Source organism: Chitinophaga oryziterrae (assembly GCF_009758125.1).
Classification (GTDB): Bacteria; Bacteroidota; Bacteroidia; order Chitinophagales; family Chitinophagaceae; genus Chitinophaga; species Chitinophaga oryziterrae.
In genome coordinates this window covers 1-57,671 of the sequence record NZ_WRXO01000013.1, presented here as the reverse complement: position 1 = coordinate 57,671, position 57,671 = coordinate 1, and the positions used below count along the sequence as shown (strand labels likewise).

At 42.0% G+C, this 57,671-nt stretch carries 46 protein-coding genes; 32 read left to right on the top strand and 14 right to left on the bottom strand.

Annotated elements, in window-relative coordinates; translation table 11 throughout:
• Nucleotides 1-64: 64 nt before the first annotated feature.
• Nucleotides 65-3,592, top strand: coding sequence for a hypothetical protein (locus GO495_RS29810; protein ID WP_157303610.1), 3,528 nt, complete (start codon nucleotides 65-67; stop codon nucleotides 3,590-3,592).
• Nucleotides 3,593-3,602: 10 nt separating this feature from the next.
• Complete coding sequence (locus tag GO495_RS29805; protein WP_157303609.1) at nucleotides 3,603-8,012, top strand: DUF6443 domain-containing protein; 4,410 nt, start codon at nucleotides 3,603-3,605, stop codon at nucleotides 8,010-8,012.
• Nucleotides 8,013-8,060: 48 nt separating this feature from the next.
• Here the strand turns inward: GO495_RS29805 and GO495_RS29800 are convergent, their stop codons facing one another.
• From GO495_RS29800 to GO495_RS29790, 3 genes are all read right to left on the bottom strand, one after another.
• The gene (locus GO495_RS29800) at nucleotides 8,061-8,531 is read right to left on the bottom strand and encodes a hypothetical protein (RefSeq protein WP_157303608.1); all 471 of its coding nucleotides are present in this window, start codon (nucleotides 8,529-8,531) and stop codon (nucleotides 8,061-8,063) included.
• Nucleotides 8,532-9,010: 479 nt separating this feature from the next.
• Nucleotides 9,011-9,262 carry a VOC family protein gene (locus GO495_RS32770; RefSeq protein WP_420808926.1) on the bottom strand — a complete coding sequence of 84 codons (252 nt, stop codon included), beginning with the start codon at nucleotides 9,260-9,262 and terminating at the stop codon, nucleotides 9,011-9,013.
• Nucleotides 9,263-9,958: 696 nt separating this feature from the next.
• Nucleotides 9,959-10,294: a winged helix-turn-helix transcriptional regulator gene (locus GO495_RS29790; RefSeq protein ID WP_157303606.1), complete on the bottom strand. Its 336-nt coding sequence runs from the start codon at nucleotides 10,292-10,294 to the stop codon at nucleotides 9,959-9,961.
• A gap of 113 nt (nucleotides 10,295-10,407) precedes the next feature.
• On the opposite strand from GO495_RS29790, the gene GO495_RS29785 reads away from it, so the two are divergent.
• The gene (locus tag GO495_RS29785; RefSeq protein ID WP_157303605.1) at nucleotides 10,408-11,274 is read left to right on the top strand and encodes an SDR family oxidoreductase; all 867 of its coding nucleotides are present in this window, start codon (nucleotides 10,408-10,410) and stop codon (nucleotides 11,272-11,274) included.
• Between the two features lie 715 nt (nucleotides 11,275-11,989).
• Here the strand turns inward: GO495_RS29785 and GO495_RS29780 are convergent.
• Complete coding sequence (locus tag GO495_RS29780; protein WP_157303604.1) at nucleotides 11,990-12,343, bottom strand: DUF4260 domain-containing protein; 354 nt, start codon at nucleotides 12,341-12,343, stop codon at nucleotides 11,990-11,992.
• A 641-nt stretch (nucleotides 12,344-12,984) separates the two neighbouring features.
• Between GO495_RS29780 and GO495_RS29775 the strand changes: the two genes are divergently transcribed.
• The 5 genes from GO495_RS29775 to GO495_RS29755 all read left to right on the top strand — a co-directional run bounded on the left by GO495_RS29775 (nucleotide 12,985) and on the right by GO495_RS29755 (nucleotide 18,060).
• Nucleotides 12,985-13,968 (top strand): aldo/keto reductase, encoded by a 984-nt coding sequence (locus GO495_RS29775; RefSeq protein WP_157303603.1) that lies wholly within the window; start codon nucleotides 12,985-12,987, stop codon nucleotides 13,966-13,968.
• 243 nt (nucleotides 13,969-14,211) lie between these two features.
• Entirely contained in the window at nucleotides 14,212-14,619 is a 408-nt protein-coding gene (locus tag GO495_RS29770; protein WP_157303602.1) for a VOC family protein, read from the top strand.
• A 305-nt stretch (nucleotides 14,620-14,924) separates the two neighbouring features.
• Nucleotides 14,925-15,959: an MBL fold metallo-hydrolase gene (locus GO495_RS29765; protein ID WP_157303601.1), complete on the top strand. Its 1,035-nt coding sequence runs from the start codon at nucleotides 14,925-14,927 to the stop codon at nucleotides 15,957-15,959.
• 433 nt (nucleotides 15,960-16,392) lie between these two features.
• Nucleotides 16,393-17,304 carry a helix-turn-helix domain-containing protein gene (locus GO495_RS29760; RefSeq protein WP_157303600.1) on the top strand — a complete coding sequence of 304 codons (912 nt, stop codon included), beginning with the start codon at nucleotides 16,393-16,395 and terminating at the stop codon, nucleotides 17,302-17,304.
• 78 nt (nucleotides 17,305-17,382) lie between these two features.
• Nucleotides 17,383-18,060: a GDSL-type esterase/lipase family protein gene (locus GO495_RS29755; RefSeq protein ID WP_157303599.1), complete on the top strand. Its 678-nt coding sequence runs from the start codon at nucleotides 17,383-17,385 to the stop codon at nucleotides 18,058-18,060.
• A 110-nt stretch (nucleotides 18,061-18,170) separates the two neighbouring features.
• On the opposite strand, the gene GO495_RS29750 is transcribed toward GO495_RS29755, so the two are convergent.
• Nucleotides 18,171-18,578 (bottom strand): nuclear transport factor 2 family protein, encoded by a 408-nt coding sequence (locus GO495_RS29750; RefSeq protein ID WP_157303598.1) that lies wholly within the window; start codon nucleotides 18,576-18,578, stop codon nucleotides 18,171-18,173.
• A gap of 345 nt (nucleotides 18,579-18,923) precedes the next feature.
• Here GO495_RS29750 and GO495_RS29745 point away from each other — a divergent pair, with 345 nt between their 5' ends.
• Together GO495_RS29745 and GO495_RS29740 are read left to right on the top strand one after the other, a co-directional pair.
• Nucleotides 18,924-19,535 (top strand): hypothetical protein, encoded by a 612-nt coding sequence (locus tag GO495_RS29745; protein ID WP_157303597.1) that lies wholly within the window; start codon nucleotides 18,924-18,926, stop codon nucleotides 19,533-19,535.
• Nucleotides 19,536-19,894: 359 nt separating this feature from the next.
• Nucleotides 19,895-20,782 (top strand): alpha/beta hydrolase, encoded by an 888-nt coding sequence (locus GO495_RS29740; RefSeq protein ID WP_157303596.1) that lies wholly within the window; start codon nucleotides 19,895-19,897, stop codon nucleotides 20,780-20,782.
• 91 nt (nucleotides 20,783-20,873) lie between these two features.
• On the opposite strand, the gene GO495_RS29735 is transcribed toward GO495_RS29740, so the two are convergent.
• The 5 genes from GO495_RS29735 to GO495_RS29715 form a co-directional block, all read right to left on the bottom strand.
• Complete coding sequence (locus tag GO495_RS29735; protein ID WP_157303595.1) at nucleotides 20,874-21,338, bottom strand: MarR family winged helix-turn-helix transcriptional regulator; 465 nt, start codon at nucleotides 21,336-21,338, stop codon at nucleotides 20,874-20,876.
• Nucleotides 21,322-21,768 carry an EVE domain-containing protein gene (locus tag GO495_RS29730; RefSeq protein WP_157303594.1) on the bottom strand — a complete coding sequence of 149 codons (447 nt, stop codon included), beginning with the start codon at nucleotides 21,766-21,768 and terminating at the stop codon, nucleotides 21,322-21,324. The genes GO495_RS29735 and GO495_RS29730 overlap by 17 nt, the downstream gene beginning before the upstream one ends.
• 10 nt (nucleotides 21,769-21,778) lie before the next feature.
• Entirely contained in the window at nucleotides 21,779-22,141 is a 363-nt protein-coding gene (locus GO495_RS29725; RefSeq protein ID WP_157303593.1) for a VOC family protein, read from the bottom strand.
• A gap of 138 nt (nucleotides 22,142-22,279) precedes the next feature.
• The gene (locus GO495_RS29720; RefSeq protein WP_157303592.1) at nucleotides 22,280-22,687 is read right to left on the bottom strand and encodes an amidohydrolase family protein; all 408 of its coding nucleotides are present in this window, start codon (nucleotides 22,685-22,687) and stop codon (nucleotides 22,280-22,282) included.
• 50 nt (nucleotides 22,688-22,737) lie between these two features.
• Nucleotides 22,738-23,184, bottom strand: a complete 447-nt coding sequence (locus GO495_RS29715) for a hypothetical protein (protein WP_157303591.1) — start codon at nucleotides 23,182-23,184, stop codon at nucleotides 22,738-22,740.
• 352 nt (nucleotides 23,185-23,536) lie between these two features.
• Between GO495_RS29715 and GO495_RS29710 the strand changes: the two genes are divergently transcribed.
• From GO495_RS29710 to GO495_RS29695, 4 genes are all read left to right on the top strand, one after another.
• Nucleotides 23,537-24,148, top strand: coding sequence for a class I SAM-dependent methyltransferase (locus GO495_RS29710; protein ID WP_157303590.1), 612 nt, complete (start codon nucleotides 23,537-23,539; stop codon nucleotides 24,146-24,148).
• Nucleotides 24,149-24,415: 267 nt separating this feature from the next.
• Nucleotides 24,416-24,706, top strand: coding sequence for a hypothetical protein (locus tag GO495_RS29705; protein WP_157303589.1), 291 nt, complete (start codon nucleotides 24,416-24,418; stop codon nucleotides 24,704-24,706).
• A 233-nt stretch (nucleotides 24,707-24,939) separates the two neighbouring features.
• The gene (locus GO495_RS29700; protein WP_157303588.1) at nucleotides 24,940-25,977 is read left to right on the top strand and encodes a sterol desaturase family protein; all 1,038 of its coding nucleotides are present in this window, start codon (nucleotides 24,940-24,942) and stop codon (nucleotides 25,975-25,977) included.
• Entirely contained in the window at nucleotides 25,958-27,010 is a 1,053-nt protein-coding gene (locus GO495_RS29695) for an NHL repeat-containing protein (RefSeq protein ID WP_157303587.1), read from the top strand. The genes GO495_RS29700 and GO495_RS29695 overlap by 20 nt, the downstream gene beginning before the upstream one ends.
• Nucleotides 27,011-27,050: 40 nt before the next feature.
• Here the strand turns inward: GO495_RS29695 and GO495_RS29690 are convergent, their stop codons facing one another.
• Together GO495_RS29690 and GO495_RS32825 are read right to left on the bottom strand one after the other, a co-directional pair.
• Nucleotides 27,051-28,169 carry a multinuclear nonheme iron-dependent oxidase gene (locus tag GO495_RS29690; protein WP_338075484.1) on the bottom strand — a complete coding sequence of 373 codons (1,119 nt, stop codon included), beginning with the start codon at nucleotides 28,167-28,169 and terminating at the stop codon, nucleotides 27,051-27,053.
• 38 nt (nucleotides 28,170-28,207) lie between these two features.
• Nucleotides 28,208-28,363 carry a chryseobasin-related MNIO class RiPP peptide gene (locus GO495_RS32825; RefSeq protein WP_476695830.1) on the bottom strand — a complete coding sequence of 52 codons (156 nt, stop codon included), beginning with the start codon at nucleotides 28,361-28,363 and terminating at the stop codon, nucleotides 28,208-28,210.
• Between the two features lie 216 nt (nucleotides 28,364-28,579).
• On the opposite strand from GO495_RS32825, the gene GO495_RS29685 reads away from it, so the two are divergent.
• From GO495_RS29685 to GO495_RS29675, 3 genes are all read left to right on the top strand, one after another.
• Nucleotides 28,580-29,248, top strand: coding sequence for a YceI family protein (locus tag GO495_RS29685; protein ID WP_157303586.1), 669 nt, complete (start codon nucleotides 28,580-28,582; stop codon nucleotides 29,246-29,248).
• A gap of 232 nt (nucleotides 29,249-29,480) precedes the next feature.
• Nucleotides 29,481-30,527, top strand: coding sequence for an AI-2E family transporter (locus GO495_RS29680; protein WP_157303585.1), 1,047 nt, complete (start codon nucleotides 29,481-29,483; stop codon nucleotides 30,525-30,527).
• A 202-nt stretch (nucleotides 30,528-30,729) separates the two neighbouring features.
• On the top strand, nucleotides 30,730-31,533 hold the full coding sequence (locus tag GO495_RS29675; protein WP_157303584.1) for a hypothetical protein: 804 nt from the start codon (nucleotides 30,730-30,732) through the stop codon (nucleotides 31,531-31,533).
• A 78-nt stretch (nucleotides 31,534-31,611) separates the two neighbouring features.
• Here the strand turns inward: GO495_RS29675 and GO495_RS29670 are convergent, their stop codons facing one another.
• Nucleotides 31,612-32,946, bottom strand: a complete 1,335-nt coding sequence (locus tag GO495_RS29670; protein WP_205691355.1) for a DUF6377 domain-containing protein — start codon at nucleotides 32,944-32,946, stop codon at nucleotides 31,612-31,614.
• Nucleotides 32,947-32,974: 28 nt separating this feature from the next.
• On the opposite strand from GO495_RS29670, the gene GO495_RS32285 reads away from it, so the two are divergent.
• The 4 genes from GO495_RS32285 to GO495_RS29655 all read left to right on the top strand — a co-directional run bounded on the left by GO495_RS32285 (nucleotide 32,975) and on the right by GO495_RS29655 (nucleotide 36,692).
• A complete protein-coding gene (locus GO495_RS32285; protein ID WP_240915376.1) occupies nucleotides 32,975-33,352 on the top strand; it encodes a hypothetical protein in 378 nt (125 codons plus the stop codon).
• A 31-nt stretch (nucleotides 33,353-33,383) separates the two neighbouring features.
• Nucleotides 33,384-33,578, top strand: a complete 195-nt coding sequence (locus tag GO495_RS32280; RefSeq protein ID WP_240915375.1) for a RagB/SusD family nutrient uptake outer membrane protein — start codon at nucleotides 33,384-33,386, stop codon at nucleotides 33,576-33,578.
• 581 nt (nucleotides 33,579-34,159) lie between these two features.
• On the top strand, nucleotides 34,160-34,834 hold the full coding sequence (locus GO495_RS29660; protein ID WP_157303583.1) for a hypothetical protein: 675 nt from the start codon (nucleotides 34,160-34,162) through the stop codon (nucleotides 34,832-34,834).
• Nucleotide 34,835: 1 nt separating this feature from the next.
• Complete coding sequence (locus GO495_RS29655) at nucleotides 34,836-36,692, top strand: hypothetical protein (RefSeq protein WP_157303582.1); 1,857 nt, start codon at nucleotides 34,836-34,838, stop codon at nucleotides 36,690-36,692.
• 68 nt (nucleotides 36,693-36,760) lie between these two features.
• Here the strand turns inward: GO495_RS29655 and GO495_RS29650 are convergent, their stop codons facing one another.
• The gene (locus GO495_RS29650; RefSeq protein WP_157303581.1) at nucleotides 36,761-37,933 is read right to left on the bottom strand and encodes a bactofilin family protein; all 1,173 of its coding nucleotides are present in this window, start codon (nucleotides 37,931-37,933) and stop codon (nucleotides 36,761-36,763) included.
• A 139-nt stretch (nucleotides 37,934-38,072) separates the two neighbouring features.
• Here GO495_RS29650 and GO495_RS29645 point away from each other — a divergent pair, with 139 nt between their 5' ends.
• The 11 genes from GO495_RS29645 to GO495_RS29595 form a co-directional block, all read left to right on the top strand.
• The gene (locus GO495_RS29645) at nucleotides 38,073-38,906 is read left to right on the top strand and encodes a universal stress protein (RefSeq protein ID WP_157303580.1); all 834 of its coding nucleotides are present in this window, start codon (nucleotides 38,073-38,075) and stop codon (nucleotides 38,904-38,906) included.
• 29 nt (nucleotides 38,907-38,935) lie between these two features.
• Entirely contained in the window at nucleotides 38,936-41,611 is a 2,676-nt protein-coding gene (locus tag GO495_RS29640; RefSeq protein WP_170302747.1) for a cation-translocating P-type ATPase, read from the top strand.
• 34 nt (nucleotides 41,612-41,645) lie between these two features.
• Nucleotides 41,646-42,479: a universal stress protein gene (locus GO495_RS29635; protein WP_157303578.1), complete on the top strand. Its 834-nt coding sequence runs from the start codon at nucleotides 41,646-41,648 to the stop codon at nucleotides 42,477-42,479.
• A gap of 325 nt (nucleotides 42,480-42,804) precedes the next feature.
• Nucleotides 42,805-45,930: a SusC/RagA family TonB-linked outer membrane protein gene (locus tag GO495_RS29630; protein ID WP_157303577.1), complete on the top strand. Its 3,126-nt coding sequence runs from the start codon at nucleotides 42,805-42,807 to the stop codon at nucleotides 45,928-45,930.
• An 18-nt stretch (nucleotides 45,931-45,948) separates the two neighbouring features.
• Nucleotides 45,949-47,511 (top strand): RagB/SusD family nutrient uptake outer membrane protein, encoded by a 1,563-nt coding sequence (locus tag GO495_RS29625; protein ID WP_157303576.1) that lies wholly within the window; start codon nucleotides 45,949-45,951, stop codon nucleotides 47,509-47,511.
• A gap of 75 nt (nucleotides 47,512-47,586) precedes the next feature.
• Complete coding sequence (locus tag GO495_RS29620) at nucleotides 47,587-49,758, top strand: alpha-galactosidase (protein WP_157303575.1); 2,172 nt, start codon at nucleotides 47,587-47,589, stop codon at nucleotides 49,756-49,758.
• Between the two features lie 15 nt (nucleotides 49,759-49,773).
• On the top strand, nucleotides 49,774-50,793 hold the full coding sequence (locus GO495_RS29615) for a substrate-binding domain-containing protein (RefSeq protein ID WP_157303574.1): 1,020 nt from the start codon (nucleotides 49,774-49,776) through the stop codon (nucleotides 50,791-50,793).
• 3 nt (nucleotides 50,794-50,796) lie between these two features.
• Nucleotides 50,797-52,395, top strand: a complete 1,599-nt coding sequence (locus GO495_RS29610; RefSeq protein ID WP_157303573.1) for a solute:sodium symporter family transporter — start codon at nucleotides 50,797-50,799, stop codon at nucleotides 52,393-52,395.
• 159 nt (nucleotides 52,396-52,554) lie between these two features.
• Nucleotides 52,555-53,463, top strand: coding sequence for an aldo/keto reductase (locus tag GO495_RS29605; RefSeq protein ID WP_157303572.1), 909 nt, complete (start codon nucleotides 52,555-52,557; stop codon nucleotides 53,461-53,463).
• A gap of 250 nt (nucleotides 53,464-53,713) precedes the next feature.
• The gene (locus GO495_RS29600) at nucleotides 53,714-54,370 is read left to right on the top strand and encodes a response regulator transcription factor (RefSeq protein ID WP_157303571.1); all 657 of its coding nucleotides are present in this window, start codon (nucleotides 53,714-53,716) and stop codon (nucleotides 54,368-54,370) included.
• 780 nt (nucleotides 54,371-55,150) lie between these two features.
• Nucleotides 55,151-57,671 (top strand): beta strand repeat-containing protein (locus tag GO495_RS29595; protein WP_157303570.1); only part of this gene is annotated, 2,521 nt, incomplete at its 3' end.

Here is a 57,671-nt window from a genome sequence, read left to right as displayed (position 1 = left end):
CATGTAATATTTCTTTATCCTTATAGAAAATAGTTATAAAATTTCAATACCCTTAGATTGTAGTATGAAAAGATATCATGTTGTTAGCCCTTTATTCCATTGCATATTATTGAGTTTATTATGCAGTCTCCTTCAGGCACAAGACAAACGAAATACTTTACCAATGATTGTCCCTAAATCTCCTGATGTTGCCAGCATGGAGAAATACATTGATATCCCTGTTTCTGAAAACAGTGGTACCGTGAACCTTGAAATTCCATTGGCAACAATCAACATAGGGAAATTTACACTTCCTATCGGCTTGAGTTATCATAAAAATGGTTTGATGGTTGAAGAGGTGCCATCAAGTGTTGGCGATGGATGGACGCTGAATTATACCGGCATGGTGTCTTTTCACCAGAATGGTATAAACGATTTTAAGCAATTCGGAATGTTTTATGGAGGGGTAACTGCATCCGGGGCGTTACTGGATATAAAGAAATTTTTTAAGGGACAAATGACTACTTTTGAGAGAGGAACTTATTTAGATCGTATAATGAATAGTCAGGAAGATTCAGAATTTGACCTATATAATTATGAGTTTTTTGGAAAGTCCGGCATGTTCTTTTATGATACATTGATGAACCCTGTTATTATCCCTCGATCAGAAATAAAGGTAATAAAGAACGCGGATACTATACAGATTACTGATAATGAAAATAATAACTATTATTTTGCAAATCAGGAGTATAGCTATACTTTGGAAACTTCTGATATTGAATACAGGCCATCTTTCAATGATATCTCTGCTTATTACCTAACAAAGGTTATTACAAGTGAAAACCGTACTATTTTATTTAAGTACAAAAGCTATTCCTATACGATCTCCCATTCAAAAACTTTAATTAACCATTTTCCTTACAATCAGACTGGCTGTCCAAGTTCTTCTGTTGACGGATTTACAGAGAATAGTTACTTTGGTTGTCTGCTACCTGATTCTATAATTTTTGATAAGGGATATGTAAAGTTCCTAATCAGCATGGAAACAAGAGCCGATATTAATGGGGTTTCACCCGGCAACTTTGTGCCTTATGTAAAAGGTTTATTCATTAATAATAGTGACGGAGAGCGAGTGAAAGAATATGCTTTTACGCAAGGCTATTTTGACACAAATAAAAGGCTTAAATTATCAGCCGTAAATGAAATAAATGGAGCTTTAACCAGTAAATCATGGAAGTTTAAGTATTATAATGAAATGGGTATATTTCCTTCTTTCATAAGCTATTCGAAAGACCACTGGGGATTTTATAATGGTAAATCAAATGGCTCCCTGATTCCCAATGCTCCATATGAAAATATTTTATTAAACTGGAGGACATATAGTGTATCGTATGCAGATAGAAATTCAGATTTCAGTTCAGTGCTGGGTATGTTACAGGAAGTAGATTATCCAACAGGAGGAAGTTCTGTTTTTGAATATGAACCTAACCAGATTAAGGTACGCTCTTATAACGAAATTACTAGTTTATCTCCTTTTCTGACAATTTCAAATGCAACATACTTTACTCCTTTGTCTAGCGCCTCTACAACATTAAGTACTTCTCCTGTGAGTGGGTCATTCATTGTTCCTGCTTCAGTAGGAGGTGGTGATCCAACGGTACAGTTGCATGGAGCTGTCATATATGACCCTACTCATTTTTCCGATCCTCTGTATCAATTTACAGGGCCCGACAAGGTAAGTACAGATAAATTATATAATGTGCTGGGTATGAATTACAGTTCAAGCAACAATACCTCCGGGGGAACGGTTATTGATACCTTAAGTCCTGGTACCTACACTTATACTTTTACACCGGGTCAGTCCTCTGACGGGCCACCTATGCAGTATAATTTGAATTTTAATATAGCACTTGAACAACAGAATGCTCCTATTCCATATATTGTCGGAGGAGTAAGAATTGCGAAAATTACGCAGAACGATAGCACAAACAGATCTCCTAAATACAGAAGATATATCTATACAGATAGCCTTAGTCAAGTCACATTTCGAAATGTACCTTTTTATATAAGCCAAACGGATGTTAATGTACCCAATCAGCAGGGAACAGCCTGTTATTCCTGTGGAATAAGGGCAAGTGTTTTTGATGAAAATATTGCTCCAGCAGCTGGAAGCCACATAGAATATGAGAAAGTGACCATGTATGATTCCAGTTCTATCGGACAATTAGGTAAGACCGAAAGCGTTTACCTGATGTCAGTAAACGAAGCAGGAAGTTACGTAGATCCTTTTGTGGTTCCTGTTAACTCATTCTGGCGGGCAGGGGCACCGGTCAGTAAAAAGGAGTATAAATCAAGCGGAGGCTTATTTCAACTAGTAAAAGAAACACAGAATGGATATCTAGAATCAGACAGGTTAAAACTAACAAATGGGATCCGGGTAGGTTATAATTCTTATTGCCCAGTCAACAATAACCAAGACAGGACTTATAATATATCATTGTCTACCTTTTTTACAAAACAATTTAATTTACAATCCACTAATATATATGAGTATTTGCCTACTCAAAACTTGCTTACTCAAAATCTCTATACAATTAATTCTCCTTTTCATAGCCTGCCTACAATTGCAACTAGTCCTGATAGCAAAAATAATCAGATGAGTGAGAAAACGATATATTCATTTGATTATGATACATCGAATGTTTCAAATACCGATATACTGGCAATAAGGAATCTGCAACGAAAAAATATACTTATACCGATTGAAAAAATTCAATACAAAACTATCGGAGGAGTAAATTATGTGATTGGAGGTGTATTGAACACCTATAAACAGGACAAGCCAGTTCCGGACAAGATTTATAATCTCAGACTATCGGCACCTATTCCAATGACGTCTTTCGTGTTTAGTAATACGTTAAGCAACAGCGGTAACTTTACTAAAGATTTTAGGTATGAAGTAGACTATTCATTTAATAACTATAACGAGTTTAATCAGATATTAGATATAGTACCATCTAATGCAGGCCCGGTTACATATCTGTATGATTACTCCAAATTATATGCTGTAGCTGAAGTGAAAAATGCAACGAATGCTGATATTGCTTATAGTAGCTTCGAAAGTGACCAGCAGGGAAACTGGATTTACACCGGTGCAACGATCGCCGATGCTACTTCTCCCACAGGAAGCAGATGTTATAATACGACATTAGGCGCTATAAGCAGAACGGGATTACAAAGCACAAAAAAATACATAGTTTCTTACTGGACAAGAAATACAACTTCTTTTACTATCGCAGGTACTATAAGTGGTTATCCGGTTAAAGGAAGAAGTGTGAATGGATGGACCTTTTATATGCATAAAATAACAGGAGTAACAAGTATAGGCATTACGGGTGGACTGATAGACGAATTGAGGTTATTCCCTGATAATGGAATGATGAGAAGTTATACTTATAGCCCTCACAAAGGAGTTACCAGTATATGCGATGAAAACAATGCCATTACTTATTACTTCTATGATAATTTAGGTCGTCTTAGTCTTGTTAAAGACTTAAACGGCAAGGTGCTGAAATCGGTAGATTATCAGTATAAAAAATCAATAACCCAATAATCCCAAACCAATGAAGAATATTACTTGTTTATTAGCACCGTTGGTTTTAATTCCTGTTTTATTATCTGCACAAAATAGTCCCGGAGGAGCAGCTAAACCATCAGCTACTCCTATAACCGTACCTTCTGCATACACAAATAATATTATCACGTTTATACGTACCTGGGAACCAGATATGCCACTCAGTGATACTGTAGCAATTACAACAAAGACGGTAAGAGAAGTAAAACAAAAAACGCAATATTTTGATGGACTTGGTTCGCCTTTACAGACTGTTGATAAAGGACTTAGTCCGGCAGGACGGGATATGGTGGTGCCGGTTATATATGATGCTTTTGGTCGTGAAGCATACAAATATCTACCTTATACACAGCAAACAGCAAATACCAGTGACGGGAAATTTAAAACAGATCCCTTTAACAGTCAGAAAACTTTTTATCAAAGCGTCGAATCTAATGGAGGAGCTGCTGACAATATTTTTTATACCAAAACAGAATATGAGTTCTCGCCCTTAAACAGGGATTTAAAAACATATGCTTCGGGCGATAGCTGGGTAAATAAACCAGTGGAAAAACAATATTTGACCAACCTTGATGCTGATTCTGTCCGTATATGGAATGTAACTTCCGGAAATGTAACCAGTGGTGGTACTTATACTGCGGGGATGATCTATAAGAACACGGTTATTGATGAAAAAGGAATGTCGTCAGTTGAATATAAAGACAAAGAGGGCAGATTGATCCTTCAGAAAATACAAAAAACGGCATCAACTACAGCACATGTTGGTTGGTTATGTACTTATTATGCGTATAATGATATAGGCAATTTGCAATTTATTATCCCTCCTTTAGCAACTGAGCTGGCAATGCGCAATAATTGGGTATTGACAAATGTGGCAGATGAACTTTGTCTTCAATATACTTATGATACGCGTGGCCGTTTAATTACGAAAAAAATGCCGGGAGTAGGAATCATTTCAATGGTTTACGATATCAGAAACCGCGTTGTCTTTACACAGGATTCTGTACAGCGTAGTAAGTCACCAAAGGAATGGACGACTAATTTTTATGATGGACTTAACCGGTTGGTAATGACAGCCATCTATGCTTCAGATGCTACCAGGGATGCACTACAGCAGAGCCTTAATACAGCAGCTTCTTCTCAGGATATCGTTACACAGATCCCGGCAAGAGCAGATTTAGCTTTATATGATTATGATAGTAGTATATCTTATACCGCCTCCAATTCAATAACTTTTCTACCAAACTTTGATTCTGGCTTAAGTGCTGAATTTACAGCTGAAATTAATCCCTCTGCACCTGCTGAAGTGATAACTATAGCGGCAGATAATCCACTACCCAATATTTCTGCGTCTTCGCTGACACCTTTGACTTATACATTTTATGATAGTTATGATTATAGCGGGAAACATAACTTTTTAAGCGCGGATTTGCAGAAACCAGTGGCACCGGATAGTTTATTCCCGGAAGCTATGCCAGCTTCATACAGTATGATGACTAATAGCCTTTTAACGGGTACAAAAGTTCGTGTACTGGGGACTGATCAATGGCTCACAACAACAATATATTACAATGATAAAGGAAGAGAGATACAGATTATAAGTGATAACGGATTAGGTGGAAAGAATGTTTTAACCACACTATACAGTTATAAAGGGAAAATAATAAGCACTTATCTCCGTAATCAGAATCCGGCAAGTCCTACCCAGCAGACTAGTTTATGGAACAGCATGACTTATGATCATGGAGGCAGACTAACCGCAATCAGGAAAAGGATCAATGACGATGTTTCGGGAGAGAAAACGGTTGTTACCTATTCCTATGATGAATTGGGACGTATAAAACAAAAACGACTTGGAGTAGATACAAACGGAGGACAACTTGATTCTCTTACGTATAGTTACAATATCCGGGGATGGCTGAAGAGCATAAATAAAATTTACGCGAATGGTATTGCCGGAAGTACAAGTAACTTTTTTGGAGAAGAATTGTCTTATGACTATGGATTTATCAATAATCAGTACAATGGTAATATCGCCGGAGTAAAATGGAGAAGTAAGTCTGATGGTATTACCCGGGCTTATGGCTATAATTATGACTCGCTTAACCGGTTTACAGTGGCTGATTTCACCCAGCAAAATACCAGTGGTGCCAATTGGACCAGAGATGTGATGGACTTCTCCGTTAATAATACTACCTATGATGCAAATGGTAATATTCTTACTATGAATCAAAAAGGAATGGTTGGAACTACTGCGCGGATCATTGACCAGTTAACATATACCTATAAGCCGAATGGTAGTAATAAGCTTGCTGCCGTATCTGATACAAGTAACACTACTGCCGCAAAATTGGGAGATTTTATAAATGGTAATGCATCTGGTGACGATTATTCATATGATGGTAATGGTAACCTTAAAATAGATAAGAACAAGGGTATCACTAATATAAATTATAATTATCTGAACCTGCCCACTACTGTTTATTTTAAGGATAAGGGAACTGTGTCCTTCCTGTACGATGCGAAAGGTAATAAGTTGAAAAAAACGGTAGTAGACAGCACAGTTTCCCCTGTAAAAACAATTGCGACAGCGTATGCAGGCAACTTTGTATATAATCAGGACAGCCTTGAGCTTTTAGCTCATGATGATGGACGAATCCGGCCCGTTTACAAAACAGGAAACCCAGTTACATATGTGTATGAATATTTTGAAAAGGATCATCTTGGAAACGTAAGGGTAGTATTGGGAGACCAGCTAGATTCGAGTTTGTACGTGGCTTCTATGGAGACTGCGTCTGCTGCCAAAGAGGTTGCATTATTCAGTAATATTGATGAAACCCGTGTTGTGAAGCCTGAAGGTTATCCGGAAGATAATGAGACAAGCCAAAATACGTATGTAGCTAAACTGAATGCAAAGTCAGATGGAAGAAAGATAGGACCTTCATTAATTCTGCGTGTGATGGCGGGAGATACAATAAGCATACGGGCCAACGCTTTTTATAAATCTAATGCACCTGCTGATAATAAGTCTAAATCGTTGACAGAGGATATGATACAGGCTCTTGTTAATGCGTTAGGAAATAATCTGCCTGCGGGAAACAATCATGCAGCATCAAATAATATAACTCCATCAAATGTGGGTTTCAATAATAATGATTATCAGACCTTAAAGGAACGGAATTCTTCTGATAATAATCCTGATAGACTTAAATCATATCTCAACTTTGCATTGTTTGACGATCAGTTCAAAATGGTTGAAAATAATAGTGGAGTGAGACCAGTTAAGGCTACCCCTGATGAGCTGCAAAATCTGGAAGTACAGAAGATGGTGATGGAGAAGAGCGGATTTCTTTATGTTTACACCAGTAATGAAACATCGCAGGATGTATATTTTGATAATCTGACAGTGGCTGTTAATAGTGGACGTTTGTTAGAGGATACTCACTATTATCCTTTTGGATTAACAATGGCAGGCATTTCATCTAATGCATTAAAAGGAATGAACTATCCGGAAAACCGACTTAAGTATAATGGGAAGGAATCACAGGCCAAAGAGTTTAAGGATGGCAGCAGTTTAAGCTGGTATGATTACGGCGCAAGAATGTATGATCCTCAAATAGGTAGATGGCATACTATAGATCCGCTTACGAGTAAGTATGAAGAATCCAGCCCATATTCCTATGCACTTAATAACCCTGTTAATGCAATCGATCCTGACGGTAAACTGGTGATTTTTGTTAATGGACATTGGAGCAGATTATCGTTCGGGGGCGTTTTTGGTCCCAATGAAGCAGGCCGATCTTACTGGGAGTATTTTGGAGAGAGATTTATAAAGGCAACAAACAGGTTATTTAATGATGATCATAATGCATTTGTAGATGGATCTTCTATGTTCGGATTTGATCAAAGCGGAGGGGATAGATTTTCAATAGGAAGAAAATATGCTGAGGAGCATTATCACGAGTGGCTTGGTCAGATGACAAGTGAAGATGAAGGATTTAATTTGATAGGTCATAGTGAAGGTGCTGCATTTGCTGCGGGTATTGCCTCTTATCTTTCTGAAATGGCATGGGGTAGTAATAAAGGGCATACAGTACGTACTATCCTGTATCTGTCAGCTGATGAGGCAGATGAGTTTGAGCAGGATAACCGGTATTTTGCAGGGCGTTCTATTCAGGTACATAATCTTAGTGACTGGGTTTCACCTTATAAACCAATAAAAGGAGTAGATACAGAGTTGAGAGTATATGATCCAAAGGCTGATTGGCGCAGCTATCATGGAACTACAGTCAACTCAAAACTCATGAGAGATCTTAAAGAATTAGTTACGAACACGGTTATGCTTAATGATTTTGACGTTAGGGTAGAAGGTAATAGGATTATTTATTACAGGAGGTAAAATAACAGGGTTGGTCACAGCTGGCCAACCCTGTTACTTTATAATATTTTATTCCAGGGGATTGTCTTTTTTATAGTAAGAAATAGTTACCTGGTCAGGGTGCTTAATATTGACATCCAATTGTTTTTCACAGACAGTACTATCTGAATCTTTGCCAGTGATCTTGATTTTAAAGAAAATAATATTCACTATTTTATAACTAGATTTATAAGACAAAACCGGAATTATTTGAGTAGTAACTTCTGTGGCAATTTTTTTCAGATAAGAAGTGTCTTTAGCACATAAATCAAACCCCTTATCCTCAAATTGAATCAAAAATTCACCATTTGAATTTTTCTCTACAATAGCTTTTTTATCATGTTCCATGCTAACTTTGCACCTGTATTTCTCGGAAAGGGTTTTACATAATTTAATTTCGTCTTTTGAAAGAGGCCAGGAAGCAGACCTGCATGCTATCAGTGAAAATGATGGTATGAAAAAAGTCGATACCAGGATAATAGTCCATTGTTTAGCCAGCATTATATATTATTATGTTCTTAAAGATACGATAACTTTTATATTTTCTCAATGGCCGCATCGTATAATTCCACTTAACATCTTTATAATCAATACTAATTGGTTCGAAACTTACCACTACTGGGCACAATACAACCCTGTAAGTCATTAATTTAAAGGGGGGTATTTCTCCGAATGTCATAAAATCACGCTTTTTAACCCTTTCTACCACTATTATTGACAGTTAAATGACAGGCGCAATGACAGTCGGTTTTACAGACATCTTCGCAAGGGGAATTCAGCCCCAAACACCCAATTTGACATTCAGTTTGACAGTTGAAATGACAGCCGGTTCTGGCAGTTACTTTAAAGACGTAATGTCAGTACTGACAAGAGTTACAGGCAAATTATTTTCAAGTTTATTTTCCTCTCCTTTTCACAGGAATTCCCGTTTGCTCTTAGACGTTACTCCTGCAGGTACTTTTTTTATTGGCATGGCACATTCATTGAGCGTGCAGGTCAGCTATGAATCCTATACGCTTGCCAATAACTGGCAAATCAAATGGCTTCCTGGTGATAGTAATACCTCTTCCACGAAGTTGCTCAATCGTCTCATCGACGCTTTCCACTGTTAAGCTAAAATGATGATATCCAGAAACGATTGGCAGCGTTGGATCTTGATGTGGATTTACCACCGGCCCTTGAATAATTTCTAACCAGAAATCGTCATCATTGGCAGGTGCAACATAAGCCATTAAAAGATCACCCGATACTCATTTTTCGACCAACCTGAAACCTAGCTTTTCAATGTACCATTGTGTAGTAGCTTCATAATCTGGTGTGTTTAAGTTTCTCAGTATTGTTGCAAGATGAAAATGTTGACGAAGCAACAGTTGCATATTTAATGGGCCACACAACTACCGATCAGGTTAGAAAAACCTATAAACGGCATAGACCTAAAGATCAGTTCAAATCAATCAGTCATCTACCTAAACCTGAACAAACGCCTTATTTTCTAAACTTAAATTTAGAAGAATAATAAAAAAATAATTCAACGTGTTATGGTATTAGAGACCATAGTTGATAAAATAACGGGAATTAAACTAGTAGACGGAAAGAAGAATGCTATCGTAGCTTACACAGCGAAAAATAAATCGGTCTCGCCTTTCTTAGTATAGATTCCAGACTCATGGATGAGAGGGTTGCATATTTTAAGCGTTTCGATGAAGGGTGACGGTTGAAAAAATTGCCTTCTCTACAGTAGCTTCATATTGACGAATGTGCTTTTAAATGAGATTGCTTGTGAGCGAAATATCTTTTACTTAATCCCAGGTAATGTTGATGTACTTGAGTAACAAGTTTACATAGGGAGCATTATCCTTATCTATCCCAAATACTACGTCACAATCACGTTGATTAGGAGTTTTGGTTACGCCTTCAATCGGAAAGCTTTATCTTACCTTAATTAGATTATCAATATTTTTTCTTTGCCAGGCTGCTATATCAATTAACAAAGGGCACAGACTTTTTCCAAAATCAGTGAGCGCATACTCAACCCGGGGAGGAAGCTCCTTGTACTGTTTCCTGCTGATTAAGCCATCAGCTTCAAGCTCTCTCAATTGTTCGGTTAACACCTTTTTTGAAATAGAAGGTAGCCTAACCTGGATTTCGCCAAAACGTCTAGTATTTTTGGAAAGCACATATAAAATTATCAACTTCCACCGTCCTCCAAACAGGGCTATCGTTGCTGTAACAGGACAGTCAGCATGGTCTAATTTATTTTCCATTAGTCACTTTTAGGTTACCACTTTTTGTCTTGTTACCAAAGGCAAGGGTAACTTTTCCAAATCAATATTTGTTTCTTTACATAACAAAAGTAATTAATCTTAAAACAAAAAATATGATTTTAGTAACCGGTGCAACAGGGAATTTAGGTAAAGCCACCATTAATTCATTATTAAACAGGGGTATAGCCCCAAACGATATTACTGCATTGGTAAGAGATGAAGCCAAGTCGGCAGAATTAAAATCAAAAGGACTTCAAATAAAACTTGGCGACTATCAGGATTTTGAGTCTTTAAAAAGTGCGTTCCAGGGCGTGGACAAGCTGGTGCTTATATCTTCTTCATCGGATATAGGCAAGAGGTTTGAGCAGCACAAAAATGCGATCAATGCAGCCAAGGAAGCTGGTGTTGGCCATATTATCTATACAAGCTTTGACATGAAAAATTTAGAACAAAGTATAATGGGTGAAGAGGTTCGATATCATGCATACACAGTTGATTATCTAAAACAAACAGCCGTTCCTTATACTTTAATGGATAATACCATGTATGCTGACATGATTCCCTTATTATCTGGAAGGGATATATTAAATAATGGCATTGCCATTCCTGCCGGAGACGGTAAAACTCCCTTTTTGCCAATAACAGAAATGGCTGAAACGATAGCTGTTGTACTGACTACTCCGGGTCATGAAAACAAAGAATATTTCATCACTGCAGAAACCGCTTTCTCCTTCGCGGAGATTGCTGACCTACTATCAGACATTACCGGAAAAACAATAACTTATCACCAACCGGAGGTAAGTTCATATATTGCATGGCTTATACAGACCGGTGCTTCTGAAGATGATGCAGCGTACATTGCAAGGTTCTGTGGGGCGATTGCTAACGGAGAATTCGATACTAATAAAAGTGATGTAAAAAAACTACTAGGCAGGAGTCCGGTCAGTTTAAAAGATTTTTTGCAAAACATATACAGTTAATTGGTAGAAGAGTAAATCCTATGTGGAAGTTTATACTGAAAAGTTTGGCGTAAAAGGGCTAATTACAGATAAAGAATAAGTAACTTAAAACCTTACTTAATAAAGGTAACTACAGTAAAAGACGGTGATAAAAATGATGGTGGGGCCGTCTGCTTTAAGTGTGTATTAGAGCGCATTTGCTCTTTTGAAGTAAAAGAGGGAACAGCACGAAGTTTATCCGAGTTCGGTCGTTTTGGGAATGGTACGGATTTAGCATTAATACAATAAAATACTAATCTAATGAATTAAGTACCTAAACTGCTCAACCTATTAATAATCAAATCCATTTGGTTCGAAAACTTACCGGCAGTGGGCACTTAAAGCCTTATAAATCTATGATTTATAAGGCTTTTTTCATTTCTATGAGTGTCATTTTGAAGGTTAAGGATTTCACAGAGTAGAACCATTGTCGGGTGTTTTATCCAAGAAGGCAAACACCGCTAAAAAGCGGTGTTTGCCTGTTTAATCATTTGATTCAATAAATTTTAATCGGTATTAATTTTTTATTGTGCACGCTGATGCTCTTCCTCACTGGCGGCACTCGTGCTCCGGGAAGCTGCAACATTTTTACCAAAGCGATGGGGAAAGCTTAAAGCCATATTCCGCCTTTCCTCCTAATGCCTCAAACCGCTGTGCTGAGCGAGTTAATTGATATTGACCAAGAATCAGGTATCTACTACCAAAAGACTTTCGAACCCAAATTTGTATGCCAAAAACTGTCCGGATATTTTAATCCCGCACCTATGGCTCTGTCCATACAGGCATGTGCAAGTAATATGATACCAGCCAGCATCAGGTTCCTGTTACCTTTTGCCAGGCCATAAAGTCCGATTGCAATACCTACACCCTTGAAGTGAACTAAATTGTAGGAAACTGCACCTACTTCAGGATCAACGGCATAGCCAAGCATACCCAGGTCAGGCAACATTAATAGTATAGGGAACCACCACCATTTCATATTTAAACGAGAGAATAAATAAATGCACCCAAGGAACATTATTAATTCTTCAATTTGTATTAGAATTTCCATTTTTTTAAGTTTAAAGAAAATTGTTAGATGTCTTATTATGATTACGATGTAAAGGTAGTGCTGCGGAGATCGTCAAAATTGTAAGAAAACGAAAGGTCAATCCCGTAAAAGCCATTGCCGCTGATTCCCGGCTTACGGAAAATTGCATACAACTTCGGTTTCAAAAGTATACCGGTTATTCTTCTAAGGAACTTTTGCGCTTACCTGCGTTTTAAAGCGGTTATCAACCATTTGCATGAATTGTCTCTCCCGTCCTGTTGTAACTGTACACTTTTATGAACATCTGAGAAAAGCTAAACAAGAATAGAGATAAAATTCATTTCTATTATGATCTGGGACACACACCAGGACAACGTCGCTGAATGTGTTAGCTAATATGCAAATTATTAATGCAAGCCTCTATTCATACCTTCTTTTATCCACCTGCCAAACACCATGTTATCTAAATATCGATTGTGAAAACGTATCCCTTCTGCCATCCTTCAATTTTTTCGCGAAGGCCGCGAATGGACTAAGATTTCTGTATTCAATCCCTTTTGATACCGGTCTTTCTCAATCAGTAATATTGGTAGGAAACCCCGTAATCTGTATACAAAGCGACTCGCCCTTCTTCCGCAATTTTGCAGCAGTAAACATACAAAATGAAAACACGACAATTAGGAACCTCAGGATTAGAAGTGTCCGAACTTGGTTTCGGCTGCATGGGATTAAGCCATGGTTATGGTCCGGCAACAAATGAAAACGATGCCATTGCACTCATTCAAAAAGCTTATGAATCGGGCATTACTTTCTTTGATACCGCAGAAGCATATGGACAAGGCGCTAATGAACAGTTGGTAGGAAAAGGATTGCACGATGTACGTGATAAAGTAATCATCGCTACCAAGTTTGGCTTTAAAAACGGCAAGAATACAGATGGTTTGGATAGTCGACCGGAACGCATCAGGCAGGTGGCGGAAAACTCCCTCCGGTATCTGCAAACCGATTATATCGACTTGTTTTATCAACACCGCGTGGACCCGAATGTACCTATTGAAGACGTTGCCGGAACCGTAAAAGATTTGATTGCCGAAGGCAAAGTAAAACACTTCGGTATGAGTGAAGCCGGCGTGCAAAGTATACGCAGAGCGCATGCCGTACAACCAGTGGCAGCCCTGCAAAGCGAGTACTCCATGTTCTGGCGCGAACCTGAAAATGAAATTATTCCATTGCTTGAAGAATTGGGCATTGGCTTCGTTCCGTTTAGCCCGTTGGGCAAAGGATTTTTGACGGGTAAGATGAATGCGGACACTGAATTTGACAAGACCGATTCCAGAAATATCCTTCCTCGCTTTACCAAAGAAAACCGCGAAGCGAATCAAACCATTGTTGACCTTGTAACAAAGATTGCGGGAGAACATAACGCAACGCCAGCGCAGATTGCATTGGCATGGCTGCTGGCGCAAAAGCCATGGATTGCACCGATTCCGGGAACTACAAAAATGACTCGCCTAAAAGAAAATACAGGTGGTGCAAACATCACCTTAAACGATGATGATTTAGCCAATATCAATAAGGTTTTGGACAACATCAGCCTTCAGGGAGAACGCTATCCCGCAAGCATGGCAGACCTGCAAGGCAGGTAAGCAGGTCATACTAGCGGTGATACATCTTCCTATGGCTTCTAATTTCTATGGACCGCCGCAACCGGAATTGAATAAATAATTCAATCATGAAGAATGTAATTATTCTTGGCGCTGCCCAAACGCACAAAATCACGTTTAAAATGGACAACCGCTATTTTCGATTTGACGGAAAAATCCGACAATACTACTGACATAGGGTTGTCACCCGGGCAGATTTATTTTGTGTCAATTAAAATCAACACAATGAATCTTTCTTCAATTCGCATTATTACCGCCGACATTAAGCGCCTTGTCCAGTTTTATGAAATCGCCACAGGAATGCCATTTACATGGTACACTGATGATTTTGCTGAAATGAGAACGTCCTCCGGAGCTTTAGCTATAGGAAGTACCCGTACTTTGGCTTTTTTTGGCGGTGATGATGTTGCCAGTGCCGCCAGTAACAGATCAGTTATTATTGAGTTTCTGGTTGATGATATGGATAACGAATACCAGCGATTATCTAACATAACTGGTATAGACATTATACAAGAGCCAACAACAATGCCATGGGGGAATCGTTCTATTTTATTCAGAGATCCTGACGGTAATCTGGTCAACTTCTTTACACCTGTGTCACAAGAAGCCCAAAAAAGGTTTCAGGAAAAATAACGTGACGGGTGTTTTTTCTTCAGGTAATTTCGCCAAAACATCGTGTCAGGCAATATCAAATTATTTGAAAACATATCAATTGAAAAGGTCGGAGATGTCTCTCCGATCTTTTTTTATGGTCATCCATGCCTCTCTATTCCCGGTTATCAGCTCAACAATTCGTCAGAATATTTACCTCTTGTTAAAATATCCACACACCTGATTCGTCAATAAACTCATAGGAAAAAATTAATCAGGATAACTATCAAATACCTGAAGATAGCATTTCCCTACTGTTATCATTGATAATCACTATTTTAATATATATGAGACATCCACTATTCGGGAAAAAGCCTACGGGAAAAAGATTAGAATTAATCAAACAATCGCCGAATTATAAAGACGGGCAGTTCCAGAACATTCACAATACGCCGCAACTTTCAGAGGGGTATAGCATGGGAGGCGTTTTATATGACTTTATGTTCAAAAAACGTTTGCGTATGCGTCCCGTAGATTCATTACCCTCTGTAAAAACTGATCTGCTGGCGGTTGCACCCGATCAGGATGTGTTGATTTGGTTTGGTCACTCATCTTATTTTATACAGTCAGGAGGAAAGCGCTTCCTTGCAGATCCGGTCTTTTCTGGCAGCGCTTCGCCTCTGCCCGGAGGTACTAAGGCATTTAAAGGTGCTGATATTTACACAACTGATGATTTCCCTGTAATAGATTACCTGTTCATATCGCATGACCATTACGATCATTTGGATTATAAGACCGTGCTCGCACTAAAGAGCAAGGTGGGTAAAGTGATCTGTGGTCTGGGAGTAGGAGCGCACCTGGAAAGATGGGGCTATAAGCCTGACCAGATCATAGAGACAGATTGGTGGCAGGATGTGGATCTGGGAGATGGATTTGTTGTACACACAGCACCTACCCGTCACTTCTCAGGCAGGAGTTTTTCCCGGAATAATACACTATGGCAATCTTATATATTGCAAACACCGGCCATGAAGATCTATATAGGAGGTGACAGCGGTTATGATACTCATTTTGCCGAAATAGGAAAAAAATTCGGTCCGATAGATTTCGCCATTCTTGAAAATGGTCAGTATGACCTTGCATGGAAGTACATTCATATGCAGCCGGAAGAGGTCCTGCAGGCAGCAAAAGACCTGAAGGCAAAAAGACTGCTGCCGGTCCACTCCTCCAAATTCACGCTTGGCAATCACCCCTGGGATGAGCCTTTACAGAGATTAACGGCAATTGCAGACATTCCATTAGCTACGCCTATGATAGGCCAGCTCGTGGACTTGCGCAATGATAAACAGATATTTAAGGACTGGTGGAAAGACGTGAACTAATATGTAATAGCGCCAATTGTCCCGCCAGTCAGGTACATCTAAAGAAAATTCTCTGAAACAAAATGCTCTATATTTAGCAATTCAATCCGGTTAACTTTATCATAATCAAAACTATTTGGTTCGGAAACTCACCAGTTCCGGGCACAGTACAACCCTGTAAATCAATGATTTACAGGGTTGTATTTCTCCAAGTGTCAGAAAATGACACTTTTTAGGGATCAGGTTGATTACTCTCTTTCAAGTCAGAATAGGTTCGATTTCCCGAATTTTATTATTACTCCTTTTAGAATCCTGTTAACTTTCTCCAATACATTTCTACTTTTTTAATATTTTTATTTATAAATCAGTTTAGTATTGCTGAGAATTTGAAATTCTTTGAAGAATCATCTACCTGGGATAATGCGACTTTACAGATATAAACTTTTGAAATCTTATGTACTTTACAAGCTTACCCAATCATAAGGAGATAGGATTTGATGAGCAACTTCATTTCAGTAAATTCAAGAGGCACAACGTCATCTTTAATGCGATATCGAACCTAAGTTATTGTGAGCGTCATGTAGGCTGTCTGTCCATTAAAACAGTAGTAAGCGGAGAAGAATGGTATAATATAGATAACCGGGAGATTGCCGTACGGCCCGGACAGTTCCTGATGTTAAATGACGACCAGGAATACTCGTGCAGGATTGATGGTCCCGAAAAAACCAATATTATATCAGTTTTTTTCAGCAAAGATTTTTCCTCCTCTGTGTTCCGGGATGCTTTATGTAACGAGGACACTTTATTGGATTCACCCTTTGAATCAATAGGAAAGGCCCCCGAGTTCTTTCAAACGCTTTATAATAATGACATTAGATTACAGCAAAAGTTACAAAACCTCGTATTATCGTTGAATGATTGCGGATATGACAATGACAGAGTAGATGAATCCCTGACTTTTCTGCTGCATGATCTGTTATGTGCACACAAAGCGGAAGTACATCGCGTTGGCAGGGTAAGCGCAATCAAGCCGAATACCAAAACAGAGATCTATAAACGATTGTGCATTGCTAAGGATTTCATGCATTCCACTTTCATGTACAAATCTGACCTATCCTTAATGAGTCAAACAGCATGCTTATCCGCACCACAATTGATCAGGCAATTCAAAGCTGTATTCAAAACCACTCCCCATCAATATCTTACACAGATCAGACTTGCCTATGCCGTGAGGTTATTAAAACATTCCACTATGTCAGTAAATGAAATCACCTTGGCCTGTGGATTTGAAGATACCAGTGCCTTTTGCCGTTCATTCAAAAAAGAATATAGCGTTTCACCTGGCAGTTTTAGAAAAATGATCTGACAAATTGAGTATTTCTGCATATTCTCTTTAATGCTTCTGGAATAGCTTTGTATCCTGAAAGCATTAAATTAAAAAGATATGAAAAGATTGCTGATTCCGCTTATTTGTCTGATTACCACCACTGCTGCTGGGCAAAATATAGCTTATGACACCATCCGGTATGAAAAAAAATATTACGAAAAAAGAGTAGCTCTTTTCAAACTTGAGTGCGTAAAAAAACACAGCGTAATTTTCCTGGGAAATAGTTTAACCGAGTTTGGGGATTGGAAAAAATTGCTCAATGATTCAACCGTTGTAAATAGAGGTATTGCGGCTGATAATACATTTGGTGTTTTAGATCGTTTGGACGATGTAATTATTCATCAACCTCCTAAACTTTTTATTGAGATAGGAATAAATGATATTTCTCAGAACATTCCAGCCGACGTCATAGTGAAAAATATCCTGACCATTGTGGCTCGTGTAAAAGCAGGATCACCGGGAACAATCATTTATGTTAACAGCATTTTGCCAACAAATGATAATGTCAAAAAAGAATATCCGGATGCATTCAACAAAAACACTGAAATAGATTTAGTCAATAAGCAATTAAAGCTAAGCACAATAGAAAATAAATTTTCTTATATCGACCTAAGTAAGGAATTACGAGATAAGAATGGAGATTTAGATATAAGGTATGCTAAATCTGACGGACTTCATCTTAATAAGAAGGGGTATGAGATTTGGACTAAGCTTTTAAAGGCACAAAAGCATTAATTGAAATAATCATGACTTAATCCGACAAAGAAACTTATTTCATTAAACATTTAAAAATCAATATAATCTGGTTCAAAACCCATCACAACCGGGTACAACCTAAACCATATTTAAACTGTTGTATAATTCCTGGAGAAAAACGTATCAACCACATGCTGGTCCTGCGGAAAATTGTGTACCTCCACGATACGGTCACCATCGAACTTCCACAGCAGGCACGACATATTGTGCAGGTTATCTTCGCCATGCAGGTTGCTCCAGTTTGTATGGCAATCGATCACATAGGTATCATTCAGGCCCATTACGATGGGTTCTGCCATGAAGGCGCACTTTTCCAATTGACGGAAATAAGCCAGCACTTCATCGATGCCTTTTTTGGTGCCGCTTAAGGGATGTTTGCCGGGAATATGCCATTTGATATTTTCATCGAGGATAGAGCGAAGCTTGTCCATATCGTTATTGGCATAAGCTTCAAAAAAACGGTGGATCAGAATAAGATTTGGGTGCATTGCTTCCATAATGTAAGGTTAATAACGGTTATATGACTTCAAACTGCATTTTATTAAGAATCACAGAACAGGCTGTAAGGTCCTGAACGCCCAGCCAAGATATGGATTTTTTGCAAGTGCGCCTGCATATTTCCCACAGTTTGTATTCAACTCCAAAGAATCTACGTAAATATGATCAGCAATAGTAAAGCAATCTTCAATTACCGTGATAAATTTAGATCTCATCCCCCAGAAACCGCGATATTTTAGTATATTAGTTATTAAATCAATTCTCTGTTAGGCCTTTGAAAGTCTTACGAATTTCAAGGCTCGATATAGTTATTATTATCAAATACCTCAAAATAATTATTTAGCATGCATGAATATAATAGTGGATATGATGATGGTTATTATGCAGGAAAAAATGCATCACGTAGTGAAAAGCAAATCGCAGATGCGACTAAGGCTACTTTTTCATTAGCAGGATATATAACTATTATTCTTCTAGGCATTTTGACAACTTGCGTCATTTTTAGTGGATCCCTTATGGTGGCACATTTATTTCTGAAAGCAATAGGAATGTATAGAAATTCTGGTACTTGGGAATATATACTTTGGCTCTTGGGATTAGGATATCTGGTTACCTGTTTGCTTTTTTATATAAAGGGAATAATGATCATTGGAAAAGTGAATGGAAATTGGTGGTGGATTCCGCTATTTCTTCTCTGTTTGTTCGTTATTTGCATTATGCCAACATTGGTCTTTCAAAGTATGCTGGAATATTGGTTAGGACCGTCGAAAAGAACAGGAGAAGGAGGTATAAAATTTTACATAGTTTTTAGTTGGGTAATTGCCATATTAATCGGCTTTTTTATTTATCAACGTTATAAACTAACTCAGGACTATGGATGGTTTATAGCAAAATGGGCCTATCAACTGGGAATCAAAACTGCGAAAAGTATTTCAAATCAGGATACTAACACTTAAGACTAATTAATCTACTGATAATCAAATTAAACTGGCTCGAAAGCTTACCACCACTGAGCACAAAAAAATGGCAAAACGCCTGAGGTAATACCTCCGGCGTTTTGCCATTTTAAATATTTTACCCAAAAGTAGACTATGCTTATAGCAGAAGTTGCAGCAAAAGTGCTTAGTAAGGTAGCGCCGCCTGGGGGCAACTATAGTTACCTAACCCGGCAACAACATATTCTCTATTAATATCTGAACGCATTAGGCTCGTCTATTTATTATTATCAGTTCTCTTTCTCAGATTAATCGAGTAGATTAGTATGATTTGATAAACGAACCTAAATTCTTCAAACAACCGTCCCAAACTTAAAAATATGAACAGCCCCAATAATCCACTCAAAATTTTCACAATCCTTTTTTTACTCGTCACGTTACAGTCAACCGCTCAAAAGAAAGCGTTATACAATCATACTTCGAGTGAAATCGTAGTAATTCCTTCTAAAATATTGAATGAAGATCGTACGATCTATATCCATTATCCAAAGTTGGATTCTATGAATTTATCTAAACGATTCCCGGTATTATATTTAATGGACGGAGAAAGCCATTTTGATATGCTTTCCCAATATACCGACTATCTAAGCCGGTGGGATGTAAATGTCATACCGCAAATGATAGTAGTAGGTATCCCCAATACAAAACGAACAAGGGATCTCACACCCACAAAAAGCATCATTAACTATTTCGGACAACCTGATACGAGTAACATATCCCGGATGAAACCGAGTGGTGGCAGTGATCAGTTCCTGCAATTCATACAAGATGAATTAATGCCTTACATTGAGACGAACTACAAAACCAAACCTTTTAAAATATTTGCGGGGCACTCTTTTGGCGGTATTACTTCCATTTACTGTATGCTTACTCATCCCGATATGTTCAATGCCTATATTTCAATAAGTCCTTCTTTTTGGTGGGATGGAGAATATGTATTAAAACCGACTGATAAAAAACTAGAAAAAGGATCTGTGCTCAATAAAACACTTTTTTACTGTGATGCAAATGAAGGAGTAACAGACACTGGTTCCTTCCATACCAATTTATTGAAATTTGACACCTTACTAACCCATAAAGAATTGAAAGGGTTATGTTATAAGTATAAATACTACCCGGCAGAATCGCATATGACCGAACCTATCGTTGCCTATTACGATGCATTACGCTTTATTTACAGAGACTGGAAAAGTTCCGACGCAAAATGAGTATGCAACATAGTTAAATCCCTTTTTTATTCTGAGATTCACAGACATCGTTTCACTAACCACTGATTGTAGTCATCCTGCTAATACTAGTTTATATCTCTTTATTGTTCTGTTCTATCAGTGCCGCCATCGTTGAATTAAAGGTCGTTAGATCTGTTCCTAACTTGTTAAAAAAATCCAGATCGACAGTTTCTACACAGATAATGGCTTTTTGCAGCACCCTCTCTCCATCCCGGGTCAGTTTGATAGTCTTTGCCCGGGTATCTGTCGGGTGCTCATGGCGGGTGATGAATTTCTTCTCTTCCAGCGTCCTCAACACCTTTGATACCATCATCCTGTCCGCATTGCCCTGATTGGCTATATCCACCTGCGTAACCTTATCATTTTCCCTGGATAACCAGGCTAATGCACAGAGCAGTACGAACTGGGTATGCGTCAGGTCCAAAGGATCTAAGACACGCTTTTGTTTCCTCTGCCATAACATGGTCAACTGTCCCAGAAGATAACCCGGACTGTCTTCGGGCTTTTTAAAATGAAATTCAATTTTTCTGGGCATATTCTTTTTGTAGCATCTGTGAAGAAATCAGTTCAAAGTCATGCCGGTTGATCTCGAAGAAACCAAAACGGAATGGATAGCCCCAGCTTTTCTTATTGCGGATAAAATTCAGTTCAGGAATTAACGGCAAAATGGAAACATCCCCACCTGGCAAAAATTCAATATTACGTCTTGATGGGCAAAAGTCCCCGGACACCCGGAACTGATAGATTTCGTCATCCATAACCTTTCCTATAGCGGTAAATTCCTGGCATACCTCAGGTTTTCCCAGTGTCTGCTTACCCGAATAATAGATAATGAAATCATCCTTACGCATCCTTTTCAAAGGCGATGCCTTTCCATGACAGGTCTGGGCAATCCCCTCTGCAATTCCGGTTTTGACATGGTCCTTCGATGCCACGATGATCCAGTATTTTATATCCCTGTTCATATCGATATGATTAGTTTGACTTCAGAAAGGTGATGTTGTATCCATCGGGGTCTTTGGCAATAAGGATTTTTCCGAAAGGTGTTTCCCTGATCGGCCCCAACAGTGTCACATTCTTTGCTAATAACTGAGTTTGCAGGTCCTCTATTTCCCCATCGATTGCAAACCAGAGCGAGGTACCGATGCCCAGTTCTTTTCCTTCCAGGTTACCGATGGGCGTTCTAATGGCAAAACTTGCCTCACCCTTGTTGTATCTAAAAATGCAAGCCTCCGGATTGGGTATTCCTGCTTCCTCAAACCCGAGTTTTGTGGTGTAAAATTCTTTCGAGGTCTCAAGGTCCCTAACTTGAAGGGATGCAAATTCTAATTTTCTCATCGCGCATATTTTTTGTCGTCACAAATATAGTATACGCGACAACAATATCCTAATGCTTTATTTATTATTTTCAAATTACCCTTTCCTGGTATTGAAAAAGCTCTCCATCAGGACATTTTATTACTTGCAAATATTACTTCAGTTTTTTAGAACAAAACCATCTTTAATAATTGTTTTGTCGGCAAGAAAGTTTTTAAAATTGTCAAAAGGGCTATTATTCCAAATAAGGAGATCGGCTTTCTTTCCTTTTTCAATCGAGCCGTATTTATCGTCAATGCCTAAAGCAATCGCACCGTTTATAGTTGAGATCTGTAGAATTGAAAGGACTGAAAATCCATATTCAGCTAATAATAGCTGCTCGGAGATCATTGCTCTGCCGCCATCAGGCCAGTCAGTGCCAATCCGTAGTGTTATTCCTTTGTCAAATGCCTGTTTGACATAGCCCATAAATATTTTAAAATTCTCCCTACACCTGGCTAATTGTGCTTGGGATAACGAGGTATCTGGTTTGTTAGTGAAATAGGTCAATCCAAAAGGCTCGGCCATAAGGTGGATCGATTAAAAAGCCGAAACAATGTGTTTCGGCTTTTCTTATCTTATCTTCCTCCCAATGGTGGTATCCTGACCCTCAGGTTCACACATCCTGATGATGGCAGGGTAATAATTCCTCCCGTATCAGGGGCGCCATGTGACCATGATATCACGAAAGTGGGCTGTGCAAATACAAGCCCTATAAAATGCAGGAACATGTCATGATCTTCCTGAGATTGAAATACCTCCGGATGATTGATCGCATATATTACCGAAGCATTTGCCTTATCAATATAATTCGGATTAGGGAAAGTGATATTTTCAGCTATAGCCGCACAAACTATCTGGCAATAACGGTCAAAAAGTTGTTTCGCCTCATCCAGCGAACGCGGATACAGATAGAAGCCATGGCCACTTACTGAGAAGAAATCAAAATAGGCCTGGTTCTGATCAACCGGGGGAGAAGACGGCGTGGTGTTAATGGGATCAGAAGGTGGCGCCGGCGTAAGCACTACCGGGGGCGCGGGTGGTACCAGTTGTACCGTATGTCCGCCATCACCGCTTATATCCCAATAAGTTGAAAGGCAATCATTCCGGCAAGAAACTTAATAACTGACAGGCACAATTTTTAATGATGATTTCAAGGATTTTATTCAAGCCATGAACAATCATAAAGGATCCTGTTCAGGGTATTACAGAAGATCTGGACGCAATTGCTAATTCGGGTATTTCCGGAATTCAACTTTTCCACGGCCAATTCGAAAGCTTAAATTATTAAGTTCAATCTTTTCCACCTGATAAATTAGCAATATTATTTTTATCAATAAAATTATTGTCGGGCCGCTTATCCTTTAACTTTGATCCATGCAATCAGAACTTCAGCAACTTTACGGGAATATAGATATTTACCTCTTCGACCAACTGCTTAAAGGCACTTATGATAATTGTAAAAAGGTGCTCGACGCAGGCTGCGGAGGTGGTCGTAACCTGATTTACTTCTTAAGAAACGGCTATGAGGTGTATGGCATTGATCCTAATCCCAATGCGGTATCAGCCGTTAAACAATTATCACAAACGCTGGCCCATGCAAACGCTACAGAGAATTTTGTAGTTGCTTCGGTTGAAAACCTGCCTTTTGATGATAATTATTTTGACCTGGTGATCAGCAGCGCGGTATTGCACTTCGCCAACAGTCCTGATCATTTCGATAATATGATCCACTCAATGTGGCGGGTGCTGAAACCCGGCGGCTATTTATTTGCAAGACTTGCGTCGGATATCGGGATTGAAACGCTGGTGCAGAACCTGGGCAATGGTCGCTATCTTTTGCCCGATGGCAGCGAACGTTTTTTGGTTGACCAGCAATTACTGCTTCAATATACCAAAAGCCTCAACGCCCGGCTCCATGAACCTATAAAAACCACCAATGTGCAAAATTTACGGTGCATGACCACCTGGTGTTTGCAGAAAATTTAAAAGTTCTCTCAATTACAAATGTCATCCATAACACGACGAGGATCGATAGCAAATTAATAATTGTGAGTGTCGTATTAATATAAGCAAATGTTTAGCAATCGTAGTATTACGAGAAATACTTATATTCGTCAGGATATTTTTTAACCCTCGTATAAAAACCAATTCTCTATGAAAAATTTGTTTCCCGTCGCATTAATGTTATGCCTCCTTGTGTCTTTATCCAGCTTTGCCCCTGTGCACGCTGACGTCCCTGTTATAAAAAAGGGTTTGCGCGCATTCTCCTTTCCAATCACCGGCACTACAGACGGCACACCTGGAGCGGGCCAGCCAGCAGGTACTATTGCCTACTCAATAAGTGGTAGCGGAACTACTCCATCTACCATCACGTTCTCAACGCTAAGTGGAGTTTCGTTAGGCACTTATTCTTATAGTCTTAGCTCTACTAACAACTACCTGGCTGTGGGGATGAAAACTCAAACGTCCATCTCGGGAACATATTTTCATATAAGCACCGCTTGCCTTCCCGGGTATTGCTTAGAGTTCATCGGCGCACTCTGATTCTTAGCTTACTTTTAATGTCAGACAGCTCTGGCTGTCTGACATCTTTTTTTGGCCCGATGACAGTGCTCCCTGATTTTTCCAACCATACATACTGTACAAACATATGGGCAACTATGTATGCAGACTATGTTCATTTTTTCTCATTCTTTTGTAAAGATCCGCTAAACACCGGCAGCAAAACGAAGCTAGTCCTAATTATTTAGTAGCTTAATAACACTAAATATTTGCGTATGGGATTGCTTCACACGCTGTATAACGAACTGATAGGGTTCATGGGACTGCGCGCGCTGATAGATATGTACCAGACAGGTAACTACAAAGTGCTGCTTACTTTAAACGGTTTACTGGGGGCAGTTTCCCCGGTACTTCCTCTCCTGCTGGTGATCGAAATTATACGTGCCGTTACGTACAGACGGTTTAAGATAGAAGACTACCGTATGCCCTTTATTATCTTTGTAATAAACCGGACTATCGGTCGTTTCCTTTCTATTGCAGCAGTAGCGTTTTGTATCGGCGTATTTGAAAAGTATGCGCTATTCAAAACCTCATTCACCTGGTACTGGCTGATCTATGGCTATATTATCTGGGAGCTGGGTCATTTTCTTTATCATTACTGGGGACATACAGTGCGTTTGTTCTGGTGTCTGCATGCCACGCATCATATACCCCAAAGCATGAATCTTTCTGTTAGCTATGCCCACTTCTTCCTGGAAGGCGCTTATGCCGATGTGATCCGCACTACGGTATGTATACTGGCCGGTGTAAATCCACCGCTGTTGTTTTTTATTATGTTCATCGATGGCTCCTGGGGTGGCTTTATTCATGTGGGGGAAAACATCATCAGGGACGGACGTCTGGGTTTCTTAAACAAATGGATCTTAACACCCTCACATCATCGTGTGCATCATGCGAAGAACCCATTGTATATGGATACCAATTTCTGTAACCTGCTGAATATCTGGGATAAAGTGTTTGGAACTTTTCAATACGAGGACGCCAATGTTTCCATTGAATACGGCGTATCGCGCGATGTGAACACCCGTAATTTTTTTGACATCTACTTTGGCGAGTTTTATTACCTGGCGCTGGATGTATGGAAGGCCCCCGGCATCCTGAATAAGATCCGTTACATTTTTATGCCTCCCGGCTGGAGCCATACCGGCGCACACAAAACGGCCGTTGTCGTAAAACGCGCCTACCTGGAATCGTTAAAACAGGAGCAGTCCGCTGCTCCGGCAACCACATTATATGAAACAGAACAACGCTAAAACAGCTGCCTCCCGCAGGCAATTTATCCGTAACACTTCCCTGTCGCTTGGTGGTTTATGGCTGACGAATAATCTGTTTGCCAGAAATGAAGGTCCCGTTTACGGCCACAATGACGTACGTTACACGTTGGACACCAGCTGGAGTAAATGTAGCCCACAGCGATATCCCGTGAACGACTGCCATGAAATGGTACAAGATAAAAAAGGGCGCATTTTCCTGCTCACGAATGAAACGAAAAACAATGTCCTGATTTATGATACGAAAGGACAACTGCTCGATGCCTGGGGGCACACATTCCCAGGTGCGCACGGCCTGACCCTGCATGATGAAAACGGTACTGAATTCCTGTATATAACAGACACGGTGAAACACCAGGTATATAAAACCACATTAACGGGAGAAATACTGCTGACCATCGATGCACCGTCCGATGGAGGTCTGTATGCCCAACCTGAAAAATTTGTGCCCACTGAAACCACCATTGCTCCGAATGGAGATATTTTCATTGCAGACGGCTATGGTGAGCAATACATTCTACAATACAATAGCAAGGGCCAGTTGCTGAACTACTTTGGTGGCCGTGGCAACGGCGACGAACACCTTGACAATGCACATGGTATCCTGCTTGATCCGCGCTGTAAGGACGGCTCCCTCCTGGTCACCGACCGGACGCGTAATTGTTTTAAACGCTTTACCCAGGAAGGAAAATTGCTTGAGATCATCCACCTGCCCGGCGCATGCGTGTGCCGCCCCGTGGTACAGGGCGATTACCTCTACGCAGCAGTACTCCGGTCTCCGGACATGAATAAAGAAGCCAGCGGATTTGTGACCATATTAGACAAGCATAACAAAGTGGTAAGCAATATCGGGGGCAGTAAACCAACATACGTGAACGGACAACTACAGCCCATGTCGCAGACCGATAAAATATTTGTGCATCCGCACGATGTGTGTGTAGACCGCGACCATAATCTGTATGTGGCGCAGTGGGCATCAGGCAAAGTATATCCTTACAAACTGAGAAGAGTGTGAGCGTATGCCTCATTCATTAAAAACATTGTAGCTGAAATAACTACTTCTTCCACTTCTGTGCAATCTTAACAGCGGTTTCAATCATATACGGCTCCCATTGCTCGATTCTCCAGTCCGAATTGGCCAGGGAAGACTGCGTGAGCACATGCATAGCCTCCGCATAGGAAGCAGATGATTCAAGGATAGAGGAAAGTTCAAGCTGCTGTTGGTACAGCGTCATATCTTCAACAACAGGACCTGTTGATAACGGGAATAACGGAAGGAAGGGATCGGGGGTATTGCTTTCATTACTGTTCTTACGAACAATATCCTCCATCTGCAGGAAATCGTTGTAAAAGCAACGTTTGCTCGTTTCTGTTACCAGTCCGTTACCCAGTTGCTCCAGCACCACGTATTTAAGATGCGGGCATTTTGCTATGGTCATTTCGAGCAACTGAAAAACCTCAGGGGGTACTGCATCATCATGCGTATCCCTCCTTATGCTGCGATTGGGGGCTACAGCAGAATCCTCCCAACTGCCACCGGAGATATGGATCTCCCGGACTCTATCCAATGGATAGAGGGCAATCATCTCATCAAATGAAATATCAAAATTCCGGAGCTGGCAGTAAAGGTTGTGGAGATCAAGAATAATAAATCCGTTTACCGGCTCAAGCAGCTGTTCCAAAAAGGTGCCATGCCGCTTCACCTCATCCAGTGAATATGAAAAAGCCAGGTTCTCTAACCCTACCGGTCGTCTGCAGGCCTCGTAGATCCGTTTCAGCCTGTCCCTGCCAATGTTGAGGGTAGTGGTAGTATAAGGAATATTCAGTGGGGCACCATGATGAAAATCCTTACCTGTCATGAACCCGAAGTGTTCCGTAATGTGATCAAACCGGAACTCAGCAGCAGTCCGTTCCAGGTGCCTGAGCCAGCTTTCCTGCTCCGGCAACCACTTACCCGAAAAAAGGGAAAAGAAGACACCATGGCCGATCAGCCGTTTCTCATTGCTAAAGGCTGTCAACAGCTCCCGGAACCAGGAAGGCATTTCTTTCACCTTGTACAATGCATCGAAAGACCATTCTATAGCTTCTACCCTGGACTCCTCCATCAAAGGCAAACATGCTGCGAGAATGTTTACATCCAGATTACAGGCAACGGCTGATAATACTTTGGGCACCTTTTTGAAATTACAGCGTAAATGGAAGATTTCAGTTATCAACCCATACCACAGGCAGGGCAGTTTCCCAGGGGTTGGGCTTGTTTGGGCTTCTCTTTCGGCTTCGGTTGATCATCTTTCCCACAGGAAACGACGGTTGTTTGGATGGCAATGCCGATCAGGATGACGCTAAGTAGAGATTTTGACAGCTTCATTCTTTGGATTTTTTAATACATAATTATTGTCCCGGCTACAGCTACGAGTCATTATAGGCCTTGGGAGTTGTCAGCTATTAAACGTTGCAGGAAAAAAAAGGTTACAGGCAGGCTGCCAATTTATTCAATGTTTGCGCACTCTTTTCTAAATAAATAATTAGATTCGGGTAAGCGTTATTAATTATTTTATTAAATAAAATATCAAAAAACAATAAAATGAGACAACCATTACCATCCTTTATTCTACTCCTGACATTGGCAGCATGTGGTGGTCCTTCACAGGACCATGCAAAAACTGAAGAAAAAAAAGAAGCCGCAGCAACCACTGGTAGCGCCTACATTATTGACACAACAGCCACATCTGTTCAGTGGCGTGCTACTCACAAAGGTGGATTTGCACCACGATTCGGAGACATTAAAGTAGCTGATGGAAGTCTTAATATTGAAAATGGCGCACTTACCGGCGGAAGTTTTGAAATGAATATGAATACACTTATCACAGATCCGGCCTCCGTTACTGAGAAAGATAAAAAATCAACAGAGCTTGACAGCCATCTGAAAAGCCCTGATTTCTTTGATGTAGCCAAACACCCCACCGCTAAATTCGTTATCACCGGCGTAGCACCCTACGACAGTACAAAGGGAAAAAGCCTCCTGCCAGGTGCGACCCATCTTATAAGCGGCAATCTGACATTGAAAGACAGTACCCTCAACATTACTTTCCCGGCGCAGATCACGGTTAGCCAGAACGACGTTACCGCAAATGCAAAATTTGTGATTGATAGGACAGCCTGGGGTATTAACTACAAAACTGAAGGGAGTCCGGAAAATTGGATGATCAGTAAAGAAGTTGAAATTGGGTTTCGATTGAAAGCCGTTAAATAATAGAATGACCCCGTTCCGGGCACACTAGAGGAAAGGCGGGAGAAATCTCCGGCCTTTCCTTTTTTAATCTAATCCAGCCGTGACAGCACAGCCCAAATGCATCAATGGAAGAGCCTGAAACAATGACGGGCATTACCAGAGCAGGTGATAGCAATCAACCATCATATCTACGTCACTCATGTCAACATACATCTATAAAGCATAACATTGTAGTGCATAAAATCCCCCTGATATGACATCACCCAATAAAACTACTGCTCCTTTGGCAAGGTATGTACAGATAATCTTCTTTGGGGCAGCCATTCTCTATTTCGGCAAAACTTTATTCATCCCCCTGTTCTTCGGTTTACTCGTGGCTATGGTCATGTACCCGGTATGTAAAAAGCTGGAACGGAAGGGATGTTCAAGGGCCTTGTCCACTACCCTGTCGCTAACCATTGTTGGGCTGCTGTTTGCCATGCTGCTGGGACTACTGATATGGCAAGTGATGGTGTTCTGGCATGACTGGCCCCAGATTGCCGGCAAACTGGAGATACTCATTTTCGGCTTGCAGGCATGGATATCGGATCAGCTGGGCATTGGGCTTGCTGTTCAGACCGGATGGTTGCAAAATATGGTTATGAATGCTGGCAATCTTGTCAGCGGTATGTTACGTGGAACTATCAGCACGACGATTAATATCTGTTTCATGCTGTTCATGATCCCTGTTTTTGCCGCGCTATTCCTTTACCACCGCCATGTATTTGTGCAATACCTGCGACTCGTTGTCGGGCCTGCATACAAGATCCGGTTGGATGTAATATTGCAGCAGGTTATAGATACATACTTCAACTATATCAAAGGGATGATACTGGTATATATCATAGTCGGAGCGCTTAACAGTGCCGGTCTATTGGCCCTGGGCGTACGCCATGCCCTGCTTTTTGGAATGCTGACGGCCATTATGACCATTATCCCATATATCGGGATCATCGTCAGCGCTCTGCTGCCTATTTCCGTTGCCTGGACCACCAAAGAATCTATATGGTATCCCCTTGGAGTGATAGCCGTTTTTTCCTTTGTTCAATACCTGGAGGCCAATTTAATATTCCCGAAAGTAGTAGGCGCGCAACTGAACGTAAGCACCTGGTCCACACTGGTAGCCATACTGGCAGGAGGAATTTTATGGGGTGTTTCCGGCATGGTGCTGTTCATTCCTTTTGTAGCTATACTGAAAATAGTGACCGATCATGTAGATGAATGGAAAAGCCTCAACGTTCTGCTGGCCCGCACACCATGATTTCATAGTCAATTCACTCACCATGATCAACATATCAGATGATAGGCATCATTGCTCGTAATACAGCTTATGCATACCTTAGAGATGATGTTATTTAATATCCGTGCATAATTAAGACCTGTATTTCTGTATTAGTAAGAGAAATATTCCTAAATACCGCTACACCCCCGCTTTGTAATTATTCAAACTAAAAAAAACTCCAATGAAATCAATTCTAATTACATCTGCATGTGTAATAGCGGTCATGACCGGTTTCTTATTATCCGGCTGCAATAAGTTTCATGAGGTGCCTCCCCACACCCCGGACTGTCAGATCGTAAAACTAAAAGGAGGCATTTTTATAGGCGATTCTCTTGTAATTGCATATAGTCATAATGGCAATCCTTTGAGCATAACCAGGGCTTCGGTAGGCACAGGATCACCGAACTTCTTATTCCGCTATGATCAAAAAGGGAGAATGACGGACTATTATGGTGTTTACGAAAGCCCGAACCCATTTTTTGAGGTATGGCACCGGTATCATTACGATGCAAAGAACAGGATTACCGTTGATACTTCTTATTCATTTGGTTTTATTGGTCCGGGTATACCCCTACCCGATCCTCAGCAAGGGCACTTGTTTGTCGGCAATATCTCTACTTACGCTTATGATATTGAAAACAGGATCATCAAATCAACAGACACTTATGGCTCGGCATCAGTTGCTTTAACGTCGCTTTACACTTACAATAATGAGGGCAATCTTGTAAAGATCACCAATCAAACGGCAAGTGGGACCAATACAGTAACCTTTAGCTTTGATAATAAGATCAACCTGCGTCGTACACATCCTATCTGGCAATTCTTAGACAGGGATTACAGCATAAATAATTCGGTACAGGTATTTTCCTATAACAATTACGGGCTACCGGTAGAGGTTAATTTTGGCAGTCATGGACTCGGCACTTTTGCCAGCATACCAATTTCAACTACTACGATTACTTATAACTGTAAACATAATTTCTGAATATAATTCCTGGATCCAACGGCCGACCTGGTTATAAGACAGGCAATGGTAAAAAGCGGGGTAAAGTTGCGGGCTGTCTCAATGATGATTACTATCAATAAATTTAATTTCCATTATTTTCTGTTCGAAATCATTTGCAGGAACCAACGCCCGCGACTTGATCCGCATTTTATAAGTATATACTGTACTAACGCTATAATCCAGTATTTTGGCTATGGCCTCATGCTCATTTATTCCCAGGCGTATTAAGGCAAATATCCTGAGTGTAGCATTGAGTGTTTCACCGGATTTCGGCCAGATTTGATCTTCTTTTTTTAAAAGGGCATTAAAAGATGCGATAAAATTAGGGAACATCGTTAAAAAAACGGTATCAAGCATGTTGTATAAATTCCCTTTTTCTTCCTCGATATGAACGTTGTTTAAAATCAGGTTGACGTCTTTATATTTCCCCAGTTTGATATTGTGCAGGGTTTTGTGTTTTATTTTATCTAACATTTCTATGTATGATGAACACGTTTTAAAAAACAAACCGATGAGTTCTTCCTTTATTTTAGAAGATTCCCAAAGCTTTCCATTTACGCTTTCCAGTTCGCTGTTTTTTCCCTTTATCATCAGCTCGTTTGCTTTGATCCGTAATATTTGTCTCCGGTAAATGACCAACAGAAAAAATAATATGACAGCAACGATCAAAAAGGTCAAAAAGCCTATGAGTAACTTATCTTTTTCATGCTGTTTCTCATCGATCATTTTACCTGCAACCAATGGTAACATCGATTCGATCTGCACTGCACGATTTCTGGCGCCATAAAACTTGGCGTTGCGCGCTGCTTCCTGCAAGAAAATATAGGCATCGTTCGTTTTATCCAATTTAAACAACTCCTGCCCGAGTAAAAATATGGCAAGTGTTTCTTTGGTTGAGGAACGAATATCATTGATCGCAGCAAGCGCAAGAAAACCTATCCGGTCGTAACCCGTATAGGCATAACTAATCCTGGTAGCAACCATAGCGATGCTGTGTTCAGGCAGGTGACGCCCGATAATAACATTATAGAAGAAATCGGGAGTTAATTTCATGTGTTTTACTGAATCCGGAAGGAAGGCCAGGTTGATAGTCTTCTCGAAATCATTGGAAGGAGTAACGATCTCTGCATTTTTAAAATCATCCTCGGATTGCTTGTAATAGCTCCGCGAAAAATAAGCATCATTATCATACTCGGCAATACCGGCATTCAGTCGCGCCCGCAAGAACAGGAAATCGGTTTTGAGAGCGTTGGACAACCTCCCCGTATCTATTTCTCCGGTAATGTCGAAAGCCTCTTTATAAAATCCGGAATTCAGTAAAGTGCTTCCCAACATGATCTTGCTCCGGATCAGATAGTCCGTTTTCTGAAACTTCTCTGAAATGTCGATCATCCTTTTGATGTAAACAAATGATGGCGGCATGTATTTTTTCGCAATGACCTATGACGCGGCTCCATTGTATTGTGGCTTTACGGATTTTGGACAGGCTAACCCGAAATACGCGCTTCAACCCGGCAGAGATGTGGACAGCGTTGAATATAGTTTTACCCTGGGCAAGCCTTTCGTTAAGTTCCAGCACTATCCTGACGACTATCGCCTGAAACTTTACAAAAACCTTGGCAACAGTAAACGTGAGGGTATGTTTCTGTACGGCTATCTTCCATACCAGCGCACTGTGAATGGTAGTACTGTTGCCGATACCGATCGTGGCAATAAGGGCTCTTACCCGCTGTTTATCCGCGATCAGGTCGGATGGTTGCACGCGAAACTATCCGGCCGGTTCTCCAAGTCTGTATAAAGCTGATGGCAGTCAGCTCAATGACCAGGAAATGCTTGACGAATGGGGCCGTGAGTTCTTAGGTGAGAACCGCCGCCGTACTGATTTGATCCGCTGGGGTGTTTTTAACACCGGTACATGGTGGGATAAACAACCCGATGCAGATAACCACACGGCCATATTCCCAATAGGCCGCGATATCATGGGAGCGAACCCTCAATTTGTGCAAAATCCGGGCTATAATTAATAAATTAAGGGGCTGACTAAAAGGTCAGCCAAAAAAAATTGAAGGAGTTTTGCAGGGTTTAAATCGAGGGGGCAGACATACTTTTTCTGTTTACGTATGATCTTTTAAGTTATACATAATAGTATTATCACGTACAGGTACGCGGACAACCTGTTAACAGGTGTAATTAACCACTGGTAGTTTTTAAGGATGAATGAGATCAGACCAGCTATGAACAGGAAGTAAAAAGCTGGTAGTGGCTAAATAAAATAAGCCCTTGCTACATATCACTAAGGATCCTGAGGAGAGCTGCCCGAAATGGGCAGCTCTTTTAAGTTATTTGAGCAATGAAGCCTTATCTTTTCTAACACTTGTTGTTGGAAAGCGCGCCCCCTTTCAATAATAATTGCACCGCTATTCATTGGTAAATATACCTTCTGTAGACTCTTTTATGTAAATAATCAGGACTCGTAGACTATCTGTAGTCTCATAATATTTACAGAATCTATTTCAGGAATGTACTTTTGAGGGGTATAAAACTAACAGGCACAGGATGAATCAGGATTTCATCTGATGCCTGGTTCGTAAAAGACCAGTTGCACATGTTTAGAAACAAACTTTTTGTCGTCCTGCTTATTATACCAGTATTTCTCAGCTCCTGTTTTGAAGTAATTGAAGAAATCACCATGGGGAAAGATGGAACAGGCACCATGACGCTGACTGTTAACTTCAGCCAGAGCAGAACCCGGATTGCAGCTATTATGCTCGCAGACAGTATTCACGGCTACAAAGTACCCAGTAAACAGGAGATACAGCAGGAGATGGACAAAACGGTGGCTCAGCTGAATAAAATGCCGGGTATTTCCAATGTCGGGAGTACTGCCGACTTTACAAATTTCGTTGCCAGCATCCATTTCTCATTTAAAGATGTCGCAGATGTAAATCATCTCATTAGAGCACTTCTGGAGCAATATAAAGTAAAAGACACCAATATCCCCACTTATAATTATAATAAGGATGAAACGAGGTTTACCAGGGAATACACCTATTCCAACGATGTGAGAACGCAATTCAATCAGTTAACAAACCGGGATAAGGAGATATTCAGCAATGCTGCTTACATCAGTATACTGCGTTTTGAGTCAACAATTACCAGTTACAGTAACAAGCTGGCCAGAATTTCCAAAAATCAGCAGGCAATTATCCAACGCCTTGCCATCCCCGATCTGATTAACGGACGAACCAACATTTCTAATCAAGTACAATTATCAAAATAGCATGAGACAAGTATTACAATTACTAATCCTTTCATTGTTCACAGGTTCCATAGGAACAGCGCAGGACCTTGCAAATAAGATCCCGGAAAAAGCATTGGCAGTAGCTAGTATTAAAAGTGATCAGCTGTTCCAGCTGTTCCCGATAGCTGAATTTAATAACTCTGCTTTAGGACAGCGGTTATTAGGTGATTTTTCAAAAAGAACAGGCGGGAATTATAAAAGTATAGAAGATGCAGGTATTAACCTTTCATCCACTATCTATTATTATTATCAGAAAACAGATAGTATCAGCTATAACTGTTTATTAATACCACTCTCAGATGCCCGGAAATTAGAAACACTGTTCAATGACACAACGCGTGCTAAAATTAAACAGCAGGGTGGAACAAAGTTTCTGACAACCTCCGGAAAGAACCTGATCATGTGGAATAATGAGATGTTATATGTAGTTCACGGATCAGTGAGTTCTTATTTCTTCAATGACTCTCTGACAGCTGCCCGCTATGGCATCAGGCATTTATCATACAATGACGATTATTATGATGAGCCGGTAATTGATTCAACAACAGCAACAGAAGATGCAACGGAGGTAAATGTTGATACTTCCGCGGCAAATATAGCAATAGAAGCTCCGGAACCCGAAGAGACAGTGTCCGACATTCCTCCTCCGGTAGAGGAAACAGCATACACCAGAGCCCAAAAGGAACAGGAGGCCAGGCAGGACAGTATTGCAGCTACCTGGATGGTAGCATACGCACTGGATATTCTGGATAAGAGTAACCCTTCTATCTTAAATAATCCTGCTTATCTCAGAAGTGTGGATAAAGAAGCTCTAGGTTCATTCTGGATGGAAGACTTTCAACGTATTTATAGTAGTTATCTGCCTTATAATTACCTGAAATATACCAATATGTTAAAAGGGTATGGCAGCATCAATGCCCGGTTATACATGGACAAGGAACATATGCGCATAACAGGGGAAATGGCATTGGATGAGGACAAGGCCGATGCCTACAGAAAGATATATAATAAGAAACTGAATAAGAAGTTCCTGAAATATATTAAAAGTGACAGCCTGATCGGGTTCATGAGTTATGCCTTTGATACGGAATCTTATCTGAAGGAACTACCTAAAATATTCAGTCAGACCTATGGCTCTTTTAGTGAGGAGATAGATCTTAGTGGCGACCTGCTCTCACTCATGCTGGATGAGAAAGCCATCGCAAGGGTTGTTAAAGGAGACGCACTTATATTGATGACCAACCTCACCGCCAGGGAATCAACATACACAACGTATGTGTATGATGAAAATTATGAACGTAAGGATACCGTACAAACAAAAATGGAAACCCTGCCGGATATCCTATGCATGTTCTCTTCCGATGATACGCATCTGATTGAAAAGCTACTTAAATATGGTATCAGTAAACATAAGGTCCATTTTGAAAATAATGTTTACAGCCTCTATCATAGTACTAAAAATCCGTTCAATCTGCATGTCCTGATAAAAGATGGAATCGTATTCATGGGCACATCGCTAACCGATATTGAACAGATAAATGCAGGCACTTATAAGGGCAATCTGAATAAACAGCAAAAGGATTTGCTGTTAAAAAATAATATGACCATGTTCTTCAGTCCTAAAAACCTGCATAATAAGATGCCTGTTACAGAAATAGGGAATATGAGTGAAACCGCGGGTAAACTATTAGGCAATAGTGGCAATGTCTATTTGAAATCTTCGGGCATAAAAGGTAATTATATTTCTGCTGAACTCATTGCAGATGTACCCAATAATCAGGAAAATGCATTGAAGTACTTTTTCTCTTTGTTTAACGATGCAACCAAACCACAATAAGGTATTGTAGAAAAGGCTACGCGGTTGCGTAGCCTTTTAGTTAGAAAGATGATCAGCATGATCTCACTCTATCCTGCACTGACATTCCGCCCCGAACGGAGAACTACAAGGATGCTGCCAAATGCGATACACATAGCCACCAGCGAGATAAGCCATCCCACAAACGGAGTAAGTGAAGCCAGTTTAAACAGAATGAAAATTCCAAGCGCTGCCCAGGCCGATTTCCAGAACCCCCATTTTTTCTTATATCCTCTATTGGCCCATTGTGCCAGTAATACTGAAAAAAGGACAGAACCCAGCAATAGTAATGTGATATAGCAAATTAACATCAGTATAGCAACAGGGATACCTATGATCGTCATAAATGCAAATATGATAATGATAGGAACAACAATCATAAAAAGGATCCCATTTCCTATGGCTCGCCCGGTGTTATTGAAGAGCCCCTCTCCTGCTTTTGCTGTTATATCAGGGAACAGCAAACGGATAAGCAGGATAAAAATAAATACAGTGGCGAGATACCATATTAAAGCAATGAAAGAACTATACCCCAGGAACTGCCAGGTGGGATAATCTATCGCGAGTGTTTTGTCATAAACAGCCCTCCCTTTTTTGATTGATTCCCCGAAATCAGTGGACCCGTTTTCATTCCAGTATCTTACATTTTGCATAAATGCCGCACTGCGGCCAATATTAATATATCTCGCAGCCAGTACTGTAGCCCCGTTGATAGTACCATTTATATTGATCTCATTTCCTCTGCAATCAAGTCCTTTTTCAATCGTTCCATTCATTGCTAACGTACCAACGCCTGTTTTCACACTCCCTTTTATCGTTCCTTCCAATATCAGATCTCCGCCGGATGCCAGCAGGTCTCCCGCAATGACAGCATCTTTGCTGACATTAATAGAACTGGCTATTGCTGCAAGATCACCTCCGGTATTTTTATCTACAAACAGCTTACCTCCTACACAACGGATATCTTCCCCTACGTATCCGTTCATATGGATTTCACCGCCCCCAGCAAGGATATCGTTCTGTACGGTATCATTAACGGTAACTGTACCTCCTGCAACAATCAGGTCGCCATATACGGGAGCATTAATGATAATATTCTTACCGGTGATATACAAGTTGCCATACACCGGCCTGGTAATGGTAAGATTATTACCATATTCCACCTGCTGTGCAATGGAAATTACAGGTGCAAGTATCAGTAGCAGGCTATATATGTATTTCATAAATAATCGCATTTAAAGCAACTAAACTATGCTGTTCAGAAACATATAACAATGATATTCATTCAAAAATTGAATGATAGAGATCATTGTACACGAACACCGGTTGGGTTATTTTAGCTAAAGCTAAAAATATACCCCCATGAAAAAGATTGTAGTCATAATTGATGCCCTGAATTTCAAGGAAGAACTACTGGATGCTTACCAGCATATAGCAAGTGTCCTGAATGGTACACTAACAATTGTATTCCTGGAAGATGAGAACGGTCCCGCACTCATGGTCCCCAATCTTACAGAAGGTATACCCTCGTATAAATACGAAATCGTATTGAAAGCTGCCAGGGAAAAGGAACGGGTAATAAATGAACATACCGCATTATTAGAGCAGGGATGCGAAAAAAGAAATATGCGGTTCAGCTTTCATAAAGACAAAGGTGTGCCAGTTGAGGAAGCCATTGAAGAAAGCCGTTTTGCAGATCTGATGCTGATAAGCAGGGATATTTCCTTTTCCATGTTGTACGACTCAAATCCTCCCGGATTTCTTAAAAATGTCCTTACAGATGCACAGTGCCCCGTATTGGTATTACCGGATATGCCAACTGACGTGAAAGAGGCTGTATTGGCTTATAATGGGACCTTCTCTTCTATGTTCGCTATCCGCCAGTTCGTTCAGCTGTTTCATGATTTGGAGGGCATGAAAATAACCGTGGCATATGTAATCGAAAATGATGAAACAACGATCCCGCATAAACAACAACTGAAAGAATACCTTGACGGTTATTTTGATAATATAGAGTACAGGGTACTGGAAGGTGCGCCGGATGAAGCATTCCTGAATCTGTTGAGAGATAAAAAGGATTGTGTAGTAACTTTTGGAGCATATGGCAGAAGCCGTTTTTCCCGTTTCTTCAAAAGAAGCAGTGCCGATAATATTCTTCGTAAAATTGATGCACCTGTATTTATCACTCATCCTTGAAGATATATTCTTAAAGAATGTTACCAACAATGGATAAGCCGAAAATGTATTGGGCGCAAAATGACAAACTGCTCGCTGAAATATTGAATGTAGACCCTGCGCTGGGCCTCACACTAAACGAAGCTGCAGCCAGACTTGACAAAGAAGGCCCTAACAGCATAATGCTGCAGAAGGATAAACCTGTTTGGCTTGTATTGATCAGTCAGTTTGCCAGTCCGCTTATCTGGTTATTACTGTTTTCAACCGTACTCTCCTTCTTTTTTGGTGAATACCTGGATGGAATTGCGATAGGTATTGTGATCATCATTAATGCCTCGATTGGTTTTGCAATGGAGATGCAGGCTCAACATTCCATGCGGGCACTGATGAAAATGACCACTATCACTTCAAAGGTCTTAAGAGAAGGACAGATCACGGAAATAGCATCTGAAGAAATTGTACGCGGAGACGTCTTATTTGTAGAAGGAGGCGATATGGTGACGGCAGATGCCCGGTTGATAAAAGCCGCACAGGTACAGGCCGATGAATCTGTATTAACCGGCGAGTCGCTTCCTGTGGAAAAAGAACCCCGGATATTATCTGCAGATACCCAGATGGCAGACCGGACCAATATGTTATATAAAGGTACTTTTATTACAAGAGGTAACGGAATTGCATTAGTCGTAAATACGGGAATGTCCTCCGAACTAGGTACTGTTGCAGGCATGGTAAAAGTAGCCCAGCATGCCGCCACGCCACTGGAAAAAAAGATCAGCGACCTTAGTAAAAAGCTTATCAGGGGTACCCTGGTACTGGTTGTGATGGTATTTATTGCCGGGATATTATACAACCGTGGAATAATACTGATGCTGAAAACAGCAATAGCACTGGCTGTTGCTGCCATTCCGGAAGGACTGCCGGTTGTTTGCACGCTTGCATTAGCCTATGGCATGTTGTTAATGGCCAGAAAGGGTGTGATCGTAAAAAAAATGTCCTCCGTTGAAACCCTCGGAGGCGTAAATGTAATCTGCACGGACAAAACCGGTACACTTACACAAAACAGGATTGAAGTATCCCACATTCAGGTAAACGGGAAAAGGTCGGATATAACTGTCAATATCCCCGCTGCCAGTCTGTTGTGGCAACAGGACGACAGTATAGCCGGTACAATTGCTTTTCAGCAGGTATGCCGGATCGCTGCTTTATGTAATACGGCCAGCTTCAGACTGGATAATGAAATACAAACGGAATCAGGAGATCCACTGGAAACAGCCTTGCTGAAAATGGTCCACTGTACATCATTAAAGCCGGCTGATTACCAGCGTATGTTTCCACTGGTGACTACAATCCCGTTCTCATCAGACACAAGGATAATGGCCACCTTGCACAGTAATAACAACCGGTATTATCTGGCCGTGAAAGGAAGCATAGAAGATGTACTCAACTATTGCACAGCTGAATGTAAGGACAATAACATCAATCCCTTAACGGACAAACAAAAAGAACACTGGCTGTCACTGGCAGAAAAGCAGGCAACATCCGGGCTACGGGTGCTGGGCTTTGCTTTCAGAAGCATGTCAGACAGACAAACAGAACTTTTGAATGATCTCACATTTGCAGGTTATATCGGCTTCATGGACCCTCCCAGACAGGAAGTATCACAATCGATCCGTTTATGCAGAGAGGCAGGTATCAGGGTGATCATGATCACCGGCGACCATCCTGCTACCGCTAAGAATATTGCACTGCAGTTAGGTATTACAACAACACCCGGAGCGGCAGCAATGACCGGAAAACAAATGCGTCCATATCAGCAACTGACATCTGCTGAAAAAAAGAAATGGCTCAATACCAGCGTGTTTGCACGGGTCACTCCTGAACAGAAACTGGACCTGATCAAGGTGTACCAGGAACAAAAAATGATTGTGGGCATGGTAGGTGACGGCGTCAATGATGCACCTGCAATTAAAAAAGCGGATATAGGCATTGCCATGGGCCAGCGTGGAACACAGGTGGCACAGGAGGTTGCAGATATGGTATTGAAAAATGAGTCCTTTTCTTTCATCGTGCTCGCCATCAGACAGGGGCGAATTATTTTTGATAACATCCGGAAGTTCGTAGTGTATCTTTTATCTTCTAATCTGAGTGAACTGCTTGTAATAGCCACGATCGCCATCCTCAATCTTCCTTTTCAACTCCTCCCCTTGCAGATCTTATTTATCAACCTGGTAACTGACTTATTACCTGCGCTGGCTTTAGGTATAACCCCCGGTGCTCCTGATATTATGCAGCGCAAACCTTACCTGAAAGCAACAGACATCATAGACAGGAAACGGTGGATAGCCATCATCACATATGCTTTTATTATTGCGGTTAATGCTGTAATAGCAGTCGCGGTTGGACATAGGTTCTTACCACCGGAAAAGAACAGGGACAATAACATATTGTTCTATACACTTATCCTGGCGCAGGTATTGCACGTATTTAACATGTCCTTTAACAGGAATATACCACTCTATAAAACAGAAGTATTCCGCAACAGATATGTCTGGTATGCGGTTATCAGTTGTGTTGTGATCGTATGGCTTTCCTGGTGGATAAAACCGGTAAGGATGGCATTAGGGGTTGTTATCCATGACTGGCAGGATTGGTTCATTATATTATCATGCTCCCTGCTGTCATTAATTTTTATCCGGCTTTGTAAAAAGTTAAAATGGGTGATATAAGAATAACATTTTCTAACACTTTAAAACCACATATATGAAAAAGATAGTAGCCTTGATAGATGCAGCTCATTTCAGAGAGGAACAACTGGATGTTTTTCAATATATTTCCCGTGTGCTTAAAGGAAAACTGGTAATTGTATTCCTTGAAAATGAAGCAGGCCCCATCCTCTATGCTCCCGATTTCAGGGAAGGGATCTCTCCTGCTACCTATGCAGAAGTGCTTGAAACGGACAAAGAAACAAAAGATAAAATAAAAAGAAATATAATATCGTTAAAAGAAGCATGTATAGAAAAAGATATCTGGTTCCATTTTCATGAAGACAAAGGCTTACCGGCAGAAGAAGCCATCCTGGAAAGCCGCTTTGCCGATCTGGTAATAATGAACAGAGATATATCCTTTGCGTTATTATATGATTCAGATCCTACCTTATTCGTAAAAAATGTGCTGGCAGGTGCACAATCTCCCGTACTGATAGTGCCAGACAATATGAAAGAGATAAAAGAAGTATTCTTTGCCTATAATGGCAGCTTCTCATCCATGTTTGCCATCAAACAATTTACACAGTTGTTTGCCGTCTTTACAGAAAGAAAAGCTACAGTAGTATATATAGCAGAAAATAATACACCCGTGATGCCTCATGAGAGGCTGCTGAAAGAATATCTGAACATGTACTACGATAGTATAGAATTCATAACCCTGGCAGGAGAACCTGATACAGCCATCAAAGAATTATTAAATAACAGGAAAGACTGTATCATCACTTTCGGTGCATATGGAAGAAGTAATCTCTCCCGCTTCTTTAAACGCAGCAAAGCTGATAATATCCTTCGTGAATTAGATACTCCCATATTCATAACTCATCCCTGAAAAAATGACGGCTGTCCCCTCCGACAGGAGACAGCCTTTGCTACTCCACTCGGCTTAATATCTCCGTTTCTTTCTTCATCATTTTATCAAGTCCCAAAAAATAAAGTTTTGTAATTCAAAACTAACCCTATATTTGTTGAGTAGACCAGAATAGAACAAACCAATCAAAAATCTACAGGATAAGATTGAAAACCAACGACTTAATATTTAACGAGATCGTTGTGTAGGGGGATTAGAGTTCGTATGTTCGATGCCACGTTTATTGGAGATTGTCAAGTAGCTATTATACCTATCATTATTTACAAAACACGTTATGCTTCACGTTATGCATGTAAGAATTGCTTTCAAAAGGCTATGGTCCCTTCTGACCATCATAGCTTTGCTGATGGGTGCCGGGCACGTTTTTGCCCAGAATGGCAGGATTTCCGGTAATATCACTGATATGAAAGGCGAACCACTTCCCGGTGTGTCGGTGAAGCTGACCGGTACCAAAACCGGTACAGTTACTGACAGCCACGGTGCTTTTACCCTCACTACTGAGGGCGGGAAAGGCACGCTGGAGTTCAGCTTTTTAGGCTTTGAAACACAGACCGTGCCCTTCACCAGCTTCGCTCCCCTGAACATCAAAATGCAACAGGCCACCGCCAATGTGGATGAAGTAGTGGTAGTAGGGGCTAGTATGAAAAAGTCGGACCTTACCGGGGCTACTGCCACGGTAGACTCCAAAAAGTTACTGGAACGGCCCGCGACCAACATCAACCAGGCGTTACAGGGTAATGCAGCCGGCGTTTTTATCAGCAACGGTACCCGTCCGGGTGATGATGCCACCATCAGGATCCGCGGTATCAATACCATCAATGCAGGTTCCTCTCCTATTTATGTAGTGGACGGTGTAGTAATGGAAAACAACCAGGGTGGGTTTAATTCCGTGAACGTAAACGATGTAGCTTCTGTACAGGTACTCAAAGATGCCTCAGCCACGGCCCTTTATGGCTCCCGCGGCGCCAACGGTGTAGTGGTGATCACTACAAAGAAAGGCCAGCGCAGAGGTGGCGACGGCCTTGTTACCTATGATAGCTGGGCTGGCGTGTCCGACTTTACACGGATTCCCAAAACCATGAACGCACAGGAATTGGCGGCACTGCGCATTGATGCCTATGCCAACGGCTATATGAAGGATCATCCGGATGCCGACCGGCAGGACTATATCGATAATACCCTGCTGAAAACAAACATCGCTTTCTCCAACCAGGAATTCGATACTTACAATAAAAAGCAAAGCTATAACTGGCTGGACCAGGTAACCCGTACCGGCTTCCAGCAAAACCATGCGCTGGGCTTTTCCGGTGGATCCGAACGGAGTATATTCTATCTGAGCCTCGGATATGCAGGTACCAAAGGCGTGGTGGAAAATACCAAACAGAATAAATACACCGGCCGTTTCAACGCGGAATACAACATAAAGAAATGGTTGAAAGTGGGTACCAACACCGGCTTTACCCGTACCAACGACGACATGCCTTCTGACGACGTATATGGGAAGGCCCTCAATGCCAATCCCCTGCTGAATTACGGTCCTTATCGCGATCCGGCCACACGTTATACTTACGACTATCTCACAATCTACTATCGCTCGCACGGGGAACAGAATAACAATGACTTTAATCCGTTCAACTCATTGTTCATTCAACGCAACCGTACCCGTAACCGCGTCACTACTGCCAACTATGTGAATATTACACCGGTAAAAGGACTGGATATCCGCTCCAGCTATTCTATGGACTATGGTGCACAGGACTGGTTCGAGTTCACTCCTCATAACATTCAGGAAGCCATACGCCAGTATAACGGCGACGCACGTGCCAAACATGAAAGATGGAGTGATACTTACTGGCAATGGGACAATACCATTACCTACAACACTACCATTGCCAACAATCATAAACTTACGGCCCTGGTAGGTACCAGCGCCAGCAAACGCCAATCCAATTATACCCTGGCACAGGGCGATCGCTTCGCCAGTGATGACCTCTCTTACAACGACCTGGGAGGTGCTGCTGCCGTGGAAAAATCCGTGCTGGGCTCCGATTTCTACGCGTACACCCTGCAATCTTTCCTCGGTCGTGTGAACTACAGTTACAAAGACAAATACCATTTCACTGCTACGGCCCGCTATGATGGCTCTTCCCGTTTTGCAGAAGGGAAACGCTGGGGCATATTCCCCTCCATGTCCGTAGCCTGGGATGCAAAGAAGGAGAATTTCATGAAGGACATATCCCTGTTCAGCCAGTTGAAACTGCGTGCAGGGTACGGTGTTGTTGGTAACCAGGACATCAACAATTATGCATATCAGACCCTTTACGGCTCAAAGATCGATAACGGCAACGCTCTTATCGTCAATGACGGCCGCCGTGGTAACCCGGATATTACCTGGGAAAAACAAAAACAGAGTAACGTTGGCCTGGAGATGGGCTTCCTGAAATCAAGACTGACCGTTACCGCCGACTTCTTCTATATCAACAATGACAACATCCTGCTGAACCGTTCCCTGGCTGCTACCACCGGTTATAGCCAGCAATGGGAAAATATCGGCCGCGTGAACAACAAGGGTATGGAACTTTCTGTAACAGGTGATATCATTCAAGAGAAAGATTTTAACTGGACAGCTTCCGGCAATATTTCCTTCGATAAGAACAAGGTAACCAGATTGTATGGTGATGCCACCGTGATATACAACACCTACGAAAATGTGATACAGCGTGAAAACAACATCTTTCTGGGTCAATCGCTGCATACCATTTACACGCTCCTCTCCGGCGGTATTGCGCAGGAATCCAACCGCAGCCAATGGGAAGGCCTGAACTACAATGGTAAGACTGTGAGTCCGGGTGATCTCTTTGCCAAAGACATTTCCGGCCCTGGCGGCAAGCCGGATGGCATTGTCGATCAGTATGACAAAACAGTAGTGGCTAAGACAGATCCTAAATTCTATGGTGGATTTTCCACGAACCTCTCTTACAAGGCTTTTGGGATGAATGCTGTGTTCACCTACTCTTACGGTGCCAAAAAGATCAGCAGCTACTACGAAAGCCTGATCAACAGCAATGGTGAAAGCATGGCCTCTGTGGACCTGCTGAACCGCTGGACACCGCAACATACCAACACCGACATTCCCCGCGTGATCGCTAATACCAGCTACAACCGCTACAATCCGTCCGACCTGGATTACGCTATCCAGAATGCATCTTTCCTGCGCCTCTCTGCTCTTACGCTTTCCTATACACTACCGGAAACAAAGCTGAGTGCCTGGAAACTGAATAACCTGCGCCTGTATGTGACCGGCTCTAACTTGTTCTGTATTACGCATTACAAGGGAATGGACCCGGAAACCGGCGACTACGGCTATCCTCCGGTAAAAATGTATGTATTTGGACTGAATGTAGGTTTTTAAACTTCAACTGCTAAATTTATGAAACGCACGATAATATATACCCTGGCAGCGGGATTTGTAATACTCTCCGCTTCCTGTAGTAAATTCCTCGACGAACGCAGTACGACCAAGCTCGATGAGAGCCAGGTATACTCCGATGTGAACCTGGTAGAGACAAGCCTTAAAGGCATTTACGCTAACTGGAAAAGCATCCGCACAGATGAACAGGGCCTCATCATGATGATGGGTACAGACGAAATCCAGCAGGGCGCCTTTCAGATGAAAAGCGATCCGGCCAAAGGTGGCCTTGACCGTTATGACGGTAACCTGAACTCCACACTGAACCACATCGCCAACCAGTGGAATATCCGCTGGCCCGTTGTGAATGAAGCCGCCAAGATCGTTAAAGGCCTTGGCTCGGGCACTGTTACACCCGGCTCCCGGGAAGCGAAATTACTGGGCGAAGCCTCTTTCGTACGCGGCTTCCTCGATTTTCAACTGGCCATGTACTGGGGTGAAATTCCCATCCGCGACCTGAGCCGTGAAACTGAACTCGGTTTCCGCCGTCAGCCACTGAAAGATGTATGGACTTTCATCATTGCAGATCTTCAACGCGCCGCTGATAATTGTCCCAAAACAAATGATCCGGGACGAGCTACTTCCGGCGCGGCCTGGGCTATACTGGGAAAAGCTTACATGTCGGCACCCGTATCCACCGGCCTGCGCGATTTCTCGAAAGCTGCCACCTGCTTTGAAAAAATGATGGGCGATTATTCCCTGGTACCTTATAAAGACCTCTGGGACTACAGTAAGATCAACACACCTGAATCTATCCTGGAATTCCAGTTCAGTCCTGCCTCTCCCAATAACAATAAACTGCAGTTCCAGATAGGCTCCCGTGCAGTGCAGGCTTTCTTTGGCGACGGCTGCTACTATTCCGGTTACGACAAGATCGTGCCTACCCATTATGCTTACTCCTCTGTAGACAGCGGCGGTATATGGGAAGCCGGAGACCAGCGCAGGCAGGAAAGCATCCGTTACGACTTCACCTATTATGGAGAAACTCCCACCCTGGACCCTATCAATTGGGAAGACCTGGGTAGTGACTATGATGAGCTACTGCCACACGTAAAAAAGTATGAGGACTTCCGCACGGACAAACACACAGACAATAAGATCAATAACATGTGGAACTCCGGTAAGAACATACCAGTACTACGCCTGGCCGATATCAAACTTTGCTATGCTGAATGTCTCAATGAGCTGAACCGCGGCGGGGATGCTGTAAACGTGGTGAATGAAGTGCGCACACGCGCATGGGGCGGTGTACTGCCGGACGATAAGAAATGGCAGGGCTTGTCGCAGGACGCTTTCCGTACCGCCATCATGGATGAGCGTATGCGGGAACTGTTTGCGGAAGACTGGCGTCGCATAGACCTGATCCGTACCGGCAAGTTTGTGGAGTTTGTGAAAGCACGTAACAAATGGACTAAACAATCCGGTTCTATACAGGACTTCAATACCGTGTTCCCGATCCCTGATACGGAAATGAAACTGAATGGTGATATCAAACCTTCTGATCAGAACACCGGTTACAATTAATCGTTATCTTTAAAAGATGCAGGCCCGCTGTATGTTGCAGCGGGCTTACTTTTATAATTATTATAAACTGTACCCATGACGAAAAAGATATTGTCCATTTTGTTCTTCCTGATTGTTGTAACCCATACAGCAGTTAAGTCGCAAACTATTTACGTATCTACCAATGAAACGGAACTCGTATTGCAGACTGCCCAGAATAAGCGCCTCTATCAGCTTTATCTGGGGCCCCGCTTGTCTAACCAGGATGACTATACTACCATAAAATCCCGGAGCGACGGGCAGGCCTGGGAGGCATACCCCGTGTCCGGTACGGAAACATATTTTGAACCGGCGTTCGGCATCCGTCATAACGATGGCAACATGACCACTGTATTGCAATACGTTTCGCACAACGTGAAGAAAGTAACAGACGATGTTACGGAAACCGTGATCTCGCTGAAAGATGCTTTGTATCCGGTGCAGGTGAAACTATACTACCGGACCTTTGCGAAAGAGAATATCATTCAGTCCTGGACAGAGATCAGCCACAACGAAAAGCGGGCTGTGAACATCAGCAGTTATGCATCATCCATGCTGTACTGGAAACGTGCCCGGTATTTCCTCACAGAGTTCAGCGGAGACTGGGCCAAAGAAGTGAATATGAGCTCTGCTCCCCTGAACTTCGGCAAAAAGGTGATTGACTCCAAACTGGGGTCCAGAGCAAACCTGCACGTATCTCCCTTCTTTACCGTAGGCCTGGGCGAAACACCCCGTGAAAACGAAGGACAGGTGCTTATGGGTACCCTGGCCTGGACCGGCAACTTCCGCTTCACATTTGAAGTAGATAATGAAAACAACCTGCGCGTGATCTCCGGTATCAATCCTTATGCTTCCGATTACACACTGGAACCTGGAAAAGTGTTTGCTACACCCGCTTTTATCTTTACACTGAGTAACCAGGGTACAGGCAAAGGCAGCCGCGATCTGCAACGGTGGGCACGCAATTACCAACTAAAGGATGGGAAAGGTGACCGTCTTACCCTGCTTAACAACTGGGAGTCTACCGGTTTTAATTTCAATGAACCAAAACTGGATTCCCTGATAGCGGAAGCCAAATACCTGGGCGTGGACATGTTCCTGCTGGATGATGGATGGTTTGGCAACAAATATCCCCGCCAGAGCGATACCCAGGGCCTGGGCGACTGGCAGCCTACCAGCAGCAAACTACCCAACGGCGTACCGGCGCTGGTAAAATCGGCCACCCGTACCGGTGTTAAATTCGGCATCTGGATAGAACCTGAAATGGTGAACCCTAAAAGCGAGCTCTTTGAGAAACACCCCGACTGGGTAATCATGCTGCCCAACCGCGAGCCATACTACTTCCGCAACCAATTGGTGCTGGACCTGAGTAATCCCGCTGTACAGGAGCATGTTTTCAATGTAGTGGACCATCTGATGACGGAGAATCCTCAACTGGCCTACCTGAAATGGGATTGTAACAGCCCTGTTACCAATATCTACTCCCCTTATCTGAAAGAAAAACAAAATAACCTGTATGTAGATTATGTGCGTGGCCTGTACAATGTACTGGACCGCATCAAGGCCAAATATCCCAACCTGCCCATGATGCTTTGTTCCGGAGGCGGCGGACGCACGGACTATGAAGGATTACGTTACTTCACAGAGTTCTGGTGCAGCGATAACACGGACCCGGTGGAACGTTTGTTCATTCAGTGGGGATATTCCCAGTTCTTTCCCTCCAAAGCCATGGCAGCTCATGTGACCAGCTGGAATCACGATGCCAGCATCAAGTTCCGCGTGGATGTGGCCATGCAATGCAAACTGGGCTTCGACATTAATGTGAAAGAGTTACGCCCGGAAGAGCAGGCTTTTTGTCAGTCAGCGATAACTACCTACAATCGGGTAAAAAATATTAATTTCAACGGTGACCAGTACCGGCTTGTTTCCCCGTACGACGGCAATCACACTGCGGTAATGTATGTAAGCGAATCGCAACAGCAGGCGCTCTTGTACACATATGACATTTACCCCCGTTTTGCGGAGAACCTGCTGCCGGTGCAGTGCCAGGGGCTGAACCCCGCCAGGAAGTACAGCGTCCGGGAAATCAATCTTATGCCAGGTGCAAAACCGGATGAAGCTTTCAACGGGAAGGTCTATTCCGGCGATTACCTGATGAAAGTAGGACTGGATGCGTTCACTACTAACAAAATGCATAGCCGTATACTGGAACTGGAAGCTGTAGAATAAATTCAATATGCAGGGATGAAAACAATTTTTGAAAAGATACAGGAGTTGGATGATGTGCCTTCCTACTCCAAGCACGAGCGGTTTGTACAGGGCTTCATCAATGCCATCAACGAAAAGATCGTCTGTGTAGGTAATCCCCTGCCTTCTGTAAATGCCATGATCTCCGGCCTGGGATATGCCAGGGAAACGGTGATCAAAGGTTACCGCGAGCTGCAGAACCGTGGCCTCATTGAATCCAAGAACCGCCTGGGCTATTTCGTTTCGGATGACAATACCCGGCAGTCACTCAAAGTGGCGTTGCTCATGTACACCATTGATACTTTCCAGGAACAGTTCTACCGCAGTTTCCGCAACGAGCTGGGACCTAATGTACACCTGGACGTATTCTTCCATCATGGCAACATAGAGGTGTTTGAAACCATGTTCTCGCTGGTGAAGAATCGTCACTATGGCATGTATGTGATCTCTCCCATTCATCATCCCCGCACCAGGGAGCTTCTGAACACCATACCCCGACAGAAGCTGTTGATGTTTGACCGTTATGAGCCGCTGGACGGGGATTTTAACTATGTAGTGCAGGAGTTTGAAAAAGCCTCTTACGCTGTCTTTGAGCAACTGGGTGATGTAATCAAAAAATTTGACCGGATAGTCTTCTTTCACAATCCGGACTCACTGTTCCCTCCCGAGATCGTTTCTTCTTTTCAGCGCTTTATTAAAAAGCATCACATTAAAGGAAAGATTTTACGTGAGTATAAGCCCGGCTCTGTGGAAAAGGGTGTGGTATATTATGTGAATGAGAATGCTGAGCTGTGGAACCTTTTGAAGGATTGTAACGCAAAAAAAATAAAACCGGGCGAGGATATAGGCATTCTTTCCCATAATGACGAACCGGTAAAAGAGCTTGTCGGAAACGGTATCACTACTTATTCCGTTAGTTTCAGTGACATGGGGAAACGGGCTGCACAGGCAGTCCTGAGCCGGGAACCGGTGCATGAGGTGATGCCTACCACACTGATCAGACGTAACTCACTTTGATGTATGAATGTTGGCGCCTTACTGAGTTTCCTGCTGGTTACCATCGTTGTGGCATTGATCTCCTGGTACAAAACCAGAAAGGAAAACCTGCAAACCGCGGCCGGCCTGTTCTTCGCCAACCGCAACCTGGGCTTCCTGGTGGTAGGCGGCGCCCTGTTCTTTACGAACATCAGTGCCGTGCAGTTTGTCGGTGAGAATGAGCTGGTATACACCAACAACATGAGCGTAATGGCCTGGGGCCTGTCATCCGTATTGGCCATGTTATTAGTGTCGGAATTCATTATGCCGGTGTATTTGCGCAGCGGTATCTCCACTACACCTGACTTTCTTGAGGAACGTTATGATACAGGCACCAAACGTTTTGTGTCAGTGATCTTCCTGATCAGTTATATAGTGAATATGTTGCCTTCTGTGCTGTACAGCGGCGCCGTCACGTTTAATGGCTTGTTCCGCGTGTCGGAAGTCCTGCACATCGGTTACTGGCAAACCATCTGGATACTGGTCTGGCTTATCGGGCTAACCGGTAGCCTCTATACCCTCCTCGGCGGATTGAAGGCAGTGGCTATTTCGGATACGGTACTGGGTATTGGGATGTTTACAGGTGGTATACTGTTACCATACGCTGCACTGAAATACCTGGGCCATGGTTCTGTAAGCACTGGTCTTGACCTGCTGCTATCATCGCGAAGAGATCATTTTAATTCCATTGGCAGTCCTCAGGATGCAGTGCCGTTTCCCACTATCTTCACAGGCATGTTCCTGGTGAACCTTTACTATTGGGGTACAGAGCAATACATTGTGCAACAGGCCCTGTCGTCGCGCAGCCTGGCCGAAAGCCAGAAAGGCATTGCCGTAGCCTGCACAGGCAAGATCATCTCCCCTTTGCTGCTGAACATTCCCGGATTGATTGCAGTACAGCTGTACCCACATATGCATAACACTGCGGAAGTATTTCCCAAAATTGTCAGCGATGTCTGTTCCCCTATGCTTACAGGTTATATAGCAGCTATTACCTTTGGCGCAGCACTTACCTCTTTTAATGCGGGACTTAACAGCAGCAGCACCCTCTTTGTACTAAACCTGTATAAGCCATTCAAAGCACGGCAGCAAAAGCCTGCGAGTGAGCGCCAACTGATACGGGCAGGCAAGCGGTTTGAAATACTGGTTTGTTTACTGGCCATGCTCATTGCACCTTTCATTGTCTTCGCCCAGCACGGGTTGTATACGTACATTCAAATGGTGAGCGGCCTTTTCAGTGTACCTATTTTCACGATCCTGATCCTTGGACTGCTGCACAAGCGCATGCCTGCTATTGCGGCCAAGATAGGGCTGACGTTTTTCATCCTCACGTATGCGGTTTCGCAGTTCCTGGTTGATACCGGTTTGCATTTCCTGCACGTCCTGGCTATTTTATTTGTACTGACGGTGTTGCTGATGATGACAGTGGCCGCCCTATCCCCCCGTAAGGAGCCCTTTGTGCAACAATGGAGCAATGTAGTGGACCTGCAACCCTGGAAAAGACGACATCTGTATACTGTGCTGCTGTTGCTAGCTATGGTAGCTTTGTTTGTGATTTTTTCGCCATTGGGGCTGGCTGAATGACTTTTTCAATATCAACTACCTTATAAAAAATTGTCCGAAAATTTAAATATAGAAAATTTTCTATAGCCCCCATATTCTAACCCATGTATCATTGCATCAAGATTGTCTATGCCAGTAGAGCATAACGTAAACGTCATAAATTTATAAACAGAATACTACATGCTGCTAAGCGTCAATAAAACGCCTATTTTCCCTATATCTCTTGGTGGAGCAGGTATTGGTTCCTGCAAAAAAAATGTTTTTTTTCAGGGACCGGTATCTGACAAAAAGGCGATAGATACAGTTTTATTTGCATTGGAAAATGGAATTAACCTTCTGGACACTTCTCCATTTTATGGTAACAGTGAGAAAAAGATCGGACTTGCATTAAAGGAATACGGGGGCCGTTCATCCTTTATCCTGTCTACAAAAGCCGGTACACATCCTATTTATAAAGGATATTCCGAAGACAGCATACGACGGAGTATTGATAATAGTTTATGGACATTGCAAACAGATTACCTCGATATTGTCCATATACATGATCCCTCCAAAGCTGATTTTAAAAGTATGATAGAAAATGGAGGGATGGAAACTTTGCTCCGGCTAAAAGAGGAAAAAGTGATCCTTAACATTGGCCTGGGAGTCCGGGATCACGATCTGCATCTTCAATTTATCTGTTCCGGTTATGCTGACGTTATTTTGCCCTACCTGGATTATAATGTTTTATGTACAAAAGCAGATTCCTTATTAAGAACATCCCTTAAAAATGATGTTCCTGTTATGCTGGGATCACCCTTGTGCATGGGATTACTTTCGGGTAAAAATCCGGCTCATACCAGTGTCCTGCACTATGCCATAGAAAAAGATGTTTCGGTAGAAAAAGCAATACGGATGTACCAATGGTGCAATAAAAACGAAGTCAGTTTAATGGCTCTCAACTACAAATTTATTCTTAATCACCCTGCTGTCAGTACAATAGTGATTGGCGCTTCCTCCAGAGAAGAGGTAAGAGAAAGTTTAAATGCTTATAAAGAAAATATTAACCCGCCGGTCATGGAGTCCTTCCTGATAGAGTTCGGTCTTTGATTTCCGGGAACTACGGAATAACATGGATCCAGTTCCTGAACAAATTTATTAAAAATGTTTTTAATTGTGTTATTGACATTTGATATAAGTCAATAATTTAAAAACATTAAAAAATGAAGATCAATGTTTTACAGGTTGTTTTTTGGAAGATCGGTTAGCAGGCATAAGTATTCCATGAGGAAATTACTATACTTTGCAACTACTTTAGACAAAAATCGATCATTTATACTGTCCAAAACTCTTGATCGCCATGAAAAAATTCTTAATAGCCGACAGCCACTCCATCGTAAGAACCGGGATCACCTATCTCCTTAAAGAGGAATTCCTGAATATAGAAATAGATGCATGCAGTAATGGGAATACTGTCTGGGAAAAAATAAAGACCAACAGCTATGACCTCGCGATCCTGGATATAAATATGCCGGGAACAGATTCCATTAATTTATTGCAAAACATTTTCGCATTCTGTCCGGATCTGAAGATACTGATCCTGACTACGAGCAGGGAAGAAATTTACGCCAGGATATATCTTCAATTAGGGGTTAAAGGGTTTATCAACAAGGATGCCGATGATGCAGAGATCCGAAAAGCTATTATAACTACGCTGAACAATAAAAAGTATCTAAGTCCCGGAATGCATGTCATTCAGCGTCTGGAAGCTACTAAAAGAGGCCCTTTGAGTCTTTTTAACAGACTATCTCCGCGGGAACTGGAAGTCATGACCCATTTACTTGAAGGGAAAAATGTCTCGCAGATCGCTAACCTGCTGTGCGCGCATACTTCAACAATAGGGACGCATAAGGCAAAGATCCTTCAAAAGCTTGGCGTCACTAATATTATTGAATTGAAAGAATTCACACAGTTGTTCAATCACACAGGATTGGGTACCACGAAACTGGTGTCGTAAGTCAAATGCCTGTAGCTCCATCCGGATAATCCTATGCGGATCAGCACTCAAAGGAACAACGTACACTGGCGCAAACCTGACTACAAACAGCAAACAACGTGTTAGTTGACCTATTATCTCCTTTGTTTACAGTTTGGTTGTATGTACTTAAATTTCCTATTTTAATTTTGTCAAGCTGTAGCTTTGACATCGTTTTCTTTTTCATAAAACAGGTTTAAAGGTGCTATAAAATATATTTGTCATTCAAAAGTATTAAGAATAATACAGATTTTTTCTCCTGCAAAAAGGGGATTTTTTCAGGCCTGCATTTATCCTATATCGATATGAAGCTAAATGACTTTCCTTTTAAATTTGATAATTGCCCGCAACGGCTCATACCAGGTAATGTTGCCAATCAGGAAATAGCTGCTGCGCATAATCCTTTTTCATCTGCTGACTTTGAGCATTATTACTCACAAAAACACGTACACATACTCATTTTAATCATATTTGTAATAGAAATAATACTTAGGTTATTTTTATTTAAAGACCTTTGCAGTATTCACTATTGGAAGAGATTACCTACTCCCTGTTTGATAGCCCATGTTAGTGGACATGTGATCATGAAAGGACAATTATATCATTAGCCATTGCGGTATTACTATATAATAATTTACAATTAACGAGTTGAAATTTTGTTGTGAATGAGTGTGCATTAATTCCTCCGGAAATGTTATACGGTAGAATACCAATACACGTAATAATCTGTCTTAAACCGTTACCTATATAAACCAATTTTACATGCACAAACTGTTACGTAAAGGGGGCTATAAGCGCCTTATGCCCTTGCTATTGCTATTCCTGACCTTGAGTAGCCGCCTGCCGGCCACTCCTACTTGTCCAATTATTACGGGTACCTTTCCAGGTGCAAACGGCACTATCGTTGATGCCTCCCCTACCGGATGGTACCTGGATGCTACTAATGTTGTCAGTAGCAGTACCAGTATATTTGCTGTTAAATCGAACCGGTTCACAGCACAAAACATCGGTGGAGTGGGAATATGGTATTCCCGCGTCTTTTCTACTGCAGGATACAGCAGTTTCCAGGCAGCAGTAAAAATTTCCTCAGAAGGAAAACAAAACAGCTCTGAATATGTGAAAATATATTACAGGCTGGATGGTGGCCCGGAAACACTGCTGGATCAACGCACAGGGAATTTTGGTACCATCGACTTCACATCAGACTCCCTTCAGGGGAGTACTATACAGCTGATCGTAAAGATGTATAACTACGATAACGGAAGCGGTACCAGGTCCGATTATTACATTGAAAAATACAGGGTATTTAAGGAGAAAGGACCCTGTAGTGGTGGTACTACCGTGAGCGTTACTGCCGGTGCATCCAACAGTGGCATACTAACCTGTACCAACCCTTCCACTACCCTGTCTGCCTCCAGTAGTACATCAGGTGTTACTTACAGCTGGACAGGCCCCAGTGGCTTTATTTCTACAGCTCAGAACCCGGTCGTTTCAACAGCTGGTACATACACCGTTACTGCCACTAGTTCTTCCAGTTCTGCCACTGCTTCTGTCTCCATCACTACAAACAAAACAACACCTAATCTGACAGCAACAGGAGCTTCCCTATGTAGTAGCAGCAGTGTAGCCGTCACAGCCAGTTCATCTGTTTCAGGGGCTACCTACAGCTGGACAGGCCCCGGCGGGTTTACCAGTACGTCGCAAAACCCCGCTGTCAGCACTGCAGGTACTTACACCGTAACGGTTACCAACCCTGCTAATGGTTGTACTGCTACTCAATCGGTATCTGTAACAGGTACTGCTGCTACATCGAGTACTTTCTGGCTGGAAGACTTTACTTTAGCAAATGGAACAACCTCGGATACAGACACTACCAGCTGGACGACTACCTTTCCCGGCCCTGGCACATTCTCTGTACAAAATAACCAGTTAAAAGCCAGCTTTACCGCACAGGTAGAAGGCGTCTGGACTTCCGGAGTTATAGACATCTCCAACAAAAGCAATGTAGTTATCTCTGCAGACCTGATAAGTGGTACATCCTCATCAGGAGACTTCCTTGAAAATGCAGACTATATACACGTATATTATAAGCTGAATGGAGGTGCTGAAACACTGATATATACAGATTCAGCCGGAATAGGTTCCAGTACTACCGGTACTGCCTCTATCACTATCAACTCAGCTGCATTGAATGGCAGCACCCTGCAGGTTATTATCAGAACCAGTAACTCTAATTCCACTGAACAGTATTACTTTGATAATATAAAGCTGACAAGTACATCAACCGGTGGCAATGTAAATGCTACCGCGGCAGTAAGCGGTGCTTTAAACTGTAGCACGACTTCTGTAACACTATCAGGTTCTTCTACCGCATCAGGTGTTACTTACAGCTGGGCAGGACCAAACAGCTTTACTTCTGCTGTACAAAACCCGGTGATAACTGTCCCTGGCAATTATACCCTGACAGTAACAGCATCGGGCGGTTGTACAGGTACTGCGACGACTACCGTTGTACAAAATATAACAGTTCCCAACCTGACCGTAACAAAACCGGATACTTTAACCTGCGCTATTACAAGTGTGAACTTAACGGCAGCATCAACTACTACCAGTAATATTATCACATGGACGGGATTTACTGCGGGTCAGAAAACAGTAAGTGTAAGTGCCCCCGGTAAGTATTATGTAACTGTAAGAGACAGTACCAATGGTTGTACCAAATCGGATAGCGTTACAGTAGTACAGAGCATAGCGAAACCGAATCTCATTGTTACAGCTCCTGCTACTTTAACATGTACTGCTACTGTTATTAGTTTAAATGCTACCTCATCAACTACTGGTGCGACTATCACCTGGACTGGATTTACCTCCGGACAGAATCCGGTAAGTGTAAGCGCTCCCGGCAAGTATTATGTAACGGCAAGAAGCACTACGGGATGTACTACCATAGACAGCGCAACAGTAACACAGGATATCAGCAAACCAAATCTGGTAGTGACGGCACCGGCTACTTTAACATGTACTGCTACTGTTGTTAGTTTAAATGCAACGTCCTCTACTACTGGCGCGACTATCACCTGGACTGGATTTACCTCCGGACAGAATCCGGTAAGCGTTAGCGCTCCCGGTAAGTATTATGTAACGGCAAGAAGCACTACAGGATGCACTACCATAGACAGCGCAACGGTAACACAGGATATCAGCAAACCAAATCTGGTAGTGACGGCACCGGCTACTTTAACATGTGCAACTACCATCGTTAGTTTAAATGCAACATCCTCTA

Bases quoted from the DNA above. Each gene is read 5' to 3' on its own strand.
- GO495_RS29810 (WP_157303610.1), top strand. From the start codon at position 65: ATGAAAAGATATCATGTTGTTAGCCCTTTATTCCATTGCATATTATTG.
- GO495_RS29805 (WP_157303609.1), top strand. From the start codon at position 3,603: ATGAAGAATATTACTTGTTTATTAGCACCGTTGGTTTTAATTCCTGTT.
- GO495_RS29800 (WP_157303608.1), bottom strand. From the start codon at position 8,531: ATGCTGGCTAAACAATGGACTATTATCCTGGTATCGACTTTTTTCATA.
- GO495_RS32770 (WP_420808926.1), bottom strand. From the start codon at position 9,262: ATGGCTTATGTTGCACCTGCCAATGATGACGATTTCTGGTTAGAAATT.
- GO495_RS29790 (WP_157303606.1), bottom strand. From the start codon at position 10,294: ATGGAAAATAAATTAGACCATGCTGACTGTCCTGTTACAGCAACGATA.
- GO495_RS29785 (WP_157303605.1), top strand. From the start codon at position 10,408: ATGATTTTAGTAACCGGTGCAACAGGGAATTTAGGTAAAGCCACCATT.
- GO495_RS29780 (WP_157303604.1), bottom strand. From the start codon at position 12,343: ATGGAAATTCTAATACAAATTGAAGAATTAATAATGTTCCTTGGGTGC.
- GO495_RS29775 (WP_157303603.1), top strand. From the start codon at position 12,985: ATGAAAACACGACAATTAGGAACCTCAGGATTAGAAGTGTCCGAACTT.
- GO495_RS29770 (WP_157303602.1), top strand. From the start codon at position 14,212: ATGAATCTTTCTTCAATTCGCATTATTACCGCCGACATTAAGCGCCTT.
- GO495_RS29765 (WP_157303601.1), top strand. From the start codon at position 14,925: ATGAGACATCCACTATTCGGGAAAAAGCCTACGGGAAAAAGATTAGAA.
- GO495_RS29760 (WP_157303600.1), top strand. From the start codon at position 16,393: ATGTACTTTACAAGCTTACCCAATCATAAGGAGATAGGATTTGATGAG.
- GO495_RS29755 (WP_157303599.1), top strand. From the start codon at position 17,383: ATGAAAAGATTGCTGATTCCGCTTATTTGTCTGATTACCACCACTGCT.
- GO495_RS29750 (WP_157303598.1), bottom strand. From the start codon at position 18,578: ATGGAAGCAATGCACCCAAATCTTATTCTGATCCACCGTTTTTTTGAA.
- GO495_RS29745 (WP_157303597.1), top strand. From the start codon at position 18,924: ATGCATGAATATAATAGTGGATATGATGATGGTTATTATGCAGGAAAA.
- GO495_RS29740 (WP_157303596.1), top strand. From the start codon at position 19,895: ATGAACAGCCCCAATAATCCACTCAAAATTTTCACAATCCTTTTTTTA.
- GO495_RS29735 (WP_157303595.1), bottom strand. From the start codon at position 21,338: ATGCCCAGAAAAATTGAATTTCATTTTAAAAAGCCCGAAGACAGTCCG.
- GO495_RS29730 (WP_157303594.1), bottom strand. From the start codon at position 21,768: ATGAACAGGGATATAAAATACTGGATCATCGTGGCATCGAAGGACCAT.
- GO495_RS29725 (WP_157303593.1), bottom strand. From the start codon at position 22,141: ATGAGAAAATTAGAATTTGCATCCCTTCAAGTTAGGGACCTTGAGACC.
- GO495_RS29720 (WP_157303592.1), bottom strand. From the start codon at position 22,687: ATGGCCGAGCCTTTTGGATTGACCTATTTCACTAACAAACCAGATACC.
- GO495_RS29710 (WP_157303590.1), top strand. From the start codon at position 23,537: ATGCAATCAGAACTTCAGCAACTTTACGGGAATATAGATATTTACCTC.
- GO495_RS29700 (WP_157303588.1), top strand. From the start codon at position 24,940: ATGGGATTGCTTCACACGCTGTATAACGAACTGATAGGGTTCATGGGA.
- GO495_RS29695 (WP_157303587.1), top strand. From the start codon at position 25,958: ATGAAACAGAACAACGCTAAAACAGCTGCCTCCCGCAGGCAATTTATC.
- GO495_RS32825 (WP_476695830.1), bottom strand. From the start codon at position 28,363: ATGAAGCTGTCAAAATCTCTACTTAGCGTCATCCTGATCGGCATTGCC.
- GO495_RS29685 (WP_157303586.1), top strand. From the start codon at position 28,580: ATGAGACAACCATTACCATCCTTTATTCTACTCCTGACATTGGCAGCA.
- GO495_RS29680 (WP_157303585.1), top strand. From the start codon at position 29,481: ATGACATCACCCAATAAAACTACTGCTCCTTTGGCAAGGTATGTACAG.
- GO495_RS29675 (WP_157303584.1), top strand. From the start codon at position 30,730: ATGAAATCAATTCTAATTACATCTGCATGTGTAATAGCGGTCATGACC.
- GO495_RS29670 (WP_205691355.1), bottom strand. From the start codon at position 32,946: ATGATCGACATTTCAGAGAAGTTTCAGAAAACGGACTATCTGATCCGG.
- GO495_RS32285 (WP_240915376.1), top strand. From the start codon at position 32,975: ATGTATTTTTTCGCAATGACCTATGACGCGGCTCCATTGTATTGTGGC.
- GO495_RS32280 (WP_240915375.1), top strand. From the start codon at position 33,384: ATGCTTGACGAATGGGGCCGTGAGTTCTTAGGTGAGAACCGCCGCCGT.
- GO495_RS29660 (WP_157303583.1), top strand. From the start codon at position 34,160: ATGTTTAGAAACAAACTTTTTGTCGTCCTGCTTATTATACCAGTATTT.
- GO495_RS29655 (WP_157303582.1), top strand. From the start codon at position 34,836: ATGAGACAAGTATTACAATTACTAATCCTTTCATTGTTCACAGGTTCC.
- GO495_RS29650 (WP_157303581.1), bottom strand. From the start codon at position 37,933: ATGAAATACATATATAGCCTGCTACTGATACTTGCACCTGTAATTTCC.
- GO495_RS29645 (WP_157303580.1), top strand. From the start codon at position 38,073: ATGAAAAAGATTGTAGTCATAATTGATGCCCTGAATTTCAAGGAAGAA.
- GO495_RS29640 (WP_170302747.1), top strand. From the start codon at position 38,936: ATGGATAAGCCGAAAATGTATTGGGCGCAAAATGACAAACTGCTCGCT.
- GO495_RS29635 (WP_157303578.1), top strand. From the start codon at position 41,646: ATGAAAAAGATAGTAGCCTTGATAGATGCAGCTCATTTCAGAGAGGAA.
- GO495_RS29630 (WP_157303577.1), top strand. From the start codon at position 42,805: ATGCATGTAAGAATTGCTTTCAAAAGGCTATGGTCCCTTCTGACCATC.
- GO495_RS29625 (WP_157303576.1), top strand. From the start codon at position 45,949: ATGAAACGCACGATAATATATACCCTGGCAGCGGGATTTGTAATACTC.
- GO495_RS29620 (WP_157303575.1), top strand. From the start codon at position 47,587: ATGACGAAAAAGATATTGTCCATTTTGTTCTTCCTGATTGTTGTAACC.
- GO495_RS29615 (WP_157303574.1), top strand. From the start codon at position 49,774: ATGAAAACAATTTTTGAAAAGATACAGGAGTTGGATGATGTGCCTTCC.
- GO495_RS29610 (WP_157303573.1), top strand. From the start codon at position 50,797: ATGAATGTTGGCGCCTTACTGAGTTTCCTGCTGGTTACCATCGTTGTG.
- GO495_RS29605 (WP_157303572.1), top strand. From the start codon at position 52,555: ATGCTGCTAAGCGTCAATAAAACGCCTATTTTCCCTATATCTCTTGGT.
- GO495_RS29600 (WP_157303571.1), top strand. From the start codon at position 53,714: ATGAAAAAATTCTTAATAGCCGACAGCCACTCCATCGTAAGAACCGGG.